The sequence below is a fragment of the Ancylobacter sp. TW_SC_1 genome, from assembly GCF_056836805.1.
The window spans coordinates 3,601,111-3,656,274 of the sequence record NZ_CM166365.1; the positions used below are offsets into that span (position 1 = coordinate 3,601,111).

Here is a 55,164-nt window from a genome sequence, read left to right on the forward strand (position 1 = left end):
AGGTCCTCCGAGGTGCAGGCGATCTCCAGCGTCAGCCCGGCGGCACGGGCGATCGGCTGCATGCTTTCGCGCACATCGGCGAGAAGGTCGGAGACCAGGAACAGCGAGCGATCGAGCTCGATCTGCCCGCTCTCGGACCGGGCGATGCGCAGCAGGTCCTCGACCCGGCGGTGCAGCCGCCGCGCGCGCGACTGGATGACCAGCAGCGCCGCGCGCAGATCCTCCTCGCGCGGCTGCACCGGGCGCAGCGTGATCTCGACCTCGCCGAGAATGACGGTCAGCGGCGTGCGCAGTTCGTGGCTCACATCGGTGAAGAAGCGCCGCCGCGCCAGATCGACACTCTCCAGCCGCGTATTGGCGGCGCGCAGTTCCGCCGTCCGGGCATCGACGATCTCCTGCAACTGCTTCTGCGCCGCCACCAGCCGCCCCTCGCGCCGCGCCAGATGCGCCGCCATGCGGTTGAACCGCACCATGGCGAGGCTGAGCTCGTCATGCCCGGTGACGTTGACGCGGGTATCGGAGCGCCCGCGCGCAATGTCCGCCGCGGCGGCGGCCACGTCGGCGACGCGGTTGACCAGCGAACGGCCGAGCCGATGGTACAGCACGACCGCGAGCAGGCAGGTCAGGACAAGACCGATCAGCCCCCAGCGGATAGTGCGCTCGCGGACCTGGTGAACCGCCGTCTGCGCCGCGTGCGCCGCGGCACGCTCCTCCTCCATCGCCTGGGTGAGCGGACTGCCGAAGCCGGCGGCGAAAACGTCGAGCACGACGCGCACATGGGTGGGCGCGTCCGGCTGGGTAAGCGCGGATTCGACCTGACGGTTGAGCACGTCGAACTGGGCCTTCAGGCGCGCCAGCGTGCGGCTGCGCGCGGCCATGAGGGTACGCTGCTCCTCGTCCTGGAAGCGCTGCACGTCATCGGCCAGCGTGCTCTCGAAACGCTCGAAGGCGCCCAACGTGGCGCGGCGCGCCGTCCCCAGCGCCTCCTGCGTGCGGGCATTGGGCTGCTGCGCGGTCTGCAGCGCCATCAACGCGTAATCGCCGATGCGGCCGGAGATCGCCGACAGCAGTTCCAGACGGTTCTGGGCGGACACCAGCCGGTCGAGCTGCGTGTTCGCCGCACCGAGCGCAACGACGAGCAGAATCGTCGACGCGACGGTGACGAGCACCGCCACCGACAACAGCAGCGCCATGCGCGCCCTGAGCGACGAGAACAAGCCACGCCCCATGCCGTCCCACCGGATTTCGCCATCTCAGATCGATGGCGCGCCGATGATTCCACGGACGCGGCGGCCGCGCACGCTGCGCTGCAGCAGAATGTGCCGGCGGCCGGTCAGATCTCGCGGCCGACCGAGCCGGAGGGCGCGCAGCGCCACTTCGTGACCTTCCACTTGGGGTGCGTCTCGCTCCATTCGGCGATGACGGGCAACGCCCCAATCATGCACTGGGCGGGCGCGGGCGGGCGCTCAAGGCCAACGGAAACGGCTTCCTCGCGGCACATGCCGGGATTCGCGAAGAGGCAGACGGACAGAATGAGCTCCATAAAGTGTTCCTCAGGGCGTGAGTCCAAGCCTCGCCCGAGCGTTTCCCGCAGTACCTCGCCCTGATCTCATACGCCGCCCGCGGCAGTTGGATCAGTCCGGCCCCATCAAGCCGCAGTGCAGCAAAAAGCGGGCCATCCTATAAATATGACGGAGGCCGGGGGTTGCGCACCATAAAAAATCGTCGACGGAAGGTTTTCTCTCCCTCCTCGCCGGCGCCCCTGCCATTTTTTTGACCATGCCGCCATATTCCGCAACGCAGAGGCCGGCTTGCGGCCGCGACAAGAAAGCATGGGGCAAGCGCGTGCCCGAGCGTCACACGAACGAAGAATCCCTTGCGGATAAAGAGGAAGCGGGCCTAGTCTCTCGCTCGTAACGTGTCTGGTCGCGCTATCGGGCCAACCGGTTTGGTTCCCAAACGCTGCAACAAAGATAGCCGGGACATCGCAGAGGGACAGTTCCTGCCCCTTGTCGTGCAACCCCGTTCTGGGAGGATTTAGATGGCCAAGATCAACAAGGTACTTATCGGCGAATCGCTGGTGGGCGACGGCAACGAAGTCGCTCACATCGACCTCATCATCGGGCCGCGTGGCTCGGCGGCGGAGAGCGCCTTCGTCAACGCGCTGACCAACAACAAGGACGGCTTCACCTCGCTGCTCGCCGTCGTCACGCCGAACCTGCTCGCCAAGCCGAACACCATCCTGTTCAACAAGGTCACCATCAAGGACGCCCGCCAGGCCGTCCAGATGTTCGGCCCTGCGCAGTATGCGGTCGCCAAGGCCGTGGTCGACAGCGTTGCCGAAGGCGTGATTCCGGAAGACGAAGCCGACGACCTGTTCATTTCGGTCGGCGTGTTCATCCACTGGGAAGCGGCCGACGACGCCAAGATCCAGAAGTTCAACTACGAGGCGACCAAGGAAGCCCTGAAGCGCGCCGTCGACGGCGAACCGAAGATCAAGGAAGTCCTTGCTCAGGCCGCCTCGGCCAAGCACCCCTTCGCCGCTTAGATCGGAAGCAACCCTGGGCAGACAACAGCTCCGCCCGCGGCCCACTATCCGAAGGGCCTGCTCCAGCGGTTGGCGGCGATCTTCCTCAACAAGTGACGGTGGCTAGCCGCCGTCGCTTGCGCCACGGAGCCGGCGGGCAACCGCCTTCTCCTGCCCACAGAATGCTCATTGGCCCGGGGCTTCGCGCTCCGGGCCTTTTTCTTTTGCGGCATTCGGGCTTTCCGGGGTGGCGGCTCAGCCGACGGCGCCGATGGCACGGCGCCATTCGTCCACCCGCTCCGGCACCGCGCGGTCCTCGCGCGAAAGGCTGAGCGCGACATCGCGCGCGATACGCACCGGCGCGCCTTCCAGCACGACGATGCGGCTCGCCAGTTCCACCGCCTCGCGGCTGTCATGCGTGACGAACAGCACCGTCGCCGGGCGCCCGGCCAGCAGGCGGCGCAGCAGGTCGCGCAGGCGCTCGGCGCCCGCCTCGTCGAGCGAGACGAAGGGCTCGTCCATCAGCAGCACGTCGGGTTCGATGGCGAAGGCCCGGGCCAGCGCCACCCGGCGCTGCTGGCCGAGCGACAGCCGCTCGGGATAGGCATCGGCGAGTTCCGCCAGCCCCACCTCCGCCAGCATGGAACGCGCCCGGCGCCGGCCTTCCTCGCCGGAGGGAAGCGGCAGCGCGACATTCTCCAGCACCGTCCGCCACGGCAGCAGGCGCGGGCTCTGGAAGGCATAGGCGATGCGCGGCCGGCCCTGCCCGAAGCGGACCGCGCCGCGATACTGCCGGTCGAGCCCGGCGACGATGTTGAGCAGCGTCGTCTTGCCCAGCCCCGAGGCCCCCAGCAGCACGAGGAACTCGCCCGCAGCGACATCGAGACGGAAACCGCGAAAAATCTCTCGCGCCGGCGTCCCCGCCTGGGCGGGAAAACGCTTCTCGCTTATGTCGATGGCGATCGCGCTCATCGCCGCCACCTGTTGGCCCGCCGCTCCCAGGGCTGTAGCAGGCCGATCTCGATGACCTGCACCACCGCCGTGAAGACGAGCGCATAGGCCAGGATGGCGGCGACGTCGAAGAGCTGGAACGCCGTCTGCAGCTCGAAGCCGACACCGTTGGAGCGGCCGAGCAGCTCCACCACCAGCACGATCTTCCAGGTCAGCGCCAGGCCCGAGCGGGCGCTGGCGGCGAAGAACGGCACGAGCTGCGGCAGTGTGACGTGGCGCAGCGCCTTCAGCCGCGGCAGGCGGTAGACCTGCGCCATCTCGTCGAGGTCGCGCGACAGCGCCACCGCCCCCTCGCGCATCGTCACCGCCACATTGGGGATCTTGTTGATCGACACCGCGGTGATCGCCGCCACCTCGGTGAGGCCGAACCAGACATAGCAGAGGATGATGACCACCAGCGCCGGCAGGTTCAGCAGCACCACGACCCACGGGCCGAACAATTCGTTCAACGCAATGGAGCGGCCGAGCGCGATGCCGACGGCCGAGCCGACCGCCATGGCGATGAGGAAGCTCGCGGCGACACGGGCGAGCGTGATGGCGATGTTCTCCGGCATGACGCCGCTGCGCGTCGCCCGCACGGCCGCCTCCAGCACGGCGGGCGGTCCGGGCAGCAGCGGCGAGGCCACCCACAGCGCGGCGAGCTGCCAGAACAGCAGCAGCGCCAGCAGCGAGCCGGCAGTGATAACCAGACGCAGGGGCGTCGACACCCGCCCTACTCGCCAACCGGGCCGAACAGCGAACGGTCGAAGCCGGGATTTGGCCCGACGAGTTCCGGCCCGCCGATCTCGGCCAGCACCTGATAGAGCCTGGCGCAGGAGGCCCTCTCGGCCTCGCCGAAACTGCCGGGAATGCCAGCACGGTAATAGCCCCGCAGGCGAACGAACTCCGCCTCGTCCGCCGCCTGCATCAGCGGGCGCAGGCGCTCCCACGCGGCGTCATCGCTCGCCAGAACGCGGTTCGCCGCCGCTGCGGCGCGCAGGAAGGCGGCGATCGCCGCGCCCCTCTCCGCCATCACCGCATTGCGCCAGACGAAGCCGACCAGCGGCGGCGCCGGCTCGATGCCCAGCCCCTTGATCACGTCCTTGACGTCGAGCAGACGGCGGAAGCCGCGTGCGTCGAGCCGTGCGGCATAGGGCCAGAAGGTGAGCACCGCATCGACCCGCCCGAGCGCGAGCTGCTCGGTGACGAGCGGCGCGGCGCCGAAGACCGGCTCGGCGACGCCGGCGAGGTCGTCGCCGGTCTGCGCCTTGAAATAGGCGCGCAGCAGCAGCCAGCTCTTGTCGAGCGCGCCGCCGGCGACGCCGATCTTGCGGCCGCGCAGATCCGAGAGGCCCCTGACCGGCCCGTCGGCGGCCACCATCACCGCGCCGAGCGCGTTGGAGAACGGCGCGAAGCGCATGGGCTCGCCATCGGAGGTGCGGCGCATGGCCCACAGCCAGTCGCTGACGATCAGGTCGACATCGCCCGCCTGCAGCGCCACCGTGGTCGCCTGCCCGCTGGCCAGATCGACGCTCTCGACAGCGAGGCCCTCGCGCGCGTCGAAGCCTTCCGCCCGGATGGTGTCGATCAGCCAGTTGAGCGTGCCGAACTTCAATGTGCCCATACGCAGCCGCAGCGCCGGCTCCTGCTGGGCGCGCAGCGCCGACGGCAGCGCGGCGAGGCCGGCGGCGCCCAGCAGCAGCGCGCGGCGCGAGAGCCGCGCGGCGATGGCGGTGGTCGTCATGGCGCGGCCTTCCCGGTGAGCGGTGGATCGAGCAGTCGGTTGCGCACGAGATAGGAGACGCCGCGCTGCCAGGATTCATCCGTGTTGTTGCGGATGTCGACGCTGCCGGCGCGCAGCACCCGCCCGGTCGCGACATCGCGAAGCTGGAAGTTGATGTTGAGGATGAGGTTGGAGACCTTCTGCACCAGGCCGATCACCTCGATGTCGGCGCCGAGCGCGCGGGCGACCTTCAGCTCGCAGCTGTTGCAGTTGCGGATGGGCGAGATGTCGTCGATCCGCGCCCGCTCGGGAGCGAGATCGGCCACGTCGTAGCCGGCCTCGCGCAGCCGGCGCCGCATCTCATCGCTGATGAGCGCCAGACGGTGCAGTTCCTCCGGCTTGGGGCCGCGAATGTCCGCCTCCCCGCTGGTGTCGAACAGCTCGAAGTCGAACACCGCCACGCGCGTCGCCGCATGCGCACCGGCAGCGAAGACGGCGAGACCGAGCGTGAGAATGACGGCGCCGCCGATACGGCCAAGAGCTCTCATTGCGTATTGCCTCTCCGGGCGAACTTGTTCCCGCCTGGAGGCAATCATATCGCCAAGAAGTCCTCCCGCAAGCCACCGGGAAAAAGTTCCCGATTTCTTTACATGCGTTATGCTTTGAATAACGTCAGCGTTACATTTTCTTATTAGTTTCTTATGTTCGCTATTTTATTGAATGCTTGATTTTGATTGCGTAGAGTTTTCCCACGGCGACAGAGAAAAGTTCCGAAGACGTTCGTCCTGAACCAAGACACAAGCCGTGGGATGGAATGCCGATGAAACGGATGGCAGGCGCCGCCGGCGCGATGCTGATAGCGATGGCATGCGTGGCGAGCCCCGCGCGGGCGCAGGATGCCGGCTCATCGACCCCTGCCTCTCCCGCCGCCCCGGCCTCCCCGCCGCTCGCGGCAAAACCGGCGGCGGCGATTGGCCCGGAGCAGACCTTCCGTATCGGCGTGGTGCGCCAGCTTCCCGAGCCGCCACCATGGATCGCCCCGCTGCAGATGCCGCCGGATGACCTCGGCATCGCCGGCGCCGAGCTCGGCATCCGCGACAATCTCACCAGCGGCCGCTTCCTCAAGCTCGACTACAAGCTCACCCGCGAGATCGTCCCGACCGACGGCGATCCGCTGCCGGTGGTGCAGAAGCTGGTGGACGAGGGAAATCGCTTCATCCTGCTCGACGTGCCGGCCGGGCAGGTGCTCAAGATCGCCGACGCGTTCAAGGGCACCGACGTCATCTTCATCAATGTCGGCGCCACCGACGACCGGCTGCGCCAGCAGGACTGCCGCGCCAACGTGTTCCACATCGCCCCGAGCCGGGCGATGCTGGCCGACGCGCTCGCCCAGTTCCTCGTCACCAAGCGCTGGCGCAACTGGTTCCTGATGGTCGGGCGCACCGACGACGACAAGCTCTATGCCGATGCGGTGCGTCGCTCGGCCAAGAAGTTCGGGGCCAAGATCGTCGCCGAGAAGACCTGGGATTACGGGCCCGACGCGCGCGCCACCGCCCAGTCGGAAGTGCCGCGCGGCACGCAGGTCGGCGAATACGACATACTCGTGGTGGCCGACGAACTCGGCGAGTTCGGCGACATCCTGCCCTACAACACCTGGCTGGCACGCCCGATTGCCGGCACGCAGGGACTGATGCCGCTCTCCTGGCACCCGACCATGGAGAACTGGGGCGCCTCGCAGCTGCAGAGCCGCTTCTTCAAGCAGTCCAAGCGGATGATGCAGCCGCTGGACTTCCAGATGTGGCAGGGCACCTTCGCCATCGGCTCCGCCAGCCTCAAGACCCGCAACAGCGACCCGGCCAAGGTGAAGGCGCAGATGCTTTCGCCGGACTACGACCTGCCGGTGTTCAAGGGCGTCGCCGCGAGCTTCCGCGGCTGGGACCACCAGCTGCGCCAGCCGATCCTGCTCACCCACGCCACCAACACGGTGACGCTCTCGCCGCAGGCCGGTTTCCTGCACCAGAGCTCGCCACTCGACACGCTCGGCTTCGACCGGCCGGAGTCGGTCTGCAAGTTCCAATAAGATCAATTAGTTGCCAGGAGGAAACGATGAAGCGCCAGATCATGCTGTCCACCGGCTTGGCCGCCCTTGCCGGGCTGCTGCTGGTCGACACCCTGCCGGCCCAGGCCAGCCCACGTGCCTTCGTCTCGAATGAGCGCGACCACACGGTGAGCGTGCTCGACATGGAGACGCTCAAGGTCATCGACACCATCAAGACCGGCCGCCGCCCGCGCGGCATCATCGCGAGCCCGGACGGCAAGCTGGTCTATGTCTGCGTTTCCGATGACAACCGCGTCGAAGTCTACGACGCCGCGACGCTGAAGCTGGTGAAGACGCTGCGTTCGGGACCGGACCCCGAGCTGTTCGTGCTGCACCCTTCCGGCAATCCGCTCTACATCGCCAACGAAGACGACAACATGGTCACGGTGGTGAATGTCGAGAACAACGACCTGATCGCCGAGATCCCGGTCGGCGTCGAGCCGGAGGGCATGGGCATCAGCCCTGACGGCAAGTACATGGTCAACACGTCCGAGACGACCAACATGGCGCATGTGGTCGACACCTCGAACAACGAGATCATCGAGAACATCCTCGTCGATTCCCGCCCGCGCATCGCCGAGTTCACCAAGGACGGCAAGCAGCTGTGGATCTCGGCCGAGGTCGGCGGCACGGTGGCGGTGGTCGACCCGGCCACCTGGAAGATCGTCAAGAAGATCTCCTTCAAGATTCCCGGCGTCGCCGACGACGCCATCCAGCCGGTCGGCGTGCGCATCACCAAGGACGGCTCGAAGGCCTTCGTCGCCCTCGGCCCGGCCAACCATGTCGCGGTGGTCGACGCCAAGACGCTCGAGGTCGAGAAGTACCTGCTCGTCGGCCAGCGTGTCTGGCAGCTCGGCTTCACCCCGGACGAGAAGTTCCTGATCTCCACCAACGGCAACTCGAACGATATCTCGGTCATCGATGTCGACAACGAGAAGGTCACCAAATCCGTCACCGTCGGACGCGCGCCCTGGGGCGTGGTCGTGGTGCCGTAAGCTCAACACGATCAATCAGACAGACAATTCGGAGGACATGCCATGAAGAAGCACATCATCATCGCCACGGCCGCGACGCTCGCCCTCTCCGGCCTCGCCTATGCCAAGGGCGACCTCACGCTGAAGCCGACCGAGCTGGAAGAACTGGCGGTCGGCACCGGGGACTCCGGCTTCGGCGTCTCGCAGACCAAGTACGAACTGGAAACCGGCAAGGCCTACACCCTCACCATCAAGGCCACCGGCAAAAAGCCTTGCGCCTTCCAGGCGCCCGGCCTGTTCCAGAACATCTTCCTGCGCAAGGTCGAGGCCGGCGGCATGGAGATCAAGGCCGTCCACCTCACCGAGCTGGAGTTCGAGGAAGAGGGCGAGGCCGAAATGTTCTTCGTGCCGATCAAACCCGGCACCTATCCCTGGTATTGCAAGGGCATGGAAGAGCGCGGCATGAAGGGCGAATTCATCGTCAAGTGACGACGCGGTCCGGCTTATTTTCCCTCTATACTCCTCGTGAACACTGTCCCCGGCTAACCCCGGGGACTTTTCTTCTCTCGACGCGGGAGACGCCATGCCGGCCCAGACTCGCGATATCCTTCCTCGCGATACCCTGCCTCCCGATGCACCGGATGGCGCCGTGCCGGCGCTGGCGGTTCGCGACGTCACGCACGCCTTCGGCGCGCGCAAGGCGCTGGACGATGTCAGCCTCACCGTTCCGACCGGCAGTTTCACCGCCCTGCTCGGCCCCAACGGCGCGGGCAAGACCACGCTGTTTTCGCTGATCACCCGGCTCTACAACAACCGCAGCGGCGCGATCCACGTCCTCGGCCACGACGTGCGGCGCGAACCGGCGGCGGCGCTGAGCAAGCTCGGCGTGGTGTTCCAAGCCCGCACGCTCGACCTCGAACTCTCCGTCCTCGACAACCTGCTCTACCACGCCACCCTGCACGGCATCGGCTTCCAAGCCGGACGCCGCCGGGCGATGGAGCTGCTCGAACAGGACGGCCTCGCCGACCGCGCCCGCGACAAGGTGCGCAACCTCTCCGGCGGCCAGATGCGCCGGGTGGAGATCGTGCGCGCGCTCATGCACCGGCCGCGCCTCCTGCTGCTCGACGAGCCCACCGTCGGGCTGGACATCGCCTCGCGGGCCGCACTGGTGGCCCAGGTCCGCAGTCTTGTTGAGAATGAGAGCATCGGCGTGCTGTGGGCGACCCATATCATCGAAGAGATCGCACCCGGCGACCGCGTCGTCGTGCTGCATCGCGGGCGGATCCGCGCCAGCGGAACCTATGAGGAAATACTGGCGGCGGCGGAAAGCCCCGATCTGTCGGCCGCCTTCCTGCACCTCGTCGACGATGCGACGGAGACGGCCGCATGAGCCCGCCCTCCGGCACGCCCTCGCCCCGCTTCCGCCTGCCGCTCGCGGGCTATCTCGTCGTCCTCGTCGGCATCTGCTGGCGCGAGGGGCTGCGCTTTCTCAACCAGCGCGGCCGCTTCCTCTCGGCGCTGGTGCGCCCGCTGGTCTGGCTGTTCATCTTCGCCGCCGGCTTCCGCTCCGTGCTCGGCGTCTCCATCATCCCGCCCTACGACACCTATGTGCTCTACGAGGTCTATGTGACGCCGGGGCTGGTGGCGATGATCCAGCTATTCAACGGGCTGCAATCCTCGCTGTCCATGGTCTATGACCGCGAGGTCGGGGCGATGCGCATCCTGCTGGTGAGCCCCTATCCGCGCTGGTACCTGCTGGTGTGCAAGCTGGTCGCCGGCATCTGCGTGTCTCTGCTGCAGGTCTATGCCTTCCTGTTCATCGCCTGGTTCTGGGAAGTCGAGCTGCCGCCCATCGGCTATCTCGCCGTCCTGCCGGCGCTGATGCTCACCGGGCTGATGCTCGGCGCCATGGGCCTGCTGATGTCCTCGCTGTTCCGGCAGATGGAGAACTTCGCCAGCGTGATGAACTTCGTCATCTTCCCGATGTTCTTCACCTCCTCCGCGCTCTACCCGCTCTGGCGGGTGCAGGAGAGCAGCCTGCCGCTCTATTACATCTGCAATTTCAACCCGTTCACCTATGCGGTGGAGTTGATCCGCTTCGCCCTCTACGGCCAGTTCGATCCGCTGTCCGCACTGGTCGTCGCCGGTTGCGCCGCCGTGTTCCTTGCCGCGTCGATCCTGGCGTATGATCCAGCCGCCGGAGTGATGGCCCGTCGCGGCGGACCGGACAGCGCCAAATGAGCCGGCCAAACAGAAACGGGAGCCAATGCGCGCCCGAACAATTGCCCGAGGAAACGCCCATGCCCGCTCTCCCCTTCCGTGCCCTGCGCATCGTCGCCACGCTCGTCCTGATGGCCTGCGCCGCGCCGGCCCTCGCCGCCGCCCCGACCGGCGGCCTCTGGCCCTGCATCCAGCGCAAGGTGCCCGAACTCGCCGCCGGCCAGATGTGGTCCGGCCCCTCGATCGACGGCCTCAACTGGCAGGGCGACCGCGAGGTGGCCGAGTTGGTGCCGGTGCTGGTGGCGCAGCGCACCCCGGTCGAGGATGCGACGTCGCGGGTCGAAGTCTTCGCCGGCAAGCTGGGGGCCGACAAGAAGGAGCGCCTCACCCTGCTCTTCGCCGGCGTGTTCGACCAGATCAACGCGCGGCGCAGCCGGATCATCAACGGCATCGAGCGCTATGCGCAGCACCAGATCGAGCTGTCCAAGCGGATCAAGGACGAGAGCCTCGCACTCGCCAAGGCCAAGAAGGCAGCCACGACCGACGAGACCAAGGCCAAGGCCGCGGAGATGGAACGGCAGCTGCTGTGGGACACCCGCATCTACGATTCGCGCCACCAGTCGATGACGGCGGTATGCGAGAGCCCGGTGCTGCTGGAGCAGCGCGCCTTCTCCCTCGCCCGCAGCATACAGGGCGCGATGGAGTGAGGTTCAGCCGCGCCGGCGCAGCGCCCTGAGCCGAAGCGCGACCTGACCGATGATGGCGAGGTGCAGCGCGAGCGCACCCGCCAGCGCCCCGGCATGGAAGCGCCAGTCGACGCCCGGCTGGCGGGCGACCACGACGATCGTGGCGAGGCTGAGCGGCAGGAACAGCGCGAGCGCCGTGACCAGGCCCGGATTGTAGACGCCGAGCCGAATCCGCGCGCCGACATGGGTGAGCGCGTTCACCAGCATGGCGTAGGGCGCGACGAGACCATAGCCGGCGCCGCACAGCAGGGCGGCGTAGAGCGCGCCCAGATTCAGTCCCCAGACCACGCCGACATTGATCACCAGCACGGCGGCGACCGACAGTGCCTCGCGGCCGCCGAAGACCATGTGATTGGCGAAGCGGCGGAAGCGGTCGCTGGCATGCTCCTCGAGCTGATGCAGCATGTAAACCGGGCTGTGCAGGAAGATCAGCAGCAGCGGCAGGGATGCCGAGACGGCGATGAAGGGCGCCGCCGCCAGCAGCGCGCCGGCCATGAAGCCGGCGCCGGCCACCCAATGGCCGGCGAGCCACGCCGCCAGTCGTCCGCATCGTTCCCGCATGCGCGCAGGATAACCCGATTCAGCGCCCGGATGTCAGCGCTCCAGGCCACGGCGGCGCGCAAGGCGCCTCACAGGAACGGCGCCTCACGGGAGGGGCGTCTCACAGGAAGGGCATGGCCTCGTCGAGCGGCAGGCCAGCCTTGGCCCAGCCGTCGCTGCCGGCCGGATACCAGGTGACATTGGCATAGCCGTATTCGAGCGCGCGACGCGCGGCGTTCCAGCTCATCCAGCAGTCGGTCTGGCAGTAGAACACCAGCGCGGCGTCGCGGCGTCCCTCGGTGAGGCTGGCCAGGCTGTTGCGGAAATAGGCGTCCACCTCGGGGTGGAGCGCGCCATAGCCGACATTGGGCAGCCACACGCTGCCCGGCAGGTGATCGCGCCGCTTGTCGCGCCAGATCGTGCCGGCGGGAAGATTCGCCGGCTTCACGTCGCGCGGCATGACATCGACGAACAGCGCCGCCTTGTCGCGCCACAGCCTTTCGGCCGCCCCCGTATCGATCACATGCGCGCCGCGCAGCGTCGCCGGCGTCGGCGCCCGGTAGACGTCCATGCGGTAGCCGTCCGGCTCCGGCACGGGGGTCTCGCCCCGGCCGGTCGAGGGGCCGAAGGCGAAGAGCACCACCGCCAGCCCGGCGATGCCGAGCCAGGCGAGACGCCGAAGCGACGGTTCGGGACGGGTGCTCATCGCCTCCTCCCCTCCCCGTGCTCAGGGCGCCTGTTCGATCGGCCGGTCCTGGCCATCGAGCAGCGGCACGCCGTAATCCAGCAGGATGCGGTTGATCGCGCCCTGCTCCTCCTTGATGAAGGCGTTGAGCTGGTGCTTCCAGTTCAGCTCGCCCGGGCGGATGCCGAAGGTGATGCGGTAGACGAGCGAGGGATCGCCCTTCTCCTTCACCAGCGGCACTACCGACAGCTCGATCGGCGACTTCTTTGCGTAGTAACCGCCGATCGGCCCCCACAGGATGCCCGCGTCGATCTCGCCCGCGTCGAGATCGGCGATCATCGCCTCGGCCGGGCTTTCAAAGCGCCGGTCGACCATCAGCGCATAGGGACGCGCCAGCGGCATCAGCCCGTTTCGGGTCAGCAGGTCGCCCGGCGGCGAGCCGGCGACGACGCCGATCCGCCGGCCCTTCAGCCGCGGGTCTTCCAGCGTGTCGACGCCGGCGAGGTCACCGTCCTTCTTGGTGAGCAGCACCCAGGCGGAGCGGTAATAGGGGTTGGTGTTGAGCACCGGATCGCCGCCGGCGACATAGCCCATCACCACGTCGCACCGCTTGGCGCCGAGCGTCATGCGGTAGAAGCCGGTGGCCTGAGGAAACCAGGTGTAGTCGAGCGGAAGGCCGAGCTTCTCGGCCATCAGCTCGGCGATCTTGTTCTCGAAGCCCTGCCCTTCCTCATTGGTGAAGGGCATGTTCGCGGGGTCGGCGCAGACCCGCAGCGTCGAGCGGTCGACAAGGTCGGCCACCTGGGCCGCCGCCGGAGCGGCGGCAAGGGTGACGACGAGTGCGGCGGCAGCGGCGGCGAGCGTCAGGCTCCCCGCCGCGTCGCCGCGTCCGCGCCTTCCCGCCGAGCGGCGCGCCATGCGTGACATGGCGTCAGCTCGGTCGTCCGAAGCACTGGTTCTCATTGGCAGTGTACGCCTTCGTCTTGTCCTCGCGCTTGCTGGGGCGCTCGCGGCCGAGCGCGCCATCGGCACGGGCCTTGAGGTAGATGTAGATATCGTCGAGGTAGCACATGACGTTCTTGTTCTCGCCGAAGGCCGGCATCACCTGATCGGCGGTGCCGACGCCGACGGTCTTCTTGCCGTTCACGACGGTTTCCATGAACTGCGCATAGGTCAAGGTCTTGAGCGAGGTGGCCAGCGCCGGCGCGTAGCTCGACCCCATGCCGTCGGGACCGTGGCAGACGTGGCACTCGGCGTGGTAGCGGCGGTAGCCGGAATAGGTGTACCAGTCGAGCGTCCCGTCGGCCTGGATGTTGTAGGTCGGGTCGCCGTCCGGCAACGTGTACTTGCCCAGCTCATCCTTTTCCTTCTCCACCGGCGCCGCCGCGGCGGCGGCCGGAGCGGCCTCCGGCTGCTGGGCCAGGACGGGAGAGGGAAGCGAAAGGGCGGCCGCCAAGATCAGTGCCGACACGCCTGCGGACGCCGGCAGTGCGCCGGAAACAAGCCATCCGCGAACGGTAATCTTCATGAAGCAGTCTCCTCAAGGCGCCGCGAGGGGGCCGGGTCCGGCGCGAGGATGGCGGCCCTGCGGCTCGCCCTCACAACTCGGAATTGTTCTAAGAGTCTCATAAAGCAAGAAGTCCTGAGACGTCGGGGCCTGGCTCACCGGATCAACCGGCGGCCAGGCCCCTCCGTAGCTTTCAGGAATGGCGGGTCCTCGAAAGGAGGCCCCGCCCTCCATGCCTCAGTTCGGCAGCGCGAACACCGTGAGCTGACCACCGAGGTTGGTGTAGCTGGAGAGCGCCGCATAGCCGCCCACCGCACCAAGACCGGCGTTCGGGTCGGTCAGGCCGGCCGCAAGGCCGATGCCCGCCCAGCCACCGACACCCGACAGGATGGCGATGTACTGCTTGCCCTTGTGCTCATAGGTGGTGACGTTGCCGATGATGCCCGACGGGGTCTTGAACTTGTAGAGTTCCTTGCCCGTCTTGGCGTCGACCGCCTTCAGGTAGCCTTCGAGGGTGCCGTAGAACACCACGTCGCCGGCAGTGGCGAGAGCGCCCGACCACACCGAGAAGGGCTCGGGCAGCGACCAGACGATCTTACCCTTGGTGTTGTCCCAGGCGATGAAGTTGCCCATGCCGCCATGGCTGTTCGGCGCGGGATACATCGACAGGGTGGCACCGACATAGGGCTGGCCCGCGGTGTAGCTGACGCGGAACGGCTCGTAGTCCATGCAGACGTGGTTGGTGGGCACGTAGAACAGGTTGGTCTTGGGCGAGAAGGCCGCCGGCTGCTGGTCCTTGGTGCCGAGCGCCGCCGGGCAGATGCCCTTGGTGTTCACGTCTTCGCCACCGTCCTGGGTGGAGTACTTGGCGACCACCAGCGGACGACCGAACGTCTTGCTGTTGCGGTCCATGTCGACCTTGGTGGCCCAGTTCACGGCCGGGTCGAACTTCTCGGCGACGAGCAGCTCGCCCGACACGCGGTCCAGCGTGTAGCCGAAGCCGTTGCGGTCGAAGTGGGTGAGCAGCTTGCGCGGCTTGCCGTCAAACTGCTGATCCGTGAGGATCATCTCGTTGACGCCGTCATAGTCCCACTCGTCGTGGGGGGTCATCTGGTAGACCCACTTGGCCATGCCGGTGTCGGCGTCACGCGCCCACACGGTCATCGACCACTTGTTGTCGCCCGGACGCTGCGAGGGGTTCCAGGTCGAGGGGTTGCCCGAGCCGTAATAGACCAGGTTGGTATCCGGATCGTAGGAGTACCAGCCCCAGGTGCAGCCGCCGCCGATCTTCCACTGATCGCCTTCCCAGGTCTTCAGCGAGGAGTCCTTGCCGACCGGCTTGCCGAGCTCGGTGGTCTTCTCCGGGTCGACGAGAATCTCGCTGTCCGGGCCCATCGAGTAGCCGCGCCAGATCTGCTTGCCGGTCTTGGTGTCGTAGGCGGTGACGTGGCAGCGCACGCCGAACTCGCCGCCCGAGATGCCGACGATGACCTTGTCCTTCACCGGCAGAACGGTGGCGGTGTTGGTCTCGCCCTTCTTCGGGTCGCCGTTGACCACCGACCACTTCTTCTCGCCGGTCTTGGCATCGAGCGCCACCAGCGTGGTGTCGGCCTGATGCAGGAAGACCATGCCGTCGGAATAGGCGAGACCGCGGTTGACGGTATCGCAGCACATCACCGGAATGACGTTCGGGTCCTGCTTGGGCTCGTACTTCCAGACGATCTTGCCGTCATTGCTGAGATCGAGCGCGTAGACGATGTTCGGGAACGGCGTGTGGACGTACATCATGTCGCCGATGATGAGCGGTCCGCCCTCATGGCCACGCAGCACGCCGGTCGAGAAGGTCCAGGCAACCTGGAGCTTGCCGACATTGGCCGACGTAATCTGGTCGAGCTTGGAATAACGGGTATTGGCGTAGTCGCCGGTCTGGATGCCCCACTGCTTGGGGTCTTTCATGATCTTGATAAGTCCATCATTGGCCGAAGCCGGCCAAGCATAGACTACCGCAGCACTCATGAATGCTGCCGCAAGATACTTGCGCATGCCTATTCTCCTCCTGAACGATCCTCCGGGACCGACCGAATTCACGGGCGATCCGCCGCGGCTTGTTTGCCGTTCTGACCTTTCGTCCTCGGCAGCGTGTCACGACCGGCTGGGGGGAGAAGCAGCCGGATCTCACGGGGGCGTCCCGCCCCAAGCTGGCCTACGAACCGGATCGAAGGACGAACCCTCGAAACCCGTTGAAGCCGAAGACGAGGTAACGCTAATCCGAATCCCCAGGACGCGCAATAAGAACTCTTATGAGGAATGTGTCTTATTATGATTTTGCTGCAATAGCGAAGAAATATACAATATACCAGATGTAAATACTTGATTTCGCGTGATTTGCGCTGCGTCAGTCATGCTGCAGTGCAGCATGCTATTCCCATTCCAGCTCGTGATAGGCGGCGATGGCATTGCGTGCGTTGAACTCGTCGAAAAGCGCCCAGTCACCACGTTCCGACGACACGGCATGCGCCGGTGCGTCGCCGATCGGCAGCCCCTCGGCGATGAGACGGCGCATGTCCGCGCGCAGGCCGTCGAGGTAGCGCCGCTCCGGCGCGCCTGCCTGCGGCCATACGACGCTGGCCGGCCCATGGCCGGGCACCGCGCGCTGCGCGGCAATCCCGGCGAGATCGTCAAGCAGCGTCAGCCAGCCTTGCAGGCTGCCGTCGAGCGTGGGGATATGGCCGACGAACAGCAGGTCGCCCATCACCCAGGTGCCGGTCGCGGAATCGAACACGGTCAGATCGTTGTCCGTGTGCGCCGTCGGGTGTGCCCTGAGCTCCAGCGGCCGGCCGCCGAGGTCGATCACCATGCGGTCCTCGACCAGCAGGTCGGGCAGTACGATCTCGGTCCCCTCGGCCTTGGCGCCGAGCAGGCGATTCGCCTGGGCAAGATAGGGCTCTGCCCGCATGGAAAGCGCGCGCGGCATCTTGTGGTGCGCCACGAAGCGCGCGCCCTCGCCGGCGAAGGCGGCGTTCCCGAGCGTGTGATCGGGATGCATATGGGTATTGATGACGTAGCGCAGCGGCCGGTCGGTCACGGCCCGAACCGCCGCCAGCATGCGCGCGCCGGCCAGCCGGCTGTTGCCGGTGTCGATCACCGCCGCCGCCTCGGCGCCGACGATGAGCGTCATGTTGGCGATGGCCCCGTCATTGGCCGGGCCGACCAGCTCATAGGGCGCCCGGTACACATAGACGCCGTCCGCCACCCGCTCCAGCGGCAACGGTTCGAGGGCGGGGGCCGCATGGGCGAAGGAAAGCCGCCCGGCACCTGCCGCAAGGGCGGCGCCGAGAGCAAGGAGGCCACGTCGATCAAGTCGCGGCGAGACCGACATCGGAACACCAGGTCGGACGCCTCCGCGCAGCGGAGGCATCAATTGGCTACTTCTTGGTGCCGTCGGCGTTGAACTGGGCGAGGAACGCCTCGAGATTCGCGCGGTCGGTTTCCTTCGGCAGACCGGCGAACACCATCTTGACGCCCGGCATGTAGGCCTTGGGATTCTCAAGGTACTTGTTGAGCACCTCCACCGTCCACACGTCGCCCTTGGCGTTGTGCTCCTTCAGCGTGTCGGAATAGTTGAAGCCTTCCACCGAACCCATCTTGCGGTCAATGATGCCGTTCAGCTCGGGGCCGACCTTGTTCTTTGCGCCCTCGCCGATGGCGTGGCAGGCCATGCACTTCTTGAAGACGTTGGCGCCCTTTTCGGGATCGCCCGCCGGGCTCTGGGCAAACGCGGCGGTGGTGCCGAGCGCGAGCAGGGCGGCAGTGATAGCAAAGCGGTTCATGGCGTCCTTCCAGGCAGATATCGTTGATTAGCGCCGTCATGCTGCGGCGCTTGCGGCGGGGCGCGGATCATAGCGCCACGGTTAGAATGATCCTAGACGTCGAAAGGTCCAGTACGCCAGATGGGAAATTCGCGACACATTTCGTCGCGGGGAATCCGCCCGGCGCCGCGCCGAGACCTACCCTTAGGTCACTCCTGCGTCAGGATTTTCGGATACAGGTTCCTCCAGAAGCCGCACTTATGGGCCGCGCTTGCGTCGAAATAGCCCACCTTTCCCGGCTGCAGATTCATCACCCGGTCGGCCGAGGTGAAGGGCCCCCATTCGGGTCCTTCCGGCGCTGTGGGCCGGCCGGTGACGGCGAAGCTCGTCCAGTACGCGTTCATCAGGTCGGCGAGCCGCTGCGAGGCGGGCTTCAGATCCGGCCCGGCGACCTTCAGCGTGTTGTCGTAATGGGGAAACTGGTAGGGCAGCTCGGAGGAATGCACCGCCCCCATCTCGAAGCCCGGATCGGTCGCGGTGACGGCGGGCGCGGCCTCATCGCCGAAGACGAACTCGTAGACCGGCACGAATTTGCGCATCAGCAGGCCGGTCTCGAGATACACGCAGTTGTTGATCCCGACATCCGGCCGGAAGTCCGACCAGACGGTGCCGAGCGCCGTCGGCGCCGATGAATAGGCCGTAACCGGATACTGCGCCTCGACGGCCGCCGCGGCGTCGCCATAGACCGCCTTGAGCTGATCCGCGTAGTTCTCCGCCGTGATCGTCTCGCCGCCGAGCACCGCATAGGCGACATAAAGTCGAAGCTCGTCGCGCGTCCCCCCATTGATGATGGGCACCTGCACGAACTTGCCGGCGGGAATCGCCTCGGCACCCGGCAGCGGCACCGTCCTGGTGCCGATCACCGGCTCGAAGGTGATGATGCTCGAACCGGCGACCGTCGCCCCGGCGTCCAGCAGCGCCCTCACCGGCTTCGCCCGGAGGCAGGACAGCGCGGTTGCGGCGTCCGGGCAGCCGGCGAGTTCGGCGATCTTGACGCCGGTCTGCTCGCCCTCGGCGAGTGTCGGAAGCGGCGTGACGCAGCCCGCGCTCTGCACGATGGCCTTCTGAAACAGCCCTGTGGTCTCGTCGGGCGCGAGGATGTGCATGCACACGCCCGCACCTCCCGCCGATTCGCCCGCCAGCGTGACATTGTCCGGGTCGCCGCCGAAAGCCGCGATGTTGCGCTTCACCCAGGCGAGCGCGGCGCGCTGGTCCTTCAGCCCGTAGCCGCCATTGTAGTCGGCGCCGAAGCCGGGATGGGCGACGAAGCCGAACACGCCGAGACGGTAGTTCATCGACACCACGACGAGGTCGCCGCTCTTCGCCAGCGCGTCCAGCGGATACAGCCCGCTCGACCCGCCGACGAAGGCGCCGCCATGGATCCACACCAGCACCGGCCGCCGGGTGCCGGGTGCCGGGTGCCTCGTTCAGCTTGTGCGGCACCGTCACGTTGACGAAGAGGCAATCCTCGTCGTCGCTGGCCTCGGGAATTCCATAGCGCTCGAGCTGGGGGCAGGCGCTGCCATATTGCGTGGCGTCACGCGTGCCGGTCCACGGCTCGACCGGCTCGGGAATGGCGAAGCGCCGCTCGCCGGTCGGCGGCTTGGCGTAAGGAATCCCCTTGAAGCTGAGCAGGCCGTCGGCGAGGACGCCGCGTACCGCGCCGTCCTTCGTCAACACGATCGCAGGGTCCGGCGCGGCGCCGGCGTGCAGCACGCCGAGCAGCGAGAGCAGCGCGGCCGCGCCAAGCGCGCGGAGCGATCCGCCTGATAAACGTCTCATTACGTCAGTCCCCGTGGATCGGTGCGGAACGGTACCTTGATATTCACCCGTTCCACTATCATCCCACCGGCCGACGTGGGAACGCATCGGCACTTCCTCTCAATTGACAGCGGGCGGCACCGTCATCTCGTCCAGCAGTCCCACGAAATGGATCATCTGCGAGGCCGACCACTGCTCGAACTCGGCGAGGAAGACGTCGTCCATTCGGGCGAGGCTGCCATCGGGTGCGACCGCGAACCAGCCATTGGCCTCGGCCTCGGCCAGCAGTCGGCCGACATGGGCGGGCGAGACCTGCAGCCGCCCGGCAAGTGCGCGCCGGCTCAGCGGTTCCGCCGGCGGAGCGCCGTCGACCGTCTCGGCATAGTGGCGCCCGATCACCGCCGCCAACAGCGGATAGCCGCAGTCGCGCAGCGTGAAATGCAGCACGCCGGGAAAGCCATGCAGCAGCGTGCCATGGGCGAGGACATAGGCCCCCGACCGGCTGATCAGCTCGCCGAGCCGGTTGGGATCGTCGAGTGGCGCGGCCCGGCCCGGGCGGCGCTCCTCGATCGCGTCCATCGCCTCGACGAACCGCCGCACCGAGCGGCCGATCTCCGCCGTCACGATCGGCGTCGGCCGCAGCAGAGTGGTGCGCCGATCCGCCGGGTCCGCTTCCACCTCCACCAGCCGCCCCGCCTTGAGCGCGGCGACGAAGCCGGCGGTCTGGCGGGGGCTGGCCCCTGCCACCTTCTGCAGCGCCGATAGGGTCGGCCGCGGCCCGCCCCGGTTGCGCCAGGCGTAGTAGTTGTGGATCAGCATGAAGCAGACGAGATAGCGCCCGAGCTGGTCGAACAGCTTGTAATAGGGCCACGGGATAGCGGCGCCGGCCGCCATGCCGTGGCAGTAATGCGCCAGCGCGGGCCGGAACCGCTGGTTTCGCAGCAGCCGGTCGACGGCAGCACCGAAGCCTTCAGGCATCTCCAGCGCCGGCCGCCGGGTCGGCGCCTCCGCTGCCTCATTCAACCGCTGCCTCGGCATATGCGCATACCTGCAAAGTTTGGGCTGGCGCGTTTGCGCTACGTAGAAATACTGGGCGCGGAGTCGGTCGCGAAGACATCCGCGCGCGAGGAGGACGTAACCCTACCTGCGCGGATGGCGAACGCCCAGTCATCCGGTCGACCGCCCTTCGGTCCGGCCACCCCTCACAGGACGCTTCCGAAAGGATTTCCTGCCATGTGTGACCAGCACCCGTTCGCCCTCTCCCGCCGCCGCGCGCTCGGCGCCGGCCTCGGCTTCGCCTCGGCCGCCTTCCTCGGCGGCTTTGCCCTGCCGGCGTCGGCGGAAGCGCCGGTGACCGCGCCGAACGCCATCAGCCCGGACGAGGCGCTGAAGCGGCTGGTCGAAGGCAATGCCCGCTATGTCGCCAACGCGCCGGCGAACAAGGACTTCTCCGCCGGCCGGGCCGCCCGCACCACGGCACAGTACCCCTTTGCCGGCCTGGTGAGTTGCGCCGATTCGCGCGTGGCGCCGGAACTCGCCTTCGATCAAGGGCCGGGCGAATTGTTCGTCGTCCGCGTCGCCGGCAACTTCGTCAATGATGACGGTCTCGCCAGCCTCGAATACGGCGTGAAGTTCCTCGGCATGCCGCTCATCATGGTGCTCGGCCACACCAATTGCGGCGCGGTGGCCGCGACCATCAAGGTAGTGAAGGACAATATCAGCCTCCCCGGCCATCTCGATGATCTGGTGAGCAGCATCAAGCCGGCCGTCGAGATCGCCCTGAAGCAGAAGCCCGACGACCCGCTCAACGCCGCGATCATCGAGAACGTCCGCTACAATGTCGCGGGCCTCAAAGGCGCGACGCCGATCATCTCCGAAGCCGTCGCCAGCGGGAAGGTCAAGGTCGTCGGTGGCCTCTATGACCTCGCCACCGGCGCGATAACGCTGGTCTGACACGTCGCCGCGCCATCCGACGGGTCGCGCCGCCGAAAGCGCGGCCCGGAGGGCAAGGCCCGTACCTTAACTCTTCATGGGAGCCCTTGACTTAGAGTGCGCTCGAACTCGTATCTGTTTCTGCGTCGTGGCGAGAACAGGCGCTCATGAAGATCGGTGAACTGGCGAGGCGTTCGGGACTGTCGGCCCATACCATCCGTTACTATGAGCGGATCGGTCTGCTTCCCTACGCCGACAGGGACCGATCGGGCCAACGTGACTACGACGCATCAATCCTGACCTGGATGGAATTTCTCGACCGTCTCAAAACGACCGGGATGCCTATCCGGGAGATGCTGCGCTATGCGGCCTTGCGGGAGCGCGGCGTCGACACCGAAGCGGAGCGAGGCGCGTTGCTCGAACAACACCGCGAGCGGGTCCGCGCCCATGCGGCCGAACTGCAAGCCTGCCTTCTCGTCCTCGACACCAAGATCGCCGGCTATGCCGGCCTGGAACAGAGGATGACAGACCATGACGCAGCACCACCCGAACGGCGGCGAAAGCCGGCTGGAACGCGGCCAGCGCGCGCTCGCTGAAATCGACGGCCAGGCCGGGGCCAACGTCATCGCCGCGCTGGCCGATATCGCTCCCGACTTCGCCACCTACGTGTTCGAGTTTCCCTTCGGCGACATCTACTGCCGTCCCGGCCTCGATCTCAGGTCACGGGAAATCGCCACCATCGCGGCGTTGACGGCCCTCGGCAACGCCGCGCCGCAACTGAAGGTCCATATCGAAGCCGGATTGAACGTCGGTCTTTCCCGCGAGGAAATCACCGAAACCATCATTCAGATGGCCGTCTATGCGGGCTTTCCCGCGGCGCTCAACGGCCTGTTCGCGGCCAAGGAAGTCTTCTCGCACCGGACCGATCAGGATTTGGCGGGATGAGACGATTGTTTCCTGAAGAAAGGCAAAGAGCATTTTGATGAATGGACTTGTCGTGATTTCGGGCTGCTCGGGTGGCGGAAAATCGACCCTGCTCGCCGAACTGAAGGCGAGAGGTCATGCGGTTGTTGAGGAACCCGGCCGCCGTATCATAGCCGAAGAGACGGCACGGGGCGGAACGGCACTACCTTGGATCGATCTCGCGGCCTTTCTGCATCGTGCGATCGACATGGCGCTGGCGGATCGCGCGGCGGCTGCGGAACATGACGGTTGGGTGTTCTTCGATCGCGGTCTTATCGATGCTGCATCCGCGCTAGAGGCTTTGACCGGCGAACCTGTCTTGCGCCGGGTCTGTCCGGCGCACCGTTATCATCCCCGTATGTTCATGGCGCCGCCATGGCCTGAAATTTACGCGACTGACGCGGATCGCAAGCACGACTTCGAGGTCGCGCTCGCCGAGTACCGACGATTGGCGATGGTCATGCCTGCCTTAGGATACGAAGTGTTTACCCTGCCCAAGACCTCGGTCTCGGCCCGTGCCAATTTCGTCCTGGCGACTCTTTCGCCCGGCACCATGTAGTCCGACCATTCATCGGCGTCGCCGATCGCAATAACGTCGACACGCCGGCGAAGCCGCCATGACCGACTGACGGTGGCCCGGCCGGATGCTTGACAGCTTTTGCCGAACCCGCTTTCATCCGCGCATCATGATCGACACCGCGTCCGTGACCCTTCTGCGACTTTTCTGCCCGGCCTCCTGAGAGGACCGGGTTCGTCGCCGTTCGTGTTCTGTGATCCGCGGGAAATACCACATGTCGTTCATCGACAAGCCGGAGCGTTCGGCCCGGCGCAACTTCTCCCAAACGCGACTCGTCGCACAGCACTTCGGCATTGATCCGATTGCCGCCCTGCGACTTATCGGCAGCCGTCGGGCCTGACGGCACCCGACGGCTGCACCCTGGCCGTATTCGTCCCCTTCTCGAATACACCCAGCGGAGACGCACCCACCATGTTGCGCGATCCTTCCATCAAGTACGCCCCCTTTGCCCATACCGACCTGCCCGACCGCACCTGGCCGTCGCGGGCCATCACCAGGGCCCCGCGCTGGCTCTCTACCGACCTGCGCGACGGCAACCAGGCCCTGATCGACCCGATGGACGCGGAGAAGAAGCGACGCTTCCTCGACATGCTGCTAAAGATCGGCCTGAAGGAGATCGAAGTCGGCTTCCCCTCCGCCTCGCAGACGGAGTTCGACTTCATCCGCCATCTGGTGGACGGCGACCTCATTCCCGACGACGTGCACATCCAGGTATTGACCCAGGCGCGGCGCGATCTGATCGAACGCACGTTCGAGAGCCTGCGCGGGGCGCCGCGCGCCATCGTGCACCTGTACAATGCCATCTCGCCCGCCTGGCGCCGCGTCGTCTTCGGCCTGGACCGGGCCGGCATCAAGGACATCGCCGTCAGGGGCGTCACCATCCTGCGCGAACAGGCGGAGAAATACCCCGAGACGCGCTGGACCTACGAGTATACGCCCGAAACCTTCAGCACGGCGGAACCGGACTTCGCGATCGAGGTGTGCGAGGCGGTGCTGGACGTGCTGCATCCGACGCCCGATCACCCCGTCATCCTGAACCTGCCCGCGACAGTCGAGGCGGCCGGCCCCCACGTCTACGCTGACCAGATCGAGCGCTTCTGCCGCCAGATCAGCCGCCGCGATAGCGTCGTCATCAGCGTCCACCCCCACAACGACCGGGGCACCGGCGTCGCCGCCGCCGAACTGGCGGTGCAGGCCGGTGCCGACCGGGTGGAAGGCTGTCTGTTCGGCAACGGCGAGCGTACCGGCAACGTCGATCTGGTGACCCTGGCATTGAACATGTACACTCAGGGGGTCGATCCGGGCCTGGACTTCTCCGACATCCAGTCGGTCGTTCAAACTGTGCAGTACTGCAACCAGATCCCCGTGCACCCACGCCACCCCTATGCCGGCGAACTGGTGTTCACCGCCTTTTCCGGCTCACACCAGGACGCCATCAAGAAAGGCCTGGAGGCTCAGGCGGCCCGCAACGACACATCGTGGAACGTCCCCTACCTGCCCATCGACCCGGTCGACCTGGGCTGCAGCTACGAAGCGGTGATCCGCGTCAACAGCCAGTCGGGTAAAGGCGGCGTCGCCTGGGTGCTGGAGCAGGACAAAGGCCTGAAGCTCCCCCGCGCCCTGCAGGTGCACTTCAGCCGCGTCGTCCAGGGCCACGCCGACGAGACCGGCCGCGAGCTGACCGCCGCCGACATCTGGGCCATCTTCCAGGACACCTACCTGCCGGCCGGCGACCGACGCTTCGATCTGATCGACTACCGGGAGACAGGCTCACCCCGCAGCCCCGATCGCATGTTCGTCGGCCGCGTGAGCATCGGGCGCGAGGAACGCTCGATCAGCGGCCGCGGCAACGGCCTGCTGTCCAGCGTGCTCGCCGCGCTGAAGGCCGACTGCGCCATCGACATGGATATCCTCGACTACCAGGAGCACGCCATCGGCCACGGCGGCGATGCGCGCGCCGCCGCCTATGTGCAATGCCGAACCGCCGACGGCCACGAGGTCTTCGGCGTGGGCATCGATACCAACGTGACAACGGCGTCGGTGCGCGCATTGCTGAGCGCGGCCAACAGCTTGGGGTGATGTTCCTCCCAACCGGGCCGGAGGGACCACCCGGCCTGCACAGGCGGATCGAAGCCATGGGCGAGTGTCTGAAACACGCATCCGCGCGGAAGGCCGGGGAAACCGCCCCGGCCGAGCGCCCGCGATCCCTTGCACCGCGCCAGGGGCAACGCCCCCCAAGCGACTGCCCGGCATGAGCGCCAGCAGGTGTCGGGCGAGAAGCCGACCGGTGGTTTGCATTGAACGCGCAAGGCCTCGACCAGCAGAGCGCCTTCGCTCTCAACCGCAGGGCTTCACCCTGTTCACCGCGATGCTCGCGCCAAGTACGGGCGTCAGCGCATTCGCGCAGGTTGCCACGTCATCTTAAGGATTAGTCGAATGTCAAGCTCGCGCTATGTCACCCCCACTCTCTTGGTCGCTTCCGCTTTGAATTTGGCGCTGATGGTGCCCGGAGGCTTCGTCGAAACGCGTGATTTTAGCGCCTATCCCGCCATGGTGCTGGGCGCATTCAATGTGTTTCTGACCGTGCTCGGTTTGGGAAGCCTCGTGCTCGCATATATCATCGTAAAAACCAGCAAGGGAAACGGCTGGGCCGGGCTTGCCGGTCTCGCCTTCGTCGGCGTCTACCTGCTCGATCTCGGTCGTATTTTCCCCGTGCCGCCCAATCCGATGTCGACGCTCCTGGCAACGCTGGAATGGATCGGTGCAGGACTGGGTGTAGCCTTGGCTGCATCGTCCGTTGCGCTTCGCGGCGCGGCGAACACAGCAACCTCGGCCAAGCCAACTCTTCCTGTGAAGGTCGTGTTAGGCCTCGTCCTCGCGGCGCTGATCATTGTCGCTTTTGCAACCAGGTCGGCAATGGGCATCTAGACCGCATAGCGGCATAGGGGGCGGCGACCGCAAAGGCCATGTGCCGCGCAGCAGGCCACGTCAGAAGGCTATGGCGTAGACGTACTTCTCGTCCGGGTCTCCCGCGGCCCGCGGCCTTGGCGGGAACGGACCTGTTCCCTCCGCGAAGGGGCTTGACCTCGTTTCATAACGCAAATTATATAATGCATGCTATGAAATGGAGCCCCCGAAAATGGCCCGGCCACGTAGCTTCGACGAAGACCGTCTCCTAACCGGGGCGATGCACATGTTCCGCCGTCAGGGCTTTGCCGCAAGTTCCGTGCGCGATCTGGAGGAGGCGACCGGCATGACCTCCGGAAGCCTCTATAACAGCTACCGCGACAAGCGGGGTCTCTTCGAGGCCGCATCCGCCCACTACAACCGGACGGTCCTCGCCCGCCGTATCGCGGACCATGCCCCCGAGGGCGCGGGCATAGCGGGCGTTCGGCAGCTGTTCCTGTCCCTCCTGCGTGAGCCGGACGGAGGTTCGTCCGGCTGCCTGATCACCAACAGCGCGGTCGAATTCGGCCGCAAGGATCAGGCCGGTTTCGTCACCGAGGGGTTCGCCGTCCTCCGCGATTGCTTCGCCGACCGCCTCGGCGGCAACGACACTGAGGCCGTCGGCCTGCTCGCGCTCTATCAGGGCATCCTCGTTCTGATCCGGGCCGGCTACGACAAGGCCGCGCTCGAAGCGATGATTGCGCAGCATTTCGAGACATTGGAGAAGCGCCATGGATGCTGAAGCGCTCTGGCCCCGCTATGCCGCGATCTGGTCGTCCGATCCGGCGCGGCGGGAGAGCGAGCTGAAGGAATGCCTCGCCGACGACGCCAGCTACTGCGATCCGAACGGTCCGCTGAGGGGCCGGGCCGCGCTGTCCGACTATATGGCCGGCTTCCAGCAGAGCGTGCCGGGCGGGCGTTTCCGGATCACCCAGGTGATCGCACACAACGGCCGGTCTCTCGCCCGATGGGTGCTCCAGAATGCGGATGGTGCCGTGCTGCAACTCGGCGCGAGCTTTGCCCATCATGATGCCGAGGGGCGCCTGAAGGAGATCAGCGGGTTCTTCCCGCTGACGTCGCCAGATCCCACGGCGTGAGCCTCCACATGACCTCGCAGCGGGTGCTGGCCGAGGAGTACGCCGCCAGGATCGAAGGGCTCGGCCCGATTACCGTGCACCGGTATTTTGGGGGCGCGAGCCTGCGGGCCGATGGCGTTCAGTTCGGCTTCGTCATGAAGGGCGCGCTCTATCTCAAGGCCGACGAGGTCAGTCGCGGCGCCTTCGAGCGACATGGCTGCGCGCCGTTCAGCTACGCCGGCGCCTCCGGGCAGGTGACGGTCGCGGCCTATTACGAGGCACCGGGCGAGGCACTCGACGACCCCGAAGGCTTGTCCGGCTGGGCGGCGGATGCGCTCAGGGCCGCCCGCTCGGTCCCGCAACGACAGCGGACCGCATCATGAGACAGATCACGTTCCACACGTCCGGCCGTCCGGCGGATGTGGCCGAATGCATCGACGTGCCGGATCCAGTTTTGACCTCGGATGACCAGCTTCTGGTACGGGTCGACATGTTCCCGATCAATCCCGCCGATCTTCTGCTGTTTCGCGGCATCTATCCGCGCAACCCGGCGAATGGGGATACGCTCGGCAATGAAGCGACGGGCATCGTCGAGGCGGTTGGTGCCGCGGTGCGCGGCATTGCACCGGGAGACCGCGTCGTCTCGCTCCGCACGGACAATTGGCATGAACTGCTTCTGCTGGGCGTCGCGTCCACGGCGGTACCGATGCTCGCCGTCTATGCGCTTATTCGTCGGGCTGACGCTCCGTCCGCCCCGACTGCGACCCTGTTCATACCGGTTGTTGCGGTATCGATCAGCACGCTCGCGCTCGAAGAGGGCCTTTCGCTGTAACTTCTCACCGGGCTTGCCGGCGCCGTCCTGGGTGCATCCATGTTCACGCGGACGTAGCCCCGCCTGACCATCGCGAAGGCACGTCGCTCGACCATGCCGTCTCGCCTAGCCAGGGCAAGTTTCTTGTCACGACCTGTCCGTTGTCGCTAGTTTCCAGGTCAAACAGAATAACAATGCCCCTGGGAGGTACGTCTGGTGGAAGCGGCGGAACGGCCCAAGGGGGTGTTGCCTGGAAATCCGGAATTCGGGACGAGCTTGCGGCAGGCGGCCATTCTCGTCGTCGACGACGAGCCTGGCATCCGCAATTTCCTGCTGCGCACGCTCGGCCCGCGCTGCCGCCTCGTCGACGAGGCCAGCGATGCGGGAGAAGCCTCTCGCAAGATGGACGAGCGGCATTACGACGTCGTGATCGTCGACAATATCATGCCGGGGACGACTGGCATTCGCTGGCTCGGCGAGCAGCGCGCCATCGGCTTCTATTCGGACGCCATCCTCATCACCGCCTATGCGGACCTTGAGACCGCCATCGAGGCGCTGCGGGCCGGGGCGGCGGATTTCGTCCTCAAGCCGTTCCGCTCCAACCAGATCCTGAACGCGGTCGCCCGCTGCCTCGACCGTCAGGGATTGCGGCGCGAGAACATGGTGCTGCGGCAGGAACTGCGGGCGAATGGCGACGGCATCGCGCCGCATAAGCTGCTGGGCCAGTCGCCGGCGATCCAGGCCGTCCGCGAAGCGGTCGCGCGGGTGGCGCCGCTCCCGACCTCGGTGCTGCTCACCGGCGAGTCGGGTACGGGCAAGGAAGTGGCCGCGCGCGTTCTCCACGCCCTGTCCGAGCGTGCCGGCAAGCCCTTCGTTCCGGTGAACTGCGCGGCCATGCCGCCGGAAATGGTCGAGAGCGAACTGTTCGGCCATCTGAAAGGATCCTTCACCGGCGCCCACGCCGCACGCGAGGGCCTGTTCGTCCATGCGAGTGGCGGCACGCTGTTCCTCGACGAGATCGGCGAACTGCCGCTGGCCATGCAGAGCAAGCTGCTCCGCGTGCTGGAGGAGCGGCGGGTGCGCCCGGTGGGCGCCGAGCGCGAGATGCCGGTCGATGTCCGCCTGATCTTCGCGACCAATCGCGACCTTGAGCGGGACGTCGCGGCCGGCCGCTTCCGGGCCGATCTTTATTACCGCATGAACGTGATGCAGATTCGGCTGCCACCGCTGCGCGAGCGCCGCGAGGATATCGAGACACTGGCCCTGCAATTCATCGCCGCTCTCTCGCGCCAGCTCGGCCTGCCGCCGATCGCGCTCGACGAGGAAGCGCGCGCGGCCCTGCGGGCCTATCGCTGGCCCGGCAACATCCGCGAGCTGCGCAACGTCATCGAGCGCTCGCTCATCCTCGGCCGCTTCGCCAACGACCTGCCGGTCCACCGTGCGCCGTCCTCGGTTGGCGAAGGGCAAAGCCTCGACGAGTTGGAGCGCCGGCATATCCTCGCCATGCTGGAGGAAACCGGCTTCGACCGGACAGAGGCCGCGCGCCGGCTCGGCGTGTCGCGCAAGACCATCGACCGCAAATGTGCGCAGTGGCATGTCGGCTCCAACTGACGCGACCTTCCGGCGGCGGGCCATCCCGGTGCGGATGCGCCTCCTGGCCATCGCCCTGCTGCCGACGCTTGTCGTCGTCCCCTTGCTGCTCGGCGCCACCATGGTGCGCTGGAACGCCAAGTTCGACGCCTTGCTGCAATCCAAGGTTCACGGCGACCTGACGATTGCGCACCAGTATTTCGCCCGCATTCTGGAAACGACGGGCGACCATATTCAGGCGCTCGTCCTCTCGGCGCAGTTTCAGGACCGACTGAAGGGCGGGAAGGACATCGACCTCGCGGGCCTCCTTGAGGAGCGGCGACGCGCGATCGGCCTCGATTTTCTCTATCTTCTCGGCGCCGATCGCCAGCTTCTGGCCTCGGCTGACCCGCGACCGGCTGGGCCGATCGAAACCGCGGGGCCGGTGACGGACGCGGCCTTCGAGGGCACCGCGCGCACGGCGGTCGACGTGTTCAGCGCGGCGCAGCTGGCCGCCCTGTCACCCGAGCTCGCCGCCCGCGCGCGCATCGAGATCGTGCCGACGGCGGGCGCCGCGCCCTCGCCCGAAACCGTCGAGACCAAGGGCATGGTGGTTCATGCGGCCGCCGCCGTCCCGCTGCCGGACGGGCGCACCGGCGCGCTGGTCGGCGGCATCCTGCTGAACCAGAATCTCGTCTTCATCGACACCATCAACGACCTCGTCTATCGCGAGTCCAGCCTGCCGGACGGGAGCGTCGGCACGGCGACGCTGTTCCTCGACGATGTGCGCATCAGCACCAATGTCCGGCTGTTCGAGGGACGGCGCGCCCTCGGCACGCGCGTCTCCAACGCGGTGCGCCAGTCGGTTCTCGTGGAAGGGCATGTCTGGCTCGGCAGCGCCTTCGTCGTCAACGACTGGTACATGTCCGCCTATGAGCCGATCACCGACAGCGCTGGCGCGCCGGTCGGCATGCTCTATGTCGGTTTTCTCGAACAGCCCTTCACCCACTCGAAGCAGATCACCCTTGTCGTGATCGTGCTGGCGTTCCTGCTCGTTACGGCGCTGAGCGTGCCGATCTTCCTGCGATGGGCCCGTTCGGTGTTCAAGCCGCTCGAGCGCATGGACGAGACCATAACGCGGGTCGAGGCCGGCGAGCGCGGCGCGCGCACGGCGCTGGCCTATACCGACGACGAATTGGGGCGCGTCGCCCGCAATCTCGACCGGCTGCTCGACCAGCTCGCCGAGCGCGAGCGCGAACTCCTGGACTGGAACGACACGCTCAATCACCGGGTGGAGGAGCGCACCCAGGCGCTGGAACGCGCCAATCGCGAGATCGAGGCGACCACACGCCAGTTGATCCTCTCGGAAAAGCTGGCCGCGGTCGGCGAGATCACCGCCGGCATCGCCCATGAGATCAACAACCCGATCGCCGTCATCCAGGGCAATCTCGATGTCCTGCGCGAGATTATCGGCCTGCACGTGGACGGGCGGACGGAATTCCGGCTGATCGACCAGCAGATCGGCCGGATCAGCGACATTGTCGGCCGACTGCTGCAATTCGCGCGGCCGGACGAGTATGCGGACGGGGCGGAGCGCACCGTGCCGGGCGAGGTGGTGGCCGACAGCCTACCGCTGGTCCGGCACCTGCTGGAGCGCGCCTCCATCGCCGTCGAGATCGAGGATAGCGCGACGCGGCGCGTCCGGATGAACCGGACCGAATTGCAGCAGGTGCTGGTCAACCTCATCGTCAACGCGATCCACGCGATGCCCGACGGTGGCCGCCTGACGCTGCGCTGCGAGGACGCGCACCTCAACGGGCGGCCGGGCGTCGGCATCGAGGTCGCCGATACCGGCACCGGCATGGCGCCGGAGATCATGGCGCGGATCTTCGATCCGTTCTTTTCCACCAAGGCGGCGCAGGGCAACGGCCTCGGCCTGTCGATCACCCGCAAGCTGGTGACCCGGCAGGGCGGCGAGATCAGCGTCCGCAGTACCCAGGGCGCGGGAGCCACCTTCACGGTGTTCCTCGTGGAAGCCGACTGAGCCACGACATCCGGCGTACGGACAGAATGTCCCGCCAGCCGGACATTTTGTCCGTAGGCGCCCCGCCTCTATGCTCTAAATATTGAAATATAACAACAATTTCTTCTGGCACGACCGTTGCTGAAGATATGTCGCCGTAACACGGCGGAAGATCAGGCACGGCCGCACTGGGTCACCATCCAGCGTCAGCAGGCCCGACTTCCCAAAAGCAACACCACAATTTTGGGAAACGCTCATGACGTCACTTCCTTACGACACGACGCGCCCGCCTCCCGTCGCCGGAGTACTCGACCGCGAGCGGATCGTCGCCCGCGCGGGCTTTAACCGGTGGCTGGTGCCGCCCGCCGCGCTGGCCATCCATCTGTGCATCGGTATGGCCTATGGCTTCAGCGTGTTCTGGCTGCCGCTGACCCGCGCCGTCGGCATCGATCAGTCTGTTGCGTGTCCGGGCATGACGCTGGCGACCGCCCTGTTCACCACCGCCTGTGACTGGCGCGTGGCGGATCTCGGCTGGATCTATACGCTGTTCTTCGTGCTGCTCGGCTCCTCCGCCGCGCTCTGGGGCGGCTGGCTGGAAAAGGCCGGCCCGCGCAAGGCCGGCGTGGTCGCCGCCTTCTGCTGGAGCGGCGGCATTGCCATCGCGGCGCTCGGCGTCGCCGTGCATCAGCTCTGGCTGATGTGGCTCGGCGCGGGCGTCATCGGCGGTGTCGGGCTCGGGCTCGGCTACATCTCGCCGGTATCGACGCTGATCAAATGGTTTCCCGACCGCCGCGGCATGGCGACGGGCATGGCGATCATGGGGTTCGGCGGCGGCGCGATGGTGGGTGCGCCCCTCGCCGATGCGCTGATGAACAGCTTCAGGGGCCCCCAGACCATCGGCGTGTGGCAGACCTTCCTCGTCATGGCCGGCATCTATTTCCTGTTCATGATGGCAGGCGCCTTCGGCTATCGCGTGCCGCCGGAGGGCTGGCGCCCGGAAGGCTGGACGCCGCTGGCGGCGCGCTCGAAGATGATCGCCGCCCATAGCGTACATCTGCGCGACGCGCACAAGACGCCGCAATTTTGGCTCATCTGGCTGGTGCTCTGCCTCAACGTCTCGGCCGGGATCGGCGTCATCGGCATGGCCTCGCCCATGTTGCAGGAGATTTTCGGCGGCCGGCTCATCGGCCATCCGGAACTGGCCTTCGCCGCGCTCGACCCGGTGCAGAAGGCCGCCATTGCTGCCATCGCCGCCGGCTTCGCCGGGCTGGTGTCGCTGTTCAACATCGGCGGCCGGTTCTTCTGGGCGACGGCGTCCGACCGGCTGGGCCGCAAGAACACATTCTATGTCTTCTTCCTGCTCGGCATTCTTCTCTATGCCAGCCTGCCCTCGGTCGCCCATCTCGGCAGCCAGGCCATGTTCGTCGCCGTGGTCTGCGTCGTCATCTCCATGTATGGCGGCGGCTTCGCGACCGTACCGGCCTATCTCGCGGACATCTTCGGCACCCAGTTCGTCGGCGCCATCCATGGTCGGCTGCTCACCGCCTGGGCCACGGCGGGCATCGTCGGTCCTGTGGTGGTGAACTACATCCGCGAGTTCCAGATCAATGCGGGCGTGCCGCGCGATCAGGTCTACGACACCACCATGTATATTCTGGCCGGCATGCTTGGACTGGGACTAGTGGCCAATGCGCTGGTGCGGCCCGTCGCGGCGCGCTGGTACATGAGTGACGCGGACATGGCGGCGCTGAAGGCGACGTCCGCCGCCGCGGACAAGGACGTCTCGGGCTCCTTCGGCATCGGCCGGGGCGGGCTGGATGCGACGGCGGCGCTGGCCTGGGCGGCGGTCGGGGTTCCGCTGCTGTTTGGCATCTGGATCACGCTGAAGAAGACGGCAGCTTTGTTCTGAGGTGCGGCAGCAGCGACGACTGAGGTGTCGCTGCTGCCGGCAGGAATGCAGGATCGTGTCCCGGGGCATGGTGTAGGTCTTGGCTGAGGTGGTCACCGAAGATGTTCCGGTAGGGTCTGGCCGCTGACACCAACGCTAGACCGAAATATCCACCCATGACCACCGACGTGGTGACCTTTCGGGACCTTGTGGAGAAGTCCCCCGACGCCGACCTTCTTCGCGAGATGATCGGCTTTGCCGCCGAGCGCCTGATGAAACTGGAGGCCGGCGCCGTGACCGGCGCGGCCTTTGGCGAGAAGAACCCGGTCCGGCGGGCTCAGCGCAACGGCCATCACGATCGGGACTGGGAGACGCGGGTCGGCACGGCCGAACTGCGCATCCCGAAGCTGCGCAAGGGCAGCTATTTCCCCGGCTTTCTCGAGCCGCGCCGGATGGCCGAGAAGGCCCTGACCACCGTGATCCCAATCAAATGCGAAGCAACTGGCGAGGAAGCTTCTGTGCCGGGCATCTCGACGCGATCGGTGGATGACATGGTCAAGGCCACGGATATCTCGGGCATCTCCACGAGCCATGTGTCGCGGCTGTGCGAAGAGATCGACAGCAAGGTGAAGGCCTTCCTGAACCGCCCGATCGAGGGCGACTGGCCCAATCTGTGGATTGACGCCATCTATCTCAAGGTCCATCGCGGCGGTTGGATCGTCTCCGCCGCCGTGATCATTGCCATCGAGGCTATGACCGAAGCCACCCTGCTGCGCAGATAGCGATGAACCAATGCCCTTCTCAATTGCACTCTGAGTCTTGAGAGTGCGCCCCCGGCCATGGCGCGCGCACTGAGGCGCGGCGCCGTCGCTTCGTCAGGCGGATCTCATGGCTTGACGAGCTTCGGCCGATCGTCGGTGAAATTGATCCACGGGTTCGTGCCAAGCACTTCGGCGCCGGCCACGCCGGGATCGTCGTAGCGCATGACGAAATGCTTCGGGCCGTGGGCGTAGGCGACCGTCAGGCCGTAGGGCGCGCTCAGGAAGGCGGCGTGCGGCACGAGGCCGGAATAGCTCAGCCGCAGGGCGTTCCCGGTACCATCCACAGGGCCGACCGAGAGCTTCACGATCTCGCCGTTCGCGAGCCGGAAGAACCAGGTCCAGGGGCCACCGGATACGACGGTCATCACCTCGTCGATCCCGAAGCCGTCGTCGGACGTGTTGACATGGAGCTTGGCGTACTTCGCCTGGACCGCGTACAGGATGCTTGCGGGAATAGCCTTCATGTCGAAGACCTTGGGATAGGGTGCGTCGCCGATCTCCGAGGTCGAGAGATTGCCGCCCCGGTGCGCCTCCGGCTGACGCCCCGCATTGCTGATCTCCTCCAGGAGTTGCCCTCGGTGCATCGCGAAGAGCGCGCCGATCTGCTTGGTTTCATCGTCGGATATGGCGCGGGTTCTGGACGCTTCGAGAATGGGGCGGGCGTCCGGAGGAATGGGGACCTCGCTAATCCGGACGCCGATCCGCCGCAGCAGCCGGTTGACGTTCTCGATCCCCGTTTCGGCGGGATGTCCGTCGAGATGGGAAAGCGTCACGGCATTGCCGCCCGCGTGAGCCGTGACAGGCGCGACGGCGATCGAGGCGACCGTCGCCGTCGCAAGCAGAGCGCTTATTGCGAGATTGATGAACTGGCACGTCATTACACATCCCCCTTTGCTTGTAAGTATTTGTATGCACTAATAAAATATTAGCTCGACCATTCTGCGCGCAGGAACGCTCCCGGAAGATTGAAACAATTTGCCCGGTGAGATGTTCTTCAGCTCGAGAACTGAGGCCGCCGTATCCGATCCGCTTATGGCGCAAGATGATCGGATGCCGCGGTCTCTAACGCGGATGGTGCGCGTGCCAGTGGCTTGCGATTTCCACCCGGGTCGTGATCCAGACGCGGGAGTTTTCCGCAACACGGTCGAGAAAGCTGGCCAATGCGGCGGCCCTGCCCGGGCGCCCGGCAATCCGGCAGTGGAGCCCTACGGACATCATCTTCGGAGCGCCCCTGCAGCCTTCCTCATAGAGAAAGTCGAAGCTGTCCTGCAGGTAAGAGAAATTGGTCTCCCGAACTGAAGCCTTGCGGGGAGACGAAGCGCATGTCGTTGGTGTCGAGACTGTAGGGCACGATCAGGTGACGCGCTCCGCTCCTCTCGACCCAGTAGGGAAGGTCGTCGCAATAGGAATCCGACGAATAGAGCAGGTTGCCGTGGTCCATCGCGATGTCGAGGGGTCTGCTCCGAGGCGCGCCCCGTGTACCAGCCGAGCGGGAGGGCACCCGTTACTTGGCGGTGGAGGTCGAGCGCGGCTTTGAGATGCACTTCCTCTTCGGCACGCGAGAAGTCCTTGTAATCGATCCAGCGCAGGCCGTGGGAGGCGACTTCCCAGCCCGCATCCAGCATCGTCGCAACCGCCGCCGGATTGGCCGCCATGGCCGAGGCGACGCCGAAGACCGTGAGCTTGAGGTCGCGCTCTCTCATGAGGTGCCAGAAGCCGGCTCGCGAGCCGTATTCATAGAGCGACTCGATGTTGAGGTTCCGTCGGCCGACATAGGGCGAGATACCCACAAGCTCGGAGAGATAGGCCTCCGACGTCGCGTCGCCGTAGAGCGGGGAATTCTCGCCGCCTTCCTCGTAATTGAGCACGATCTGGAGGGCGAGGTAGGCATCGCCGGGCCAATTCGGGTCGGGCGGCGTCTCGCCATAGCCGATCAAGTCGCGGGACCGGGTCATGGACGGGTCTTTCGGTGGCTGGCGGTGCTTGGGAGTGCCTGCGGCTCACGCGCCAACGCGGCGTCGGCGAGGCGGCAGAGGAAGTCGATCCCGAAGGGGATCGCCGCGTCAGCGAAGTCGAAGCGCGGAGAATGCAGAGGCGCGCTGTCGCCGTTGCCGATGAAGGTGAAGGCGCCGGGCCGCTCCGCGAGGAAATAGGCGAAGTCCTCGGAGGCGGGGATCGGTCGCGCGTTCGTATCGACGGCTTGAGGCCCAACCATTGCACTCGCGACCTCGGCCACGAGAGCCGCGCGGTCAGCATCGTTTACCGTCGCAGGGTAATCGCGCCGGTAGCGGACGATCGCCTCCACGCCGAAGCCGGCTGCGATTTTCGGTACCATGTCACAGAGCCTTTCCTCGATGGCCTGTCGCGCCGGCTCTTGGAAGGCGCGAACCGTGCCCTTGATCGTCGCCGTCGCGGGCATGACATTCTCCCGCTCGCCGGCCTGGAAGCAGGTGAGCGACACGGTTGCGGGCTCGATCGGATCAAGCGTGCGCGCGGTGATCCGCTGGACGGCCTGCACGATGGCGACACCCGCCAGCACCACGTCGTCGGCAATGTGCTGCGCACCCGCATGGCCGCCGCGCCCGCTCAGCTCGATGGCCACGAGGTCGGACGAAGCCATCAGGGCGCCGGCGCCGCCCTCTTCGGCTGCCTGGAAGAGGAGCGCAACGTGCCGGTGAAGGCGCGGGTCGCAGCGAGGCGCCGCGCCGCTCCCAGCAGCATCGCGGTATGCCCGTCATGGCCGCAGGCGTGCATCCGTCCCGGAGTGCTCGATGTGTAAGGCAGCGCGGTCGCCTCGCTGATCGGCAGCGCATCCATGTCCGCGCGGAGCCCGACCACACGGTCGGAAGGCCGCCGCCCTTTGACCAGTGCGACGATGCCGCTACCGCCGATGCCGGTCTCGATGGCATCGACATGGTTATGGCTCCGCCGAGCGAGACCACCAGGATGCGTTTTTTCATGATCATGGCATTCGATGGCGCTTTGCTTGCCGCGCAGCGGCGTCAGGAGATGGCTGCATCGACATCAGCTTCGATAAAGCGGGCCACCGCCCGCGCGCCGTCGATCTCGATATCGGTGCCCATGGTCCCCGAAAGGCGTCGGAACCGGTCGAGGATCGGCCGCGCCGCCGCCTCGCTCGCGATGAGGTTGGGCATCCCCTGCACGTCGCATTCCGTGGCGCGAAATTCGATTGACCGCACGCCCGCCGCCCCGAACGCGATCCGGCTCACCAGCGACCAGGGGTCGATCTGGGTGAAAATCTCCCGCTGGACCGGTGTCGCATTCACCCGGTCCTGCTGGGCGATGTGATTGCCGAGGCTGTAGAGGATCGGCCGGCCGCGGTAGGTCTCAAGACCCGCAGGGCTGTGGGGGTGATTGCCGAGAACCATGTCGGCACCCGCATCGATGATCGCGTGGCCGAGCGGGCGCTGATACTCCGCCTGCGGATCGCCCCGGCCGTAGCCCCAATGGACGCTGACGATGACATGGTCGACGTTCGGGCGCAGCGCGCGGATGGCGTCCGCGAGTCTCTCTTGGTCCTCCGGACGAACCCGGCTGCGCATGGCAAGCGGCACCCCGGGCTCGGTCGCGAGCAGGATGGGATGTAACTCCGCCCACTGGTCGACCCGGAGCGGGGCGATGCCCGGACGCGTCTCGGTCGCCGCATAGTCCGGCGGCAGAAGGCACGAGACCGCCAGGAAGCCGATCCGGCGCCCGGCGAGGACGATCACCTTCGGCGCCATGGCCTCATCGACCGTGCGGCCGCCGCCCACGGACATTATGCCGGCCGTCCGCAGATGGTCGAGGGTCTCGAGGAACGCCGCGGGACCGAAGTCGCAGGTATGGTTCGTGGCGACGGTCATGATGCCGAAACCGGCCCGGCCGAGATCCCCGGCAATCGCGGGATCGGCGAGATAGGCGATGGGCGCATCGCTCCGGTAGCCCTGGCGCGCGAACTGGACCTCGCAGGCCCCCCAGACGAGGTCGGACTGGCGCAGGTAGTCCAGCGTGTCCCCGTATTTCGGGTGGAGCGCTCCCAGTTCGTCGAAAAGCCTGTGCCGGATGACAATGTCGCCCGCGGCTGCAAGCACCGGGTAGTCATGCATCTTCAATTCCATATTTTTTTGATATTTTTATCATGCTCGGTATGACAACCGCGTCAAGAGGGCGATTTGCGATGAAACACGGTTCCTCATACCCATTTCAGCCATGGGATATGGCCTTAAGTTGACTTATTGAAATTTTTTTGATGTTTCTAATTGCGACGCGGAGATGCGTCCACGATCCAGAGACGCGAGGGGATGGGAGAATGAGCAGCATCGACGGCACCTCTGCCATACCGACACGCTCGGCGGACAATCTGGGCTCGATCTATCGGAAGATCGGCTTTCGGCTCATCCCGATCCTGATGCTGCTCTGGGTCATGGCGTGGATTGACCGTGTCAACGTGAGCTTCGCCAAGCTCCAGATGATGGACGAACTGCGCTTCAGCGACGCCGTCTACGGTCTGGGTGCGGGCATCTTCTTCATCGGCTACTTGCTCTTCGAGGTGCCGAGCAACCTTCTGCTTCAGAAGATCGGCGCGCGGCGCACCATCGCGCGGATCGCCATCGGCTGGGGCGCCACCTGCGCGCTGATGTCCCTCGTGGCGACACCGACGGCCTTCTATGCGCTGCGCTTTCTGCTCGGCGCGTTCGAGGCGGGCTTCTTTCCCGGCGTGATTCTCTACCTGACGCTCTGGTTCCCGAGCGACCGAAGGGCCAAGGTCTTCGGCATCTTCATGTCCTCGGTGGCACTGTCGGGGGTCTTCGGCGGCCCGCTCGCCGGCTTCATCATGAGCGCACTCCACGCGCACCTGGGACTATCGGGATGGCAGTGGCTGTTCATCCTTGAGGGACTGCCGACGATGCTGATCGGCATCTTCTGCCTCTTCTATCTCACCAACAGGCTCGAGGAGGCGCATTGGCTCTCACCCGCGGAGCGCGCCGCCGTCGCCGCCGATCTCGAACGCGACCACCTCCTTCTTGGCGACCGGGAGCACCATTTCGGCTCGGTGATTCGCGATCACCGCCTGTGGGCGTTCACCGCCATCTATTTCTGCGTGATCGTCGCCAACGCCACGGTCGCCTTCTGGGGGCCGACCATCATTCGCGGGACGGGAGTAGCCGACATCCAGACCATCGGATGGATCGTTTCCGGGGCCTCACTGCTCGGATCGGCAACCATGGTCCTCAACGGCTTCATCGCCGACCGCACCGGCCGTCCGCTCATCCTGTGCGTCCTCTCGCTCCTGGTCGCGAGCGCCGCGCTGGCCGCCATAGCGGCTTTCCTTCACAGCTCGGCGACGATCACGATCGTCGCCTTCGCCTTTGCGCTGGCAGGCGCCTACGGGACGATCCCTGTCTTCTGGCAGATGCCCAACCGACTCTTTGCGGGTACCGCGGCCGCCGGCGGAATCGCCGTCATCAATTCGTTCGGCAATCTCGGCGGTTTCCTCGCGCCTTACGGACTCGGTCTCGCGGCGAGCAAGACCGGCGATGTCGCCAGCGGCCTGATCGCGGTCAGCCTCGTCGTTCTCGTCGCGGTCCTCGGAATTGTCGCCGCCAGGCGATTTTTCGCACCGGGCACCATATGATGCGGCAGAATCCCAGCCCGGCCGCTTCGGTCAGGGTTCGGCGCGGTCGCCGGAATTCCGGCGGACGCGCCTCACCAGGGATGCAGGTCGGATCAATCGATGAACGTGAGCAGGACTGGCGCCAAACTTTCCCTGGGAGAGCGTGTCTACGAGGATCTGCGTGTCGCCATCACGCTCGGCGAGATCCCGCAGGGCCAGGTATTCAACGAGGCCGATCTCATTGCCCGCTACAAGGTCAGCACCTCGCCGCTGCGCGAGGCATTGACCCGGCTTCGGCAGGACGGGCTGGTCAAGGTCATACCGAGGCGAGGCTATGCGGTCGCCGATTTGACGCTGCGCGACTTCCACGAGCTGGTGCAGATGCGCATGATCAACGAGGGCGCCGCCGCGGAATTGGCCGCCCCGAGGATCACCGATCAACATGTCGCCGAGATGCAGCGCCTGTCGTCCGAGTCCCTCGTGATCGGAGATGCCCAGAGCTACCGGAGCTTCATGCAGGCCAACCAAGCTTTTCATGAATTGATCTCATCGATTGCCGACAACTCCCGGCTCCTGAAGGCCACAACGCAAACCTTTGACGAGATTCAGAGGGTATTGTTCGCCGGCTTGAGCGAGATTGAAGACGGCGATCTCAAGCACGATCACGATGGCATCATCGCGGCCCTCGCAAGAAGAGATGGACCCGCCGCCCGCAAGGCGGTGATCGAGCACATCAAGCTGTCACGCGACAGGGTCGTGCAGAGGATGCTGCGACGCGACAAACCGCTGGAAGATCTCCGCCTGATGCCATAAGGGCGGATGGCTCAGTACCAGAATCTGCATGGCAAGCCCGTGTCAGTGAAGGCGACCTGCTCAACATCGTGGAAGTCCAATCCGCGTCTATCTGGTCCGGATTCGTGCTCTTATCCGGCAGCAACGGCGCGATCTTCGCCCATTGGGCTTCGCACAACTCATAACGCACCTCGGTCATTGCAGAGCTCCGCCGCAGGACTTCGCCAATTCTCGCCATCGACTAGGAGCGACACCGCTCCAGGTTTCGAAGGCGCGGCTGAAATGAGCAGAGTCGCGATAGCCGAGCCTCAGCGCGATCCCGGTGACCGGCTCATCCGTTTGGCACAGGAGTCTTATCGCCTGCCGTTGGCGCGTGCTGGTAAGAATGTCCGAGAAGCTCAGCCCGAGCCCGGCGAGCCGGCGCTGGAAGGTGCGCGTCGACAGGTCGGCGCGTCGCGCGACGCGGGCAAGCTCGGGCCGGCCGCCGAGAAGTTCGAGATCGATCAGCGCACCAACATTGCCGGGCAGGTCGTCCGGTGCCGGTATGTCAAAGATGCGCGCCAGTTCCTCGGCGTCGAGCCCTCTATCCTCTTTGAGGTTCGGATTGACCGTCATGAGCAGGCGACGGTCAAAGACGAGCCGGCCGGGGCCGTCACCATTCGCCGTCTCGACGCCGGTAGCCACCTCGATGGCACGGCGCGCCGCTACGGAAAGCCCGCCAATCACAATCCGGCGCGGAAGCCAGTCCGCACCGGCGAACTGACGGATCATGACGATCTTGTACCATAGAGCCAGCATCTCGTTCTGCGGCCGCCCCTCGGTGGAGGGGTCCGTCAGCTCGTACGACCAGTGAATCTCGTCGCCATGCCGCCTCATCCCGAGCCGTGTCGAGCTCTGTATCATGTGCGTTAGGCTGCTGCCGGCACGGTGCACCGCCTCCAGCAGGGTCGGCGCCTGCACGACCCATTTCCCATAGACCCCAAGCCCCGCGAGCGAAGTCTGGCTACCGAGCCGACCGGCGAAGGCTTCATCGTGCAGTTCGCGCGCGGCGACCGCCAACAGCCGGAAATGGTCGCGCAGCGGCACCAGCGTGTCGGGCGATTCGATCAGGCGGAGCGGCAGCTCGGCGCGGCGGAAGACCCGCTCGATCGAGCCGCCCTGTGTCGCGACGACGTCGGCGATCGGGCCGAGCGTGCTTGCGCGTGTAAAACCCCTGCGTCGCATTCATCGGCCTCGCGCCACAGCGGGCCGATTCTGGCGTGTGCTGGCAAGCCGATCGTCCCCCTGAAACATAACATTCGTCTTCCCAAACACGAAGACAAGGCCGCCGGAACAGGTTCGGCCGCCGCTGAGGGAGGAAACGATATGTGCCTCTACTGTCTGAACGCTTACGAGGCGGTGCACCGGACTGCCGGTAGCGAGCTTTCCCGGCGCGACCTGATGCGCCGCGCCGCCGCCCTCGGTGTCGCCATACCCTTGGCGGGAAGCGCCTTTGCGGGAGGCGCTCTTGCCGGCGCGGCCGCCGGCCCCTCCCCGGCAGCGTTCCACAGGCGGGTGGAAGATCTCGTCGCGCGAGCGAACACACCCGAACTCGCCGGCTACCGCGTATTCGACATCAACGGCTCCGACCTGCCCTGGACCGATCTCGGCCTCACCGCGGCCAAGGGGCAGCAGGTGACGTTCCTCATCACCGGGCGGTGGTGGCTCTCGCGTGAACTCGACCTTTGGTTCCCTCCCGGCCTCGCCTTCCATATCCGCATGCGGGGGCAACGTCCGATCTTCAGCCCCGGCACCGAGACGACCACGCTCACCCTGCCGCATGGCGGAGCGGTCGAGGTGGCCCGGCTCACGCCGCTGACCGCCGACGAGGACGGCCACCTGCTCACTCCGCCGGATGCCTACCGCAAAGACGACGTGACCATCGTCGGCGTCGCCCTGATGTGGCGCGGCGACGCCGCGGCGGGACTGGCAAGCCTCGCCGCCGCAGGGGAGGACGTCGACGGGCTGATTGCCGCCGAACGCGCCCGCCTCGCGCGCGGCCGCACGCTGCCCGCGGGCTGGTCGAACCTGTTCCTGCTCGGCGGCGGCGAGGAGCGCTTCGCCTGGGAGGCCAATGGCGAGATCGTCTGCGACAGTGCGGGAAGTGCATCGATCATCCAGCGACCGCTGTCGGTTCCCTTCGCCGCCGCTCCGGCACTCGGCTGGCGCTGGAAGATCGACCAGCTTCCCTCGGCGGTGCCGGAGGATCAGGCGCTCGCTCACGACTATCTTTCCATCGGAGTGAAATTCGACGACGGGCAAGACCTGACCTTTATCTGGAGCACGGCGCTTCCGGCGGGAACGGTCTTCCGCTGCCCGCTGCCGCTCTGGGACAAGGTCGAGACCCACATGATCGTCGATTCCGGCGCCAGGGGACTCGGCTCCTGGCGGGAGGTGGAGCGCGACCTTGCCGCCGACTACGCCGCTCATATCGGAGGGTCGGCGAAGGCGATCACCCACATCTGGCTATTGGCGATCACACCCTTTCAGCGCCGCCGAGGCGCTTGCCGCTATGCCGACATCAGGGTCGAGACAGCCGAGGGGGCAGTGCACGAACTTTAGGCCAGCTCGCCTTCAGGGGTTCGAAGCGCTCGGCTTGGAGCCTCGCCACATGAGATTGCCTCGGCTGTCACGGCCCCTTCCGTCGGGGCACGGCCCGCTATGTCCGCACTCCATCTTGACAATCGACGTCGCGGGCGATGATATTTAATGAAATGATTAAATATTCTGAGGCAACGCTCGACACGGTCTTTCACGCGCTGGCCGACCCGCACCGCAGGGCGATCCTGCGGATGCTGACCGAATGCGAGCGCAGCATTGGAGAAATCGTTCCCGCGTTTCCGATCTCCTTCGTCGCTGTCTCCAACCACATGAAGGTGCTGGAGCAGGCGGGCCTCGTTATCCGACGCAAGCAGGGCCGACATCAGATGTGCAGCCTCGACCGCCAGGGTCTCGCAGTCGCTCGGAACTGGCTCGACGCCCATGAACGCTTCTGGAGCGAGCGTCTCGATGCCTTGGATGCCGTGGTCGCTCAGATGAAGGCGGAGGACACAGGTCCTTAGAGACCGGCGCCAACCGGTAAAAACAAGATGGAGGAAGCGCGTGACCCAGAACGCCGTCTGGAGCGAACGGACAGCATCGTCCGGGCTCGTGCCCGCTGCCGGCCAGGCGGCCGATGCGGCCGACCCTGGAAGCCTGCGCCGGGTGGTGGTGGCCTCCTCTCTCGGAGCCATCTTCGAAGCCTATGACCTCGTGCTCTACGGCCCGATGGCCGCAATCGTCGCCGCCGAGTTCTTCTCTGGGCTCGATCCCGCCTATGCCTACATCTTCACCCTGCTCTCCGCCGCGGTGACCTATCTGGCGCGCCCGTTCGGCGGACTGGTCTTCGGTCCGCTCGGCGACCGGGTCGGGCGAAAATATACCTTTCTCCTCACCATCCTGATCATGGGTCTGTCGACCGTGCTCATCGGGTTGCTGCCGAGCTATGCGACCATCGGGGTGGTCTCGCCGCTGCTGCTCATGGCGTTGCGCATCCTGCAGGGTCTTGCCTATGGCGGCGAGTTCGGCGGCGCGGTCACCTACATCGCCGAATACGCCCCCGCCCATCGGCGCGGCTTTGCCACCAGCGCTGTCGCCATCACCATGGCGGGCGGCCTGGTTCTGGCGATCCTGGTCGTGCTCGCCTGCGAACTGGTGCTCGGCAAGACGACATTCGAAGCCTGGGGCTGGCGCATTCCGTTCCTGCTCTCCGCCGTGCTCATGCTGGTCTCGGTCTACATCCGGCTGCGCTTGCAGGAATCCCCGGTCTTCCTGGCCATGAAGCGGGCGGGCGGCGGCTCGCGGACACCACTGCGCGAGGCGTTCGGCCGCTGGGACCATCTACGGGTGGTGCTTTTGGTCCTGTTCGGGGCCACCGCCGGCCAGTCGGTCGCGATCGCAACCGGCACTTATCCGATCTACCTCCTGATGTTGAACCTGAAGATCGACCCCTTCCTGCTGCACTACACCATCCTCGGCTTCAGCGTGATCTTCGTTGCCGCGATGATCCTGGCGGGTTGGCTATCGGACCGGATCGGTCGCAAGCCGGTGGTGCTGGCCGGCTTCATCGGCACGGCGCTTGCTGCCTATCCAGTGTTCCTGGGTATCACCCATTACGCGCACCCACGTCTTGCGGCGGCGATGGCCGCGCACCCGGTAACGGTGACGGCCGACCCGGCGACGTGCAGCCACCAGTTTGATCCGTTCGGCCTCGCGGAGTTCCGTAGTTCCTGCGATGTCGCCCGGCGCGCCGTTGCCAAGCTCGGCGTCCCCTACGCCAATCGCGCCGCGTCGCCGGGCAGCGGCGCCCAAGTGGAGATCGGCGCCACGGTGGTTCCAGCCTTCGACGGCGCGGGGCTCGACCAGACAAACTTCACGCGGCAGGCCAGGGCCTTCGACGGCACCCTCGCCGCTGCGTTGGTCGAGGCGGGATATCCCGCCCGCGCCGCGCCGGAGATGACCAACGTGCCGATGCTGATTGCGCTCATGGCTGCCCTCAGCATCTTCGTCGCGATGGCCTCCGCCCCCGCTCTCGGCGTGGATGGTCGAGATGTTCCCGACCCGTATCCGCACCACCGCTTTCGCGATGTCCTACAATATCGGCGGCTGGTTCGGCGGCTTCCTACCGGCCATCTCGTTTGCCGCCTTCACTGCCACGGGCAATCTCTATGCGGGTCTGTGGTATGCGATCGGTGTCCTGCTGGTCGCCCTCGTGGTCGGCGGGCTGTTCCTGCCCGAGACGCGCGGCCGTGCGCTGGAATCGGTGACATGACCGATGCAGGAGCTGCCGGCGGCCCGGCCTCGCTCGTCCTGGTCCGCCGCATCGATGCGGCGGCGGGACAGATCTTTACCGCGTGGACCGACCCGAGATGGCTGGTCCGCTGGCTGATTCCGGGAGCCGGCGCGCTCCGGGAAGCCGTGCTCGACCCGCGTCCGGGCGGGGCCTACCGATTGGAAGGCCTTGATCCGGATGGAACGCGCTATCGGCTCCGCGGCCGTTACATTGAGATCGTGCCGGAGCGGCGGATCGCCATGAGCTGGGAATATGAGGGCGCCGCCACCAGCCTGTGCGGACCGCCGACGCGGGTGGACGTGGATTTGCGCCCGCTGGGCACCGACGCCTGCGAACTGACGCTCACCCATGGAGAGCTCCGGGGGGAGGACGCGGTTGCGGCGCACCGCACGGTGTGGACGATCTGTCTCGACCGGCTGGTCTGGTCGCTCGCCCCCACGCCGGGCGAGGCCGCTTTTCGCCCCTCGCTCGGAGCGATCACCGAGCTCTATGGCGAGCCGCATCGCATGCTCCAGGACGCCTTCGACAGTCGACGGCTGGCCAACACCCTGCGCAAGGTGACGGTGACGAGCACGCTGACGGCCGAGCACAGGGATTTCATTACCGAACGGGACATGGTGTTCCTCTCCACCATCGACCACCGCGGCTTTCCGACCTGTTCCTACAAGGGCGGGGCGCCTGGCTTCGTCCGGGTGCACGACGACCAGACGCTCATTTTGCCGAGCTATGACGGCAATGGCATGTATCTCTCCGCGGGCAATGTCAGCGCCAATGCCAAGATCGGACTGCTGTTCATCGATTTCGAGCGACCGCACCGGCTGCGTATCCATGGCACGGCGCGCCTTGTGCGTGAGGAAGCAGAGCTTGCTGGCTTTCCCGGCGCGGAGCTTCTGTTGGTGGTGAAGGTCTATGAGGCCTTCGTGAACTGCCCGCGCTATGTGCATCGCTATCAGCGCGTGGAAACTTCTCCCTTTGCGCCGGGCCAGCCGCGTGACGACGAGATAGCGCCCTGGAAGAATTTGGACATCGTTCGAGATGCCCTGCCTGACCGGGATCGGGCCCGGCGCGAAAAGGCCGGATCCAAGTCCATCACGCGCGAGGAATATCTGGCGCGCCTGAAACGCGGGGAGACCTGAGGGCCCGCCTCTCCTCCCGCCGTGTGTGGCCATTCCCGGCACGGCAAACGCCGGCGAAATCGGTGTGCTCCAGATCGAAAACCGCCCCGCCAGCACAAGATAGAAGAGTGCGCCCCCTTGAGGAAGCCGATCTGGGCGATCCGCCCGCCACTCGCCGGCGCCGCGGCGGATTGGCTGCGATTGTCTCCCCCGATGATCTCAAGGACATGATCGACGCCGCACCCGTCGGTCAGTTCCAGCGCGGCTTCGGACCAGTCAGGCGTTGAACGGGTATCGATCACAGCAGAAGCGCCGAGCGCCTTCGCGCGCTCGAGCTTGTCGGCGCTCCGCGAGGTGACGATCGTGCGGGCGCCGAATGCCTGCGCCATCTGTTGGCCGAGCAGGGCGACGCCACCGGTCCCCTGAACCACAACGGTTTCGCCCGCTTTCAGATGACCGGTCTCGATCAGGGCAAACCATGCCGTCAGAGCCGAAATCGGCAAGGTGGAAGCCTCCTCGTCGTCAGGGACGCGGGAGCCATGACGGCGGTCTCCTCGTGAAGCGCCACATACTCAGCCAGTACGCTGGGAAGCGGCCCGCCCAGCGGCAGACCGTGCCCGGCCATCTCCCGTGGCGGCGCACCGTCGATCCATTGCGTCCGGAAGGTTCCAAGCGCCCGGTCGCCAATCCTGAAGCGCGACACATCCGCACCAATCACGACGACCTCGCCCGCCATAGCCGAGACCGGAGCGAACGGCCTGGTTGGCCTGTCGGGCAACAACTTGCCTTTCCAGCACCAGCTTGTCGCGATGATTGAGGGAGGCAGCCGCAACCTGGATCAGGAGTTCGTTCCGAGGCGGTTCAAGCCCTCGCTGTCGCAGACGGCGTGCAGCTTGGAGTTCAGGCCGCCTTTGGTGCGCCCGATACGACGGAGAACAGCCCCTTTTTGAGCAGACTCGCCGCCGTACGGTGAACCTTCAGATGGGTGGCATCGATCATGATCTGCTCAAGTCTGGGCCCTTCGCCGACGAGGCTGGCGAAGATCCGGTCAAACACGCCGAGCCGGCTCCAGCGGATAAAGCAATTATACAATATCTTATGCGGGCCGTAGTCCTTGACCGCACGGCCAAACATGGAGCCCCCCACGAGACCGTCTCGCAAGTCAGTGCTGGTTGCAGCGGGTTACAGCGGCTCGTGCACGACGTCGGATTCGAGCATAATTTAATCCGGGTAATATTGACGGATAATTTTCACCCGGGTATTAATTACGCATTCGTTCCTCGGGTGCGCACTCAATGTCCAGCCTTTCGTCAAAACCCTGCACGGCCTTCGAGGGTCACCGATTGCTGCTCGCCGGCCCGCTGGTCGAGGTCGCTCTCGCCGTCAAGACCGCAACAGAAAGCGGCGCGCCAAACGGGGTCCTCGTCTTCGATGACACAACCGGCCGTGTCGTCGATCTCGACCTGCGGGGCAGCACGGACGAGATCATCGAGAGGCTGTCCAGGCCGCCCCAGACGTTCGTCGGACAATATCGGCCGCCCTCGAACGAGCCGGCCGAGCCCGCGAAGGACGAGGGCACCGAAGCCCGAGGTCGGGGAAGGCCCAGATTGGGGGTCGTCTCACGCGAGGTGACCCTACTCCCAAAGCAGTGGGACTGGCTGGCCACCCAGCCGGGCGGCGCCTCCGCCGTCTTGCGACGGCTGGTCGACGACGCTCGGCGCAACGGCGGGGAGCGGCAGGCACGGCGGGCCGCGCAGGAGGCCGCCTATCATTTCATGCAGGCGATCGCGGGCGACCTGCCCGGTTACGAAGAAGCGACACGCGCGCTCTTCGCCAGTGATCGGCCGAGACTGGAGTACTGCACCGCGAGCTGGCCGCACGACATCCGCGCGCACGCCCTGCGCCTGGCGTTCGGCGCGCCGGATGCCCCGCCCCCGGAGAGCGACCGAAAGGAAGGGCCATGAACGCGCTCGCCGGCATCGGCCACCTCGAACCGACGCAAAGCGCCGGCAGGCTCTTTGTGCAACGCGGCCTTGAAGGCCCCGTCATCATGCTGAACCTGCTGCGGTTTCGGGAGGTCGCCGATTACACCGCCCATCCGGACCTCGCGCCGACCGCGCCGATCAGCGGGGCGGAAGCCTTCGATCGGTATTTCAGGCACACGCTGCCCTTCCTGCGCGAGAGCGGCGGTGACGTCGTGTTTCTCGGCGCCGGCGGGCCGTTCCTGATCGGCCCGGAGGGCGAGAGATGGGACAGGGCGATGCTGGTCCGCCAGACGAGCGTCGCCGCCTTCCTCGCCTTCGCGCGCCATGACGCCTATCTGGCGGGCCTCGGCCACCGCGCCGCGGCCTTGGCCGACTCACGCCTGCTTCCCCTCGCCGAATTGCCGTTCCCGGCCTGATCCGGAGAAAGCGCGACCATGAACATCGCGAAAGCCAACGGCATAGATCTGACTTGGGATCATTTCGGCCGCGAGGGCGATGCGGCGATCCTGCTGATCGCCGGGCTGGGCGTGCAGAGGATCCGCTGGGCCGCCCCCTTCTGCGAGGAGCTGGCGGCGCGCGGCTATCGCGTGATCCGCTTCGACAATCGCGACGCCGGATGCTCGACGCATTTCAGCCAGCACGCCCCGCCGGACTTCGGCGCGCTGGCCGCCGCGCTCATGGCCGGGCGGCGGCCGGAGGTTCCCTATACGCTTCCGGACATGGCTGCCGACGCAATCGGCCTGCTGGATGCCCTCGCCATCGATCGGGCGCATGTGGTCGGCCTGTCGATGGGCGGCATGATCGCGCAGATCATGGCGAGCGAGCATCCCAAGCGGGTCCTGTCCCTCACCTCGATCATGTCGGGCACCGGCAATCCCGCCCTTCCCCAGGCCGAGCCGGACGTCATGGCGATGATGACGCGCCCGGCGCCGGATCCGGTCTCGGACGAGGCCGGATTTCTGGCGCACAGCCTCGCCTTCGCGCGCCGCATCGCCGGCCCTGGCCATCCGGTCGACGAGGCGGCGCAGCGCGTCCTTGTTCTGGAGGAGATCAGGCGCGCCTATGATCCCGGCGGTGCCGGACGACAGATCGCCGCCATGGCCGTGGCCGGCGATCGTCGCGCGCGACTCGCCACCATCGGCGTGCCGACGCTCGTCATCCATGGAGCCGACGATCCGCTGATCCCTCCGGCCTGCGGCGCGGATACCGCGACCTCGATCCCGGGCGCCGAGTTGATGCTGATCGACGGCATGGGACACCACCTGCCGGCCACGCTGCATCGCACGGTCGCGGATGCCATCGACCGTGTGGCGAGAAGGGCACCGCCGGACAGCCGGTGACGCACTTGGCTCGCGATCGCCGAACACCGCCGCGCCGCTCTATTTGGATCGCGTTCTCATCGGCCGCTGTCCTCTGACATATGCGGCGTGTGCATCCGGTCACGCCTCCCATCAGCGCCCATAAACGGCATCGACGCCGGCAACAGCGTCGGCGCCCGGTCCTTCGGCTGGAAGGTCGCGATCGAGGCCGGCCCCACCTCGTCGGCCGGGTTCGGCACCTTCTCGCCGTGCAGGATGGCGAAGGCGAAGATCTGTTTGACGATGTCGCGGGCGTGGATGGCGGTCGCCGGGGGGCCGCGCTCCTTCACCTTGGCGCAGAGCTGGCGCAGATCGTCCGGCGTCACCTCGGCCAGAAGACGGTTCTTCCAGGCACGCAGAATGTCCCGCTCGAGGTTGGCCTTGCGCATCGGGCGGGTGCTTTCCGCCATGCGCGCCTCCTTGATCCATAAGGCGTTCACCGCGCCGAAGCTGCGCTCCATGGCCTTGCGCCGCTTCTCGCGCTGTTTCTCGTGGGCGGGCGAAAGTCCCTCCGCCGCCTGCTTGCGGGCGGCAATGCAGCGCTCGCGGGCTTCGGCGAGCGTGACGCCGTCGCCACCATAGCGGCCGATCGTCAGCGTCTCCCGGCGGCCGTTCAGACGGTAGTCATACCGGAAGGCGATTTGGCCTGTCGTGCCGACAGGTGGGCGCGGAGATGCCAACCTTCGCGCGGTAGCATTCTGCGATAGCCACTTCGTAGCAATATGCTATATTTTGCCGATGAAAGAGATCGCTTACAGCAAAGACGCCCTACGTGTCCTGCGGAAGGTGCCTGGGAACGTCGCTGAGACGATCATGGGCAAGATCGCCCAATATGCTGCCGATCCGTCGAGCCTAGCGAACAACGTCAAGGCCCTGAAGGGTGAGCCGGGCATCTATCGCCTGCGGATCGGCGACTGGCGCGTCGTCTTCGCTGAAGATGGTCGCGTGATCTCTATCATCCGGGTTGCCCCGCGCGGGAATGTCTACGACTGAGGCCAAGGAGGGCTACAATGAACATCCAGATTATCACTACCCCGGCCGGCGACCGTCTGGTTGTCCTGCCGGAGGCCGACTATGAAGCGCTCGTCGCCGCCGCTGAGGATGCCGCCGACATCGCGACCGTGCGCCGTTTCAAGGAGCGCCTCGCCAGCGGTGAAGAAGAACTCGTGCCCGCGGCCATTGTCGATCGACTCGTGGCCGGCGAGAATGCCATCCGCGTTTGGCGGGAACACCGTGGCCTGTCCGCTAGCTCGCTCGCCGAGAAAGCCGGCATCGCGCAGGCCTTCCTATCGCAGATCGAAACCGGCAAGCGCGATGGCACCGTGACAACGCTCAAGAAGATCGCCGATGCCCTGTCGGTGACGGTCGACGACTTGATTTAAGGGACTTGTTTGGCCGCCGCCTGCGACGACCGAAGGGAACGCGCGATTGGCAGGCGTAATCCAGCTTATCCGCCAAAGACCCGGCCCCCTCAAGGAGGCGCCATAGATCGGGCGTCAATCAGATGTCGCAGGCTTCTGGAAGCGCACACCCGCACCGCCTCCGTTCTCGGGAATGAACTCAATCCCAGCAGCTTCAAAAGTGATTCTGATGGCCGCGATCGTAGCGGCCCTGAGATGCTCGCCGCGCTCCAGACGCGCGATCGTGTCGGGTGAAACGTTCGCCTTCTGCGCCAGGTCACGGGTGCCCCAGCCGAGAGCGACGCGCGCCATTTTGGACTGAATAGGTGTCATTTCGTAACGGTGATACGATTATTCATTGAAGGGCGCCGTCGCGAGAGTTATCGTATCCACGTTACGATTGTCGTTTAGACGGCCGTTCCGAGTGTTGGTCCGCTCAGAACGGCCTCTTCGCCGACGAAGCAGGCTGATCGACGCCACGACTGTTCGGCTTGATCCAGCATAGGGCAGCCCCGCGCTTCGGCCCATTGTCTCCCCAGACAAGGCCAATCCAGGGGTCGACAGCATGACATCCATCGACCACGGCAGCCAGATCACGTCCGCGAAGACGACCCGCACGATCCAGTCCGCAAAGCTCAGTCGCGGCCTTCTCACAGCGCTCGTCATCGGCTGATGGTCGGCGCGGGCGTGTTCAACCTGCCGCAGAACATGGCGGCCGGGGCCGGCCCGCTGGCGGTCCTCTCGGCTGGGTTCTCGACTCGGGATTTGGCAGTCCGAGAGGTAGACGTCCTGCAGCCGTCATCGCGGGCAGAGACCTGTCGCAGGTTCCATTCGTGGGTGCGCAGTCACCGATGCCGACACTCACTCGAAGTGGCGGTGTAGCGGTATGGAATTCGGTGAGCTTGCGTTGCTCCCATCCTCCTCACTCCGCCAATTCCTGCGCCGTGGGGCGGCCCGGCGTTGGCTTGGCGCGGCCAGGCAGGTGGCGATTCCGTGCCGGATCGGGCGCGATGCGACGGTGGCTACATAGTTGCTGAACGCCAGGCGTGCTACACGGTCCGTACCGCGCCAAGCAACTCAAGGCGCCTCGCTTCAGATCCTCTATCGAGGCGCTCAATCACATCGACGCCCAAGGTGGAGCTGTTGCAACCTTGCTCTCCGTGCCCCTCGGAGACAGCTCGTCAAAGCATGATTTGGTATGACCTTCGTGATCGTAGCTTTTGTTTTGGTGCGCCGCTAACGTTATTGCTGGACTGGCAGGTATAGGCTGTGCGTGACCGCGCCGATCGGCATTGGCGCGCCACGGGAGAGTGCTTTGCTACTCGACAAGGATCACGAACCCTTGCGCTTCGGCTTCCTCCTGGCGCCGCGCTTCTCGATGATGAGCCTGAGCTCCGCAATCGAGCCGATCCGCGTTGCTAACCGGCTTCTTGGCCGCAAAGCCTTCGATTGGTACACATGCAGCACGGACGGCCAGCCCGTGATGGCGTCGAATGATCTGGTTCTTGAGGCCGGGGCGGTTGACGAGGCGACTGACCGCATAGATGCACTCGTGCTGTGCGGCGGCACGCGCCTCACCGCAGCGCAGGAGCGGCCGATCATTCGCGCCCTGCGCAAAGCGAGCCGGCGCAAGCGCGTCATCGGCGCACTGTCGACGGCCACACATCTGGTTGCGCGCGCTGGCCTTCTCGCAGGATACCGCTGCACGATCCACTGGGAAAACCTCCCGGCGCTGCGCGAGGAATTTCCAGGCCTGATCGTGACCGAAGCGGTCTACGAGATCGACCGCGACCGGCTGACATCTTCGGGTGGCACCACCGCGATGGACATGATGCTGCACATCATCCTGCTGCGGTATGGTTCGGACATCGCCCATGAGGTTGCCGCGCAGTTCCAGCATGCGAAGATCAGGGCGCACAACGAGCCGCAATCAGGCTGGCGGCAGCGCAACCTGACCTACCAGCCTCCGGTGATCCGGCGGGCCACCACCATCATGCAGGAACACATCGAAGATCCCCTGGCCATCCGCGAGATCGCCGATCAGGCGGGTATCAGTGAACGACAAATGGAACGGCTTTTCACGACCCATCTCTCGTTGCGGCCGATGCATTACTACCTGATGCTGCGCACCGAGCGCGCCCGCGAACTGCTCAGCTATACCGAGCAGCCGTTGGTCGAGATCGCCGTCGCCGCCGGGTTCGGATCGGTCGCGCATTTCTCCAGATGGTTCCTGCACTTCCACGACCAGTTGCCGTCTCAGTATCGCAAGACGAGCCGGACAGGGGCGTGAGAGGCGGTGCGGCCGCTCTTAATTGCGGATCGCGTGCAAAAGGTCGCGCACCGTGGTTCCCGGCCGGCCGAACTGGCCGAGGTAACGCAGGCAGTTGCGGCTCTGCTCTTCGCCCCATGCCGGCGTCGTATAGAGCAGGAACTTGCGCTCCAGTTCAGCGGCGGACAGCGGTGCATCCGGATCGCCACGTGGCTCGCGCGGCGCTGACGAATGGATTGAGCCGTCCTTCAGCCTGATCTCGACGCGAGTGAAGCGCCGAGCGGGAAACAACCGCGAATATTCTCCATCCTCGACATAACGGATCCGCTCCGTGAGCCTGCGCACTTGCGGATCGCCGAGCGCGTCATCCACGACATGCTGGGGCAGCACATCGCCATGGATGAGCGCAACGGCCGTCGGGAACGACGTGCCGTACTGCGCCTGGTCAGTTGTCTCCGGGATGCCTTGAAACAGACGTGTGGACTCATGGAAGGTGTGAACAATCACCTCGTCGACATCGTCAGGCTCAATCGCATGTCCGCCGTCAGCACCAATGGCACAGATTTGAGGTTGTGATTTAAGGAGGGTTGGGGCTTCGTCGTAGTGACGAAGGAACGAAGATGAAGGCCCAACCCTCCTTGAAAAAATCGCCGACAAAGGCCCCTGCTGAGCGTGTTGTGAAGGATATTCGGCGGCAGACGCGTCGCCATTTCTCGGCCGAGGACAAAATCCGCATCGTGCTCGATGGGCTGCGCGGCGAGGACAGCATTGCGGAGCTGTGCCGCAAGGAAGGCATCGCCCAGAGCCTGTACTACACTTGGTCGAAGGAGTTCATGGAAGCGGGGAAGCGCCGCCTGGCCGGCGATACTGCCCGCGCGGCGACCACCGGTGAGGTCCAGGATCTGCGCCGCGAAACCCGTGCTTTGAAGGAATGCGTGGCGGACCTGACGCTGGAAAACCGGTTGCTCAAAAAAAGCATGATTGCGGATGGGGGCGACGACGAATGAGGTATCCCGCATCCGAAAAGCTCGAGATCATCCGGATCGTGGAACAGTCGCACCTGCCCGCCAAACGCACGCTCGACCAGTTGGGCGTCGCCCGTCGGACGTTCTACCGCTGGTATGACCGTTATCTTGAGGGCGGGCCGGAGGCGCTGGAGGATCGGCCATCGGCGCCGAGCCGGGTGTGGAACCGGATCGGCCGCGACATCCAGGATCAGATCGTGGAGATGGCGCTGGAGGCGACCGACCTCAGCCCCCGCGAACTGGCGGTGCGCTTCACCGACGAGAAACGCTACTTCGTGTCAGAATCCGCGGTTTACCGCCTGTTGAAGGCCCAGGATCTGATCACCAGCCCGGCCTATGTCGTGATCAAGGCCGCCGATCAGTTCCACACCAAGACCACCCGGCCGAACGAGATGTGGCAGACTGATTTTACCTACTTCAAGATCATTGGGTGGGGCTGGATGTACCTGTCGACCGTCCTCGATGACTTCTCGCGCTACATCATCGCCTG

At 65.9% G+C, this 55,164-nt stretch carries 54 protein-coding genes and 7 pseudogenes (2 of these 61 cut by a window edge); 34 read left to right on the top strand and 27 right to left on the bottom strand.

What is annotated here, in order from left to right; genetic code table 11:
• Both AC1PZ7_RS16905 and AC1PZ7_RS16910 read right to left on the bottom strand, forming a co-directional pair.
• Positions 1–1,229: the 5' portion of a sensor histidine kinase gene (locus tag AC1PZ7_RS16905; RefSeq protein WP_482356364.1), read on the bottom strand. Its footprint begins 391 nt before the window's first position; only the first 1,229 of its 1,620 coding nucleotides appear in the window; the start codon lies at positions 1,227–1,229; its stop codon lies off the left edge, out of view.
• 104 nt (positions 1,230–1,333) lie between these two features.
• A complete protein-coding gene (locus tag AC1PZ7_RS16910; protein ID WP_482356365.1) occupies positions 1,334–1,543 on the bottom strand; it encodes a hypothetical protein in 210 nt (69 codons plus the stop codon).
• A gap of 498 nt (positions 1,544–2,041) precedes the next feature.
• On the opposite strand from AC1PZ7_RS16910, the gene fae reads away from it, so the two are divergent.
• The gene (gene fae / locus AC1PZ7_RS16915; RefSeq protein ID WP_482356366.1) at positions 2,042–2,548 is read left to right on the top strand and encodes a formaldehyde-activating enzyme; all 507 of its coding nucleotides are present in this window, start codon (positions 2,042–2,044) and stop codon (positions 2,546–2,548) included.
• Positions 2,549–2,782: 234 nt separating this feature from the next.
• On the opposite strand, the gene AC1PZ7_RS16920 is transcribed toward fae, so the two are convergent.
• Genes AC1PZ7_RS16920 through AC1PZ7_RS16935 form a run of 4 tightly spaced genes read right to left on the bottom strand, consistent with a single transcriptional unit; the run spans position 2,783 to position 5,788 of the window.
• Entirely contained in the window at positions 2,783–3,499 is a 717-nt protein-coding gene (locus AC1PZ7_RS16920) for an ABC transporter ATP-binding protein (protein WP_482356367.1), read from the bottom strand.
• A complete protein-coding gene (locus AC1PZ7_RS16925; RefSeq protein ID WP_482356368.1) occupies positions 3,496–4,245 on the bottom strand; it encodes an ABC transporter permease in 750 nt (249 codons plus the stop codon). The genes AC1PZ7_RS16920 and AC1PZ7_RS16925 overlap by 4 nt, the downstream gene beginning before the upstream one ends.
• A 5-nt stretch (positions 4,246–4,250) precedes the next feature.
• A complete protein-coding gene (locus tag AC1PZ7_RS16930; protein WP_482356369.1) occupies positions 4,251–5,261 on the bottom strand; it encodes an ABC transporter substrate-binding protein in 1,011 nt (336 codons plus the stop codon).
• Positions 5,258–5,788: a DUF3280 domain-containing protein gene (locus AC1PZ7_RS16935; RefSeq protein WP_482356370.1), complete on the bottom strand. Its 531-nt coding sequence runs from the start codon at positions 5,786–5,788 to the stop codon at positions 5,258–5,260. The genes AC1PZ7_RS16930 and AC1PZ7_RS16935 overlap by 4 nt, the downstream gene beginning before the upstream one ends.
• A gap of 272 nt (positions 5,789–6,060) precedes the next feature.
• Between AC1PZ7_RS16935 and AC1PZ7_RS16940 the strand changes: the two genes are divergently transcribed.
• The 6 genes from AC1PZ7_RS16940 (at position 6,061) to AC1PZ7_RS16965 (ending at position 11,239) form a co-directional block, all read left to right on the top strand.
• Positions 6,061–7,320: an ABC transporter substrate-binding protein gene (locus AC1PZ7_RS16940; protein ID WP_482356371.1), complete on the top strand. Its 1,260-nt coding sequence runs from the start codon at positions 6,061–6,063 to the stop codon at positions 7,318–7,320.
• A 26-nt stretch (positions 7,321–7,346) separates the two neighbouring features.
• A complete protein-coding gene (locus tag AC1PZ7_RS16945; RefSeq protein WP_482356372.1) occupies positions 7,347–8,333 on the top strand; it encodes a PQQ-dependent catabolism-associated beta-propeller protein in 987 nt (328 codons plus the stop codon).
• 42 nt (positions 8,334–8,375) lie between these two features.
• Positions 8,376–8,801: a cupredoxin domain-containing protein gene (locus tag AC1PZ7_RS16950; RefSeq protein WP_482356373.1), complete on the top strand. Its 426-nt coding sequence runs from the start codon at positions 8,376–8,378 to the stop codon at positions 8,799–8,801.
• Between the two features lie 94 nt (positions 8,802–8,895).
• Positions 8,896–9,702, top strand: coding sequence for an ABC transporter ATP-binding protein (locus AC1PZ7_RS16955; RefSeq protein WP_482356374.1), 807 nt, complete (start codon positions 8,896–8,898; stop codon positions 9,700–9,702).
• Positions 9,699–10,553, top strand: a complete 855-nt coding sequence (locus AC1PZ7_RS16960; protein WP_482356375.1) for an ABC transporter permease — start codon at positions 9,699–9,701, stop codon at positions 10,551–10,553. Before AC1PZ7_RS16955 ends, AC1PZ7_RS16960 begins: the two co-directional genes overlap by 4 nt.
• 59 nt (positions 10,554–10,612) lie before the next feature.
• Entirely contained in the window at positions 10,613–11,239 is a 627-nt protein-coding gene (locus AC1PZ7_RS16965; RefSeq protein WP_482356376.1) for a hypothetical protein, read from the top strand.
• Between the two features lie 3 nt (positions 11,240–11,242).
• Here AC1PZ7_RS16965 and AC1PZ7_RS16970 read toward each other — a convergent pair whose 3' ends face one another.
• The 10 genes and pseudogenes from AC1PZ7_RS16970 to AC1PZ7_RS17015 all read right to left on the bottom strand — a co-directional run bounded on the left by AC1PZ7_RS16970 (position 11,243) and on the right by AC1PZ7_RS17015 (position 20,663).
• On the bottom strand, positions 11,243–11,839 hold the full coding sequence (locus AC1PZ7_RS16970) for an HXXEE domain-containing protein (RefSeq protein WP_482356377.1): 597 nt from the start codon (positions 11,837–11,839) through the stop codon (positions 11,243–11,245).
• Positions 11,840–11,939: 100 nt separating this feature from the next.
• A complete protein-coding gene (locus AC1PZ7_RS16975; RefSeq protein ID WP_482356378.1) occupies positions 11,940–12,524 on the bottom strand; it encodes a PQQ-dependent catabolism-associated CXXCW motif protein in 585 nt (194 codons plus the stop codon).
• Between the two features lie 21 nt (positions 12,525–12,545).
• A complete protein-coding gene (locus AC1PZ7_RS16980) occupies positions 12,546–13,421 on the bottom strand; it encodes a substrate-binding domain-containing protein (protein WP_482359664.1) in 876 nt (291 codons plus the stop codon).
• Between the two features lie 13 nt (positions 13,422–13,434).
• Positions 13,435–14,031, bottom strand: coding sequence for a c-type cytochrome, methanol metabolism-related (locus AC1PZ7_RS16985; RefSeq protein ID WP_482356379.1), 597 nt, complete (start codon positions 14,029–14,031; stop codon positions 13,435–13,437).
• A gap of 216 nt (positions 14,032–14,247) precedes the next feature.
• Complete coding sequence (gene xoxF5 / locus AC1PZ7_RS16990; RefSeq protein ID WP_482359665.1) at positions 14,248–16,026, bottom strand: lanthanide-dependent methanol dehydrogenase XoxF5; 1,779 nt, start codon at positions 16,024–16,026, stop codon at positions 14,248–14,250.
• 403 nt (positions 16,027–16,429) lie between these two features.
• Positions 16,430–17,389, bottom strand: coding sequence for a quinoprotein relay system zinc metallohydrolase 2 (locus AC1PZ7_RS16995; protein ID WP_482356380.1), 960 nt, complete (start codon positions 17,387–17,389; stop codon positions 16,430–16,432).
• A 46-nt stretch (positions 17,390–17,435) separates the two neighbouring features.
• Positions 17,436–17,840: a c-type cytochrome gene (locus tag AC1PZ7_RS17000; RefSeq protein WP_482356381.1), complete on the bottom strand. Its 405-nt coding sequence runs from the start codon at positions 17,838–17,840 to the stop codon at positions 17,436–17,438.
• Positions 17,841–18,028: 188 nt separating this feature from the next.
• Positions 18,029–19,273 carry a carboxylesterase/lipase family protein gene (locus AC1PZ7_RS17005; protein WP_482356382.1) on the bottom strand — a complete coding sequence of 415 codons (1,245 nt, stop codon included), beginning with the start codon at positions 19,271–19,273 and terminating at the stop codon, positions 18,029–18,031.
• A gap of 88 nt (positions 19,274–19,361) precedes the next feature.
• Positions 19,362–19,748: pseudogene (locus AC1PZ7_RS17010) on the bottom strand (carboxylesterase family protein); the annotation flags it as partial.
• 12 nt (positions 19,749–19,760) lie between these two features.
• Positions 19,761–20,663, bottom strand: coding sequence for a hypothetical protein (locus AC1PZ7_RS17015; RefSeq protein ID WP_482356383.1), 903 nt, complete (start codon positions 20,661–20,663; stop codon positions 19,761–19,763).
• A 210-nt stretch (positions 20,664–20,873) separates the two neighbouring features.
• Here AC1PZ7_RS17015 and AC1PZ7_RS17020 point away from each other — a divergent pair, with 210 nt between their 5' ends.
• The 15 genes and pseudogenes from AC1PZ7_RS17020 to AC1PZ7_RS17090 form a co-directional block, all read left to right on the top strand.
• Positions 20,874–21,593: a carbonic anhydrase gene (locus AC1PZ7_RS17020; RefSeq protein WP_482356384.1), complete on the top strand. Its 720-nt coding sequence runs from the start codon at positions 20,874–20,876 to the stop codon at positions 21,591–21,593.
• 146 nt (positions 21,594–21,739) lie between these two features.
• Positions 21,740–22,168 (top strand): MerR family transcriptional regulator, encoded by a 429-nt coding sequence (locus AC1PZ7_RS17025; protein WP_482356385.1) that lies wholly within the window; start codon positions 21,740–21,742, stop codon positions 22,166–22,168.
• Positions 22,104–22,517 (top strand): carboxymuconolactone decarboxylase family protein, encoded by a 414-nt coding sequence (locus AC1PZ7_RS17030; RefSeq protein ID WP_482356386.1) that lies wholly within the window; start codon positions 22,104–22,106, stop codon positions 22,515–22,517. Before AC1PZ7_RS17025 ends, AC1PZ7_RS17030 begins: the two co-directional genes overlap by 65 nt.
• A gap of 37 nt (positions 22,518–22,554) precedes the next feature.
• The gene (locus AC1PZ7_RS17035) at positions 22,555–23,094 is read left to right on the top strand and encodes an AAA family ATPase (RefSeq protein WP_482356387.1); all 540 of its coding nucleotides are present in this window, start codon (positions 22,555–22,557) and stop codon (positions 23,092–23,094) included.
• Between the two features lie 232 nt (positions 23,095–23,326).
• Positions 23,327–23,452 (top strand): hypothetical protein, encoded by a 126-nt coding sequence (locus AC1PZ7_RS17040; RefSeq protein ID WP_482356388.1) that lies wholly within the window; start codon positions 23,327–23,329, stop codon positions 23,450–23,452.
• 71 nt (positions 23,453–23,523) lie between these two features.
• A complete protein-coding gene (gene leuA, locus AC1PZ7_RS17045; protein WP_482356389.1) occupies positions 23,524–25,191 on the top strand; it encodes a 2-isopropylmalate synthase in 1,668 nt (555 codons plus the stop codon).
• A gap of 357 nt (positions 25,192–25,548) precedes the next feature.
• The gene (locus tag AC1PZ7_RS17050) at positions 25,549–26,040 is read left to right on the top strand and encodes a DUF8051 family protein (RefSeq protein ID WP_482356390.1); all 492 of its coding nucleotides are present in this window, start codon (positions 25,549–25,551) and stop codon (positions 26,038–26,040) included.
• 211 nt (positions 26,041–26,251) lie between these two features.
• Positions 26,252–26,800 (top strand): TetR/AcrR family transcriptional regulator, encoded by a 549-nt coding sequence (locus AC1PZ7_RS17055; protein ID WP_482356391.1) that lies wholly within the window; start codon positions 26,252–26,254, stop codon positions 26,798–26,800.
• Positions 26,790–27,155, top strand: coding sequence for a nuclear transport factor 2 family protein (locus AC1PZ7_RS17060; RefSeq protein ID WP_482356392.1), 366 nt, complete (start codon positions 26,790–26,792; stop codon positions 27,153–27,155). Before AC1PZ7_RS17055 ends, AC1PZ7_RS17060 begins: the two co-directional genes overlap by 11 nt.
• Positions 27,156–27,163: 8 nt before the next feature.
• Positions 27,164–27,517, top strand: coding sequence for a TfoX/Sxy family protein (locus AC1PZ7_RS17065; protein WP_482356393.1), 354 nt, complete (start codon positions 27,164–27,166; stop codon positions 27,515–27,517).
• Positions 27,514–27,966, top strand: a complete 453-nt coding sequence (locus tag AC1PZ7_RS17070; RefSeq protein ID WP_482356394.1) for an alcohol dehydrogenase catalytic domain-containing protein — start codon at positions 27,514–27,516, stop codon at positions 27,964–27,966. Before AC1PZ7_RS17065 ends, AC1PZ7_RS17070 begins: the two co-directional genes overlap by 4 nt.
• Before the next feature lie 195 nt (positions 27,967–28,161).
• Entirely contained in the window at positions 28,162–29,556 is a 1,395-nt protein-coding gene (locus AC1PZ7_RS17075; RefSeq protein ID WP_482356395.1) for a sigma-54-dependent transcriptional regulator, read from the top strand.
• Positions 29,540–31,558 carry a sensor histidine kinase gene (locus tag AC1PZ7_RS17080; RefSeq protein ID WP_482356396.1) on the top strand — a complete coding sequence of 673 codons (2,019 nt, stop codon included), beginning with the start codon at positions 29,540–29,542 and terminating at the stop codon, positions 31,556–31,558. Before AC1PZ7_RS17075 ends, AC1PZ7_RS17080 begins: the two co-directional genes overlap by 17 nt.
• Before the next feature lie 235 nt (positions 31,559–31,793).
• A complete protein-coding gene (locus AC1PZ7_RS17085; protein ID WP_482356397.1) occupies positions 31,794–33,446 on the top strand; it encodes an OFA family MFS transporter in 1,653 nt (550 codons plus the stop codon).
• Between the two features lie 155 nt (positions 33,447–33,601).
• Positions 33,602–34,171 (top strand): annotated as a pseudogene (locus tag AC1PZ7_RS17090) (transposase); the annotation flags it as partial.
• 140 nt (positions 34,172–34,311) lie between these two features.
• On the opposite strand, the gene AC1PZ7_RS17095 reads toward AC1PZ7_RS17090, so the two are convergent.
• The 4 genes and pseudogenes from AC1PZ7_RS17095 to AC1PZ7_RS17110 form a co-directional block, all read right to left on the bottom strand.
• The gene (locus tag AC1PZ7_RS17095; RefSeq protein ID WP_482356398.1) at positions 34,312–35,124 is read right to left on the bottom strand and encodes a hypothetical protein; all 813 of its coding nucleotides are present in this window, start codon (positions 35,122–35,124) and stop codon (positions 34,312–34,314) included.
• A gap of 184 nt (positions 35,125–35,308) precedes the next feature.
• Positions 35,309–36,201, bottom strand: a pseudogene (gene puuE / locus AC1PZ7_RS17100) (allantoinase PuuE).
• A pseudogene (locus AC1PZ7_RS17105) lies at positions 36,198–37,063 on the bottom strand (M20/M25/M40 family metallo-hydrolase). The pseudogenes puuE and AC1PZ7_RS17105 overlap by 4 nt, the downstream one beginning before the upstream one ends.
• A 185-nt stretch (positions 37,064–37,248) precedes the next feature.
• Positions 37,249–38,352 (bottom strand): CapA family protein, encoded by a 1,104-nt coding sequence (locus tag AC1PZ7_RS17110; RefSeq protein ID WP_482356399.1) that lies wholly within the window; start codon positions 38,350–38,352, stop codon positions 37,249–37,251.
• A 203-nt stretch (positions 38,353–38,555) separates the two neighbouring features.
• On the opposite strand from AC1PZ7_RS17110, the gene AC1PZ7_RS17115 reads away from it, so the two are divergent.
• Entirely contained in the window at positions 38,556–39,881 is a 1,326-nt protein-coding gene (locus AC1PZ7_RS17115; protein ID WP_482356400.1) for an MFS transporter, read from the top strand.
• Positions 39,882–39,980: 99 nt separating this feature from the next.
• Positions 39,981–40,673, top strand: coding sequence for a GntR family transcriptional regulator (locus AC1PZ7_RS17120; RefSeq protein ID WP_482356401.1), 693 nt, complete (start codon positions 39,981–39,983; stop codon positions 40,671–40,673).
• Between the two features lie 174 nt (positions 40,674–40,847).
• Here the strand turns inward: AC1PZ7_RS17120 and AC1PZ7_RS17125 are convergent, their stop codons facing one another.
• Entirely contained in the window at positions 40,848–41,876 is a 1,029-nt protein-coding gene (locus tag AC1PZ7_RS17125; protein WP_482356402.1) for a helix-turn-helix domain-containing protein, read from the bottom strand.
• Between the two features lie 141 nt (positions 41,877–42,017).
• On the opposite strand from AC1PZ7_RS17125, the gene AC1PZ7_RS17130 reads away from it, so the two are divergent.
• The 3 genes from AC1PZ7_RS17130 (at position 42,018) to AC1PZ7_RS17140 (ending at position 46,658) form a co-directional block, all read left to right on the top strand.
• Positions 42,018–43,253 carry a DUF3047 domain-containing protein gene (locus AC1PZ7_RS17130; protein WP_482356403.1) on the top strand — a complete coding sequence of 412 codons (1,236 nt, stop codon included), beginning with the start codon at positions 42,018–42,020 and terminating at the stop codon, positions 43,251–43,253.
• A gap of 137 nt (positions 43,254–43,390) precedes the next feature.
• A complete protein-coding gene (locus tag AC1PZ7_RS17135) occupies positions 43,391–43,753 on the top strand; it encodes an ArsR/SmtB family transcription factor (protein WP_482356404.1) in 363 nt (120 codons plus the stop codon).
• 40 nt (positions 43,754–43,793) lie between these two features.
• Entirely contained in the window at positions 43,794–46,658 is a 2,865-nt protein-coding gene (locus AC1PZ7_RS17140) for an MFS transporter (protein WP_482356405.1), read from the top strand.
• Positions 46,659–46,780: 122 nt separating this feature from the next.
• Here AC1PZ7_RS17140 and AC1PZ7_RS17145 read toward each other — a convergent pair.
• From AC1PZ7_RS17145 to AC1PZ7_RS17155, 3 genes and pseudogenes are all read right to left on the bottom strand, one after another.
• A pseudogene (locus tag AC1PZ7_RS17145) lies at positions 46,781–47,068 on the bottom strand (zinc-binding dehydrogenase); the annotation flags it as partial.
• A 53-nt stretch (positions 47,069–47,121) separates the two neighbouring features.
• The gene (locus AC1PZ7_RS17150) at positions 47,122–47,469 is read right to left on the bottom strand and encodes an alcohol dehydrogenase catalytic domain-containing protein (RefSeq protein ID WP_482356406.1); all 348 of its coding nucleotides are present in this window, start codon (positions 47,467–47,469) and stop codon (positions 47,122–47,124) included.
• Positions 47,470–47,502: 33 nt separating this feature from the next.
• Positions 47,503–47,759, bottom strand: a pseudogene (locus AC1PZ7_RS17155) (IS5/IS1182 family transposase); the annotation flags it as partial.
• Between the two features lie 173 nt (positions 47,760–47,932).
• Here AC1PZ7_RS17155 and AC1PZ7_RS17160 point away from each other — a divergent pair.
• The 3 genes from AC1PZ7_RS17160 to AC1PZ7_RS17170 are packed head-to-tail and all read left to right on the top strand — an operon-like array spanning position 47,933 to position 49,962.
• Positions 47,933–48,601: a DUF2239 family protein gene (locus tag AC1PZ7_RS17160; RefSeq protein ID WP_482356407.1), complete on the top strand. Its 669-nt coding sequence runs from the start codon at positions 47,933–47,935 to the stop codon at positions 48,599–48,601.
• Positions 48,598–49,038 (top strand): DUF1330 domain-containing protein, encoded by a 441-nt coding sequence (locus AC1PZ7_RS17165; protein WP_482356408.1) that lies wholly within the window; start codon positions 48,598–48,600, stop codon positions 49,036–49,038. The genes AC1PZ7_RS17160 and AC1PZ7_RS17165 overlap by 4 nt, the downstream gene beginning before the upstream one ends.
• An 18-nt stretch (positions 49,039–49,056) precedes the next feature.
• On the top strand, positions 49,057–49,962 hold the full coding sequence (locus AC1PZ7_RS17170) for an alpha/beta fold hydrolase (protein ID WP_482356409.1): 906 nt from the start codon (positions 49,057–49,059) through the stop codon (positions 49,960–49,962).
• A 152-nt stretch (positions 49,963–50,114) separates the two neighbouring features.
• Here AC1PZ7_RS17170 and AC1PZ7_RS17175 read toward each other — a convergent pair.
• Positions 50,115–50,639: pseudogene (locus AC1PZ7_RS17175) on the bottom strand (tyrosine-type recombinase/integrase); the annotation flags it as partial.
• 79 nt (positions 50,640–50,718) lie between these two features.
• Here AC1PZ7_RS17175 and AC1PZ7_RS17180 point away from each other — a divergent pair.
• Both AC1PZ7_RS17180 and AC1PZ7_RS17185 read left to right on the top strand, forming a co-directional pair.
• Positions 50,719–50,973, top strand: coding sequence for a type II toxin-antitoxin system RelE family toxin (locus AC1PZ7_RS17180; protein ID WP_482356410.1), 255 nt, complete (start codon positions 50,719–50,721; stop codon positions 50,971–50,973).
• Positions 50,974–50,990: 17 nt separating this feature from the next.
• Positions 50,991–51,362: a helix-turn-helix domain-containing protein gene (locus AC1PZ7_RS17185; protein WP_482356411.1), complete on the top strand. Its 372-nt coding sequence runs from the start codon at positions 50,991–50,993 to the stop codon at positions 51,360–51,362.
• A gap of 114 nt (positions 51,363–51,476) precedes the next feature.
• Here AC1PZ7_RS17185 and AC1PZ7_RS17190 read toward each other — a convergent pair whose 3' ends face one another.
• On the bottom strand, positions 51,477–51,713 hold the full coding sequence (locus tag AC1PZ7_RS17190; RefSeq protein WP_482356412.1) for a helix-turn-helix domain-containing protein: 237 nt from the start codon (positions 51,711–51,713) through the stop codon (positions 51,477–51,479).
• 940 nt (positions 51,714–52,653) lie between these two features.
• Here AC1PZ7_RS17190 and AC1PZ7_RS17195 point away from each other — a divergent pair.
• Positions 52,654–53,670 (top strand): GlxA family transcriptional regulator, encoded by a 1,017-nt coding sequence (locus tag AC1PZ7_RS17195; protein ID WP_482356413.1) that lies wholly within the window; start codon positions 52,654–52,656, stop codon positions 53,668–53,670.
• Positions 53,671–53,688: 18 nt separating this feature from the next.
• Here the strand turns inward: AC1PZ7_RS17195 and AC1PZ7_RS17200 are convergent, their stop codons facing one another.
• Entirely contained in the window at positions 53,689–54,306 is a 618-nt protein-coding gene (locus AC1PZ7_RS17200) for a hypothetical protein (RefSeq protein ID WP_482356414.1), read from the bottom strand.
• On the opposite strand from AC1PZ7_RS17200, the gene AC1PZ7_RS17205 reads away from it, so the two are divergent.
• Positions 54,270–55,164, top strand: a protein-coding gene (locus AC1PZ7_RS17205) for an IS3 family transposase (protein WP_482359592.1) whose coding sequence is annotated in 2 segments (ribosomal slippage) — positions 54,270–54,617 and positions 54,620–55,164 — 1,362 coding nt in all; it runs 469 nt beyond the window's last position. Because the reading frame shifts where the segments join, the coding sequence is not laid out codon by codon here. The two genes, AC1PZ7_RS17200 and AC1PZ7_RS17205, sit on opposite strands and share 37 nt — an antisense overlap.

Bases quoted from the DNA above. Each gene is read 5' to 3' on its own strand.
- AC1PZ7_RS16910 (WP_482356365.1), bottom strand. From the start codon at position 1,543: ATGGAGCTCATTCTGTCCGTCTGCCTCTTCGCGAATCCCGGCATGTGC.
- fae (WP_482356366.1), top strand. From the start codon at position 2,042: ATGGCCAAGATCAACAAGGTACTTATCGGCGAATCGCTGGTGGGCGAC.
- AC1PZ7_RS16920 (WP_482356367.1), bottom strand. From the start codon at position 3,499: ATGAGCGCGATCGCCATCGACATAAGCGAGAAGCGTTTTCCCGCCCAG.
- AC1PZ7_RS16930 (WP_482356369.1), bottom strand. From the start codon at position 5,261: ATGACGACCACCGCCATCGCCGCGCGGCTCTCGCGCCGCGCGCTGCTG.
- AC1PZ7_RS16935 (WP_482356370.1), bottom strand. From the start codon at position 5,788: ATGAGAGCTCTTGGCCGTATCGGCGGCGCCGTCATTCTCACGCTCGGT.
- AC1PZ7_RS16940 (WP_482356371.1), top strand. From the start codon at position 6,061: ATGAAACGGATGGCAGGCGCCGCCGGCGCGATGCTGATAGCGATGGCA.
- AC1PZ7_RS16945 (WP_482356372.1), top strand. From the start codon at position 7,347: ATGAAGCGCCAGATCATGCTGTCCACCGGCTTGGCCGCCCTTGCCGGG.
- AC1PZ7_RS16950 (WP_482356373.1), top strand. From the start codon at position 8,376: ATGAAGAAGCACATCATCATCGCCACGGCCGCGACGCTCGCCCTCTCC.
- AC1PZ7_RS16955 (WP_482356374.1), top strand. From the start codon at position 8,896: ATGCCGGCCCAGACTCGCGATATCCTTCCTCGCGATACCCTGCCTCCC.
- AC1PZ7_RS16960 (WP_482356375.1), top strand. From the start codon at position 9,699: ATGAGCCCGCCCTCCGGCACGCCCTCGCCCCGCTTCCGCCTGCCGCTC.
- AC1PZ7_RS16965 (WP_482356376.1), top strand. From the start codon at position 10,613: ATGCCCGCTCTCCCCTTCCGTGCCCTGCGCATCGTCGCCACGCTCGTC.
- AC1PZ7_RS16970 (WP_482356377.1), bottom strand. From the start codon at position 11,839: ATGCGGGAACGATGCGGACGACTGGCGGCGTGGCTCGCCGGCCATTGG.
- AC1PZ7_RS16975 (WP_482356378.1), bottom strand. From the start codon at position 12,524: ATGAGCACCCGTCCCGAACCGTCGCTTCGGCGTCTCGCCTGGCTCGGC.
- AC1PZ7_RS16980 (WP_482359664.1), bottom strand. From the start codon at position 13,421: ATGGCGCGCCGCTCGGCGGGAAGGCGCGGACGCGGCGACGCGGCGGGG.
- AC1PZ7_RS16985 (WP_482356379.1), bottom strand. From the start codon at position 14,031: ATGAAGATTACCGTTCGCGGATGGCTTGTTTCCGGCGCACTGCCGGCG.
- xoxF5 (WP_482359665.1), bottom strand. From the start codon at position 16,026: ATGAGTGCTGCGGTAGTCTATGCTTGGCCGGCTTCGGCCAATGATGGA.
- AC1PZ7_RS16995 (WP_482356380.1), bottom strand. From the start codon at position 17,389: ATGTCGGTCTCGCCGCGACTTGATCGACGTGGCCTCCTTGCTCTCGGC.
- AC1PZ7_RS17000 (WP_482356381.1), bottom strand. From the start codon at position 17,840: ATGAACCGCTTTGCTATCACTGCCGCCCTGCTCGCGCTCGGCACCACC.
- AC1PZ7_RS17020 (WP_482356384.1), top strand. From the start codon at position 20,874: ATGTGTGACCAGCACCCGTTCGCCCTCTCCCGCCGCCGCGCGCTCGGC.
- AC1PZ7_RS17025 (WP_482356385.1), top strand. From the start codon at position 21,740: ATGAAGATCGGTGAACTGGCGAGGCGTTCGGGACTGTCGGCCCATACC.
- AC1PZ7_RS17030 (WP_482356386.1), top strand. From the start codon at position 22,104: ATGACGCAGCACCACCCGAACGGCGGCGAAAGCCGGCTGGAACGCGGC.
- AC1PZ7_RS17035 (WP_482356387.1), top strand. From the start codon at position 22,555: ATGAATGGACTTGTCGTGATTTCGGGCTGCTCGGGTGGCGGAAAATCG.
- AC1PZ7_RS17040 (WP_482356388.1), top strand. From the start codon at position 23,327: ATGTCGTTCATCGACAAGCCGGAGCGTTCGGCCCGGCGCAACTTCTCC.
- leuA (WP_482356389.1), top strand. From the start codon at position 23,524: ATGTTGCGCGATCCTTCCATCAAGTACGCCCCCTTTGCCCATACCGAC.
- AC1PZ7_RS17050 (WP_482356390.1), top strand. From the start codon at position 25,549: ATGTCAAGCTCGCGCTATGTCACCCCCACTCTCTTGGTCGCTTCCGCT.
- AC1PZ7_RS17055 (WP_482356391.1), top strand. From the start codon at position 26,252: ATGGCCCGGCCACGTAGCTTCGACGAAGACCGTCTCCTAACCGGGGCG.
- AC1PZ7_RS17060 (WP_482356392.1), top strand. From the start codon at position 26,790: ATGGATGCTGAAGCGCTCTGGCCCCGCTATGCCGCGATCTGGTCGTCC.
- AC1PZ7_RS17065 (WP_482356393.1), top strand. From the start codon at position 27,164: ATGACCTCGCAGCGGGTGCTGGCCGAGGAGTACGCCGCCAGGATCGAA.
- AC1PZ7_RS17070 (WP_482356394.1), top strand. From the start codon at position 27,514: ATGAGACAGATCACGTTCCACACGTCCGGCCGTCCGGCGGATGTGGCC.
- AC1PZ7_RS17080 (WP_482356396.1), top strand. From the start codon at position 29,540: ATGTCGGCTCCAACTGACGCGACCTTCCGGCGGCGGGCCATCCCGGTG.
- AC1PZ7_RS17085 (WP_482356397.1), top strand. From the start codon at position 31,794: ATGACGTCACTTCCTTACGACACGACGCGCCCGCCTCCCGTCGCCGGA.
- AC1PZ7_RS17095 (WP_482356398.1), bottom strand. From the start codon at position 35,124: ATGACGTGCCAGTTCATCAATCTCGCAATAAGCGCTCTGCTTGCGACG.
- AC1PZ7_RS17110 (WP_482356399.1), bottom strand. From the start codon at position 38,352: ATGCATGACTACCCGGTGCTTGCAGCCGCGGGCGACATTGTCATCCGG.
- AC1PZ7_RS17115 (WP_482356400.1), top strand. From the start codon at position 38,556: ATGAGCAGCATCGACGGCACCTCTGCCATACCGACACGCTCGGCGGAC.
- AC1PZ7_RS17120 (WP_482356401.1), top strand. From the start codon at position 39,981: ATGAACGTGAGCAGGACTGGCGCCAAACTTTCCCTGGGAGAGCGTGTC.
- AC1PZ7_RS17125 (WP_482356402.1), bottom strand. From the start codon at position 41,876: ATGCGACGCAGGGGTTTTACACGCGCAAGCACGCTCGGCCCGATCGCC.
- AC1PZ7_RS17130 (WP_482356403.1), top strand. From the start codon at position 42,018: ATGTGCCTCTACTGTCTGAACGCTTACGAGGCGGTGCACCGGACTGCC.
- AC1PZ7_RS17135 (WP_482356404.1), top strand. From the start codon at position 43,391: ATGATATTTAATGAAATGATTAAATATTCTGAGGCAACGCTCGACACG.
- AC1PZ7_RS17160 (WP_482356407.1), top strand. From the start codon at position 47,933: ATGTCCAGCCTTTCGTCAAAACCCTGCACGGCCTTCGAGGGTCACCGA.
- AC1PZ7_RS17165 (WP_482356408.1), top strand. From the start codon at position 48,598: ATGAACGCGCTCGCCGGCATCGGCCACCTCGAACCGACGCAAAGCGCC.
- AC1PZ7_RS17170 (WP_482356409.1), top strand. From the start codon at position 49,057: ATGAACATCGCGAAAGCCAACGGCATAGATCTGACTTGGGATCATTTC.
- AC1PZ7_RS17180 (WP_482356410.1), top strand. From the start codon at position 50,719: ATGAAAGAGATCGCTTACAGCAAAGACGCCCTACGTGTCCTGCGGAAG.
- AC1PZ7_RS17185 (WP_482356411.1), top strand. From the start codon at position 50,991: ATGAACATCCAGATTATCACTACCCCGGCCGGCGACCGTCTGGTTGTC.
- AC1PZ7_RS17190 (WP_482356412.1), bottom strand. From the start codon at position 51,713: ATGACACCTATTCAGTCCAAAATGGCGCGCGTCGCTCTCGGCTGGGGC.